Here is a 57,671-nt window from a genome sequence, read left to right as displayed (position 1 = left end):
CCCACAAATACCAGATTTTTCGATTGTAGATGCCATTGTTAAAGATGGGGGTATCCCCAACGCTGTCACAGTCGTCATTCTCCGTAATCGCCTCTATGACACGATTTTTGAGGTAGTAGTATTTACCATTGCGATTATGGGTGCTTACTTTCTACTGGCGAATGAAAGGCCTTCTTGCTCTATCTATCAGTTTACCGATCAACCATCTATTGTACTGGCGCGTCTAGGAGCCACCATCGCTACGATGGTAAGTATTGAATTAGCGATTCGCGGACATCTCAGCCCCGGTGGTGGTTTTGCATCTGGGGTAGCGGGGGGAACAGCTATCGGCTTGATTGCGATTACCTCATCAACAGAATGGATGCAAGCTATTTATCAGCGCTGGTATGCGGCTATATGGGAGAAAGTTTCAGTTCTCGTATTTATTATTCTGGCAGCAATCACCCTGATGGGGATAGAGTTACCACATGGCGAGATGGGCGCGCTGTTCAGTGGTGGAGTGCTTCCCATACTGAATATCTTAGTTGCTGTCAAAGTCGCCTTAGGTTCTTGGGCAGTGATTTTGGTGTTTATTCGCTATCGGGGGTTATTGTAAGCCACATAACTACCACTGATGGTAGTTAAGATTTTGCAAACTGTTCTGATTAGTTTCTTGCTTTGGTTTTAGATGTGGATATAGATAAATAACCGCACCTAAAGCAAATCCAATCGCCAAAACTATCCCGATAACCCGCCAAAAATTACTAGGAACTGGCTGCGCCGTACCTTGGTTTTTCTTTGGCTCAAAAATTGTCTCCTCTGGTATGCTTTGGGAACGGGGTTGAAAAATTGTCCCTTCTGTTACTGGTTGGGAACGGGGTTGAAAAATTGTCCCTTCTGTTACTGGTTGGGGACGGGGTTGGAAAATTGTCCCCTCTGGTTTACCCGGCTGAGGAGGAGTTACAGGGGTATTTTCTGGCTGTGGTTGGGGACGGGGTTGGAAAATTGTCCCCTCTGGTTTACCCGGCTGAGGAGGAGTTACAGGAGTATTTTCTGGCTGTGGTTGGGGACGGGGTTGAAAAATTGTCCCCTCTGGTTTACCTGTCTGGGGAGGAGTTACAGGGGTATTTTCTGGCTGTGGTTGGGGACGGGGTTGAAAAATCGTCCCTTCTGGTTTACCTGTCTGGGGAGGAGTTACAGGAGTATTTTCTGGCTGTGGTTGGGGACGGGGTTGAAAAATTGTCCCTTCTGGCTGATTTTGCACAAACTGTTGTAAAGGTCGTGGTACGGTTTCTCTATCAGAACCTTGATTAACAAAAGGTTGGGGACGAGGAATCGTTTCATCTTGTCCTGGACTTGGCGCAGATTCTCCTGAACGCGGTACAGTTTCATCATGATTTGCACCGTGATTTTGTCCAGGACGGGGTTGAAAAATTGTCCCCTCTGGACGGTTGTTGACAATTGGTGTCTGCGATCGCGGTATAGTTTGATGGTCTGAACCTTGATTCACAAAAGGTTGGGGACGGGGAATGGTTTCATTCTGTCCTTTGCTCGGTTCAATTTGGATTACTGGTCGCGCTATAGTGTCGTCATCAAGATTTTGATGCTGCAAAGGTCGCAAGCGCAAGATGGTTTCATCTTCTCCTGAATTTTGTTCCTCTGGCGCGATCGCTCGCGGTATAGTTTCGTTATCTAACCCTGGCTGATATATAGCTGGTGAAGGTGGTATGGTATCATCAAGATTACCTGCCTCTGGCGTTACTACTCTGGGTATGGTTTCCGAATCAGGTGTTGGTCTGGGTACTGTGGGATAAAGCGCGATCGCTTCGTCATAATCCACGTTACCCACATTACCTGCACCCGCTTTAGCCGCAGCTTGCAAAGCTTCATCTAATTCAGCCACACAACCAAAGCGGTTCTTGGGATTCTTTTGCAGACATTTGAGAATTACCGCCTCTAGTTGTTCGGGGATATATTCACACCCTGGTTGCTCCCGCAATGGTTTCGGCGGTTCGTAAGCATGAGCTAATACCCAAGAAGCCTCGCTGATATTATTAGCTTTGATACCTAAACCAAAGGGATCGGCTGCACTCAACATTTCATAGAGAATCAATCCCAAACTATAAATATCCGCTCGCGCATCTAGATTTTTATCGCTTTGAATTTGTTCTGGTGCGGCGTAGCGAAACGTACCAATAAACGTATTGGTAATATTAGTTTGTTCGGAAGAGTCATTGCGGATTTTCGCCACGCCAAAATCCAAAATTTTCACCCACTCTCCCAAATCGGTGGGGACTAAAAAGATATTATCGGGCTTGAGGTCGCGGTGAATTACTTGAATATGCTCCGCAGTTTTACCACCATCCCGTTGTAAAGTTACACCTGCGTGAGCTAACTGTAAACCTTTGCAAACTTGAGCAATAATACTTACCGTCCGCTCTACAGATAACCGCTTTTCCCGCAGTAATAATTGTCTGAGGGTTTGTCCGCGCAGATACTCCATTACATAAAATGGATACCCTTCAACAGTTACCCCACAATCACTAATTTTGACAATATGGTCGCTTTGTAGTGCCGCACAAACTGCGATTTCTCGTTCAAAGCGCTTGCGCATCTCCTGGGATGCTACAAGGGTATCTTTGAGTAACTTTAACGCTACATGTTGACCGACACGGGTATCCATTGCTAGGAAAACTTCTCCCATACCACCACCCGCTAACCGTTTGTCTAAACGGTATCGCTGGTTGTCACCAATAAAGCGCCCATTCCAAGAATTTGAAGATGGTGGGGATGTCATTTGATCGAACCGATCCTAGTTACTTGATAATTTTAACTACTAACAAAAAGTAAAGATTATTTACGCAGCCAATTTTTTTCTACAAAATATCTAGTTAAATACTAGTATTTTATTTTACTGATATTTAGTTAATGTTCTACGTCCAGCTTAACATATTAATGAAGTTCAACAAATACTACTTATCCTATCCCAATGCTTAATAAAACCTTAAATACAAGACTGGAGATCTTGTTAACTTGTTCCTCATGTTAAATTTAATCTACTCAAGTTAGGAGCAAAATGAGTATTAAGTAAAAATTATTACTTCTTGACTCAGTAATAGCAAATTGTTATTAATCTTGATGGGTGAATCAGTTCTTCACCTATACTTTAGTCTGAGATTGTCAGTTCTTTTCTCTGGATTGTAGAAAAATGAACTAATAGTCTATGGTATTAATTTTTTGATGCGCATTGTTTTGAATTCAAGACTTCAGTCCAGGACTTACACCTTGATGACAGAGCATGAGCGAGAAAAAAGACGGAAATTCTGAAAATATATCAAAATTGGCTTGACAACGCACTCATACTCTGTTTCAGTAGTTCTCTTAAGTGAATAAAAAACTCCACCTATAAAGGGATGGAGTTTTGTCAGTAGTTCAGTAGTCAGTGGTCAGTAGCAAAGATTTGTAAAAACCACCCATAAAGCGAAAAGTCAGAGATAAGGCTTCCTTAGATGTGAATTTTTCAAGACATGGATGGGGTATTAGACTCCTTTCAAAAAACAACTGACAACTGACAATTGACAACTGACACGCAAAGCGAAATAAATTTGTCATTCGGGATTTATGCAATCGAGCATCAAGCCAGCTTTGTGCTGATTATTGATGAATCAAAATTAAGAACGCCAATATTAAATTTCTTAGAACGTTACATTGAATAGATAAATAGCTACTTGACAATAGTAAATTGTATATTTTCTCATCTTTATCGGGAATTACCATTGAGCAGAATGTTGCAAGTATTGCGGAAAAATGTTGTCTCAGTTTTGCCTGCTCTTAACAATTCATAAGTGCTGTATGTGAGGAATGAGGATGAGTAATGCACTCTCGATAGCCGCCGTTACAGCAGTCTTAAAAGACGTGCTGGAAAATGGTTTAGTCAGTGACTCAATTACGGCGAGTGTGGGTGATGTGACTGTCACAGCTCTCCCACCAGATTTAATTACAGTCGGAACTGATGAGCGAGCGCAACTGAATTTATTTCTTTATCAAGTGACACAAAATCGCAATGTTGATTGGGTGTCTCCAGAGTTTCGGAGCAAAAGTTCACGTATCGGTAAAAATTCCCGCACGACTAATCCGCCACTGGCTTTAGATTTGCATTATTTACTCACAGCTTATGGTGCTAAAGATTTTCAAGCAGAGCTATTACTCGGCTATGCTATGCAACTTTTGCATAAAACACCCGCGATCGCTACTAGTGCCATTGAAAATGCTTTAAAAAATGCCGCGACTAGAAGTAGCGCCAATGTTTTTTCCCAAGCATTAGCTAGTGTATCTGTCTCTGATTTAGCCGAACAAATTGGACAGATTAAACTGTCCCCAGAGTTTTTTAATATGGAAGATACTTCTAAACTTTGGTCAGCATTACAAACTCACTATCGCCCATCGGCTAGCTATCAAGCATCGATGGTTTTAATTGAGAGTAATGATGCTTATCAAGCTGAAGGTTTATCTGTTCTATCTTCCCAACCAATCATCGAGCAAGTTATCGCCCCAGCCGAACCAGAACAATTAATAGTTACTAACAGTACCTTAGTCATTCGCGGGAAACGGTTACGCGGTGAAATTACCAAAATCCGCTTAGATAATTCGGAGAAATTAGTTGTCCCCGAAGATGTGAAAGAAACTCAAATTAGTCTTTTAGTACCATCAGATTTATCTGTAGGCGTACATGGTGTACAAGTTGTTCACCTGACAATGGGAAACCAAAAACAAAAGCAGGAAATTGAATCAAATATCACAGCTTTTGTACTGCATCCACAGATTACAGTAGCCATTGCTGAAGTCGTAAACACTGGGGAAAATTTACGCGCAGCTAAAATAACGGTGAAATTTCAACCGAAAGTAGGCAAGACACAGCGATTAGTTTTACTACTTCATGAAATGTTAAATCAAAATCCGAGTTTTTATTCTTTCCCAGTTACATTAATAAATGAAGATACTGACGCCATCACAATTCCTGTCACAGATATTAAACCGGGAACTTACTTAGTTAGGGTGCGAGTAGACGGGGCGGAAAGTCCACTACATCTTAATCAAGCTGGGGAATATGATGCACCACAGGTGATAATTTCATGAATACTGAAACATTTATTAACCAGAATTGGCACGACGCAAACCAGCAATATCTCTCAGCCGCTTTAGCCGTGGTACGTGGTGCGTTAGAAAGTTATACGACGAGTTTACCCCATCCACCGGAGCTAACAGCCCAAGCCGCCGCCAGACAACAAGCTGTACAGCAAGCAGCTGCGGCTATGCCTGCACCATCAGCTTTAGAGAATCTCTGCCGATTATTTGAGCTATCCGGCTTTGAACGGGATTTATTACTATTGTGTGCTGGGATGGAATTAAACGGAGATTTTGCGCGGTTGTGCGCGATCGCTCAAGGAGATGCCCAAAAAGCTTATCCTACTCTTAGTTTAGCTTTAGCCGCCCTTGCTTACCCCCATTGGGATGCGATCGCACCTAACGCAGCTTTAAGGCGTTGGCGCTTAATTCAAGTCGGGGAAGCTCACACCTTAACCCTTAGCCCCCTGAGACTTGACGAACGCATTCTCCATTATTTAGTAGGTATTCAATATCTAGACGAACGCCTCGCTGGAATTATCGAACCTGTACCCCAGTTGGGTGAATTAGTGCCATCACACGCCGCTTTAGCCCAAAAAGTTACAGCCGTCTGGAATCAAACTAAAACTACTACCTTGCCAATAGTGCAATTATGTGGTAATGAAAGCAGTAGTAAAAGAGCGATCGCCAGTCAAATTTGTCAGATCCAGAAAATGCATTTGTGGGTAATGCCTGCCCAAGTCATACCTTTACTACCATCAGAATTAGATAACTTGATTCGGCTGTGGACGCGGGAAACGATATTAAGTAAAAGTGCTTTAATTATAGATTGCGATGAACTAGATATAAATGATGCCGCCAGATTAAATGCGATCGCTCATTTCATCGAACGCACCAATGGCTATATCTTCATCAACAGCCGCGAAAGAATGCGTTTACCCCAACGCCTATTAGTTAGTTTTGACATCCAGCAACCAACCGCCAAAGAACAAAGCGCAGTTTGGCAAGCAGCATTATCCGACATTGCGCCCCAACTTAACGGACAAGTAAAAATTTTAGTCGAACAGTTTAACCTTAGCCCCGCAACTATTCACGCTGCTTGTGCTGAAGCCGCAGGACAATTAGCACAGTCACAAAATAACAACCTTACTGATATTTTATGGGATGCTTGCCGCATTCAAGCAAGACCGCGCTTAGATGAATTAGCCCAGTGGATTGAGCCAGTTGCCAATTGGGAAGACTTAGTATTACCAGAAACCCAAAAACAAATTCTCCGTGATATTGCTGCCCATGTCCGTCAGAGAAGTACTGTATATAACACATGGGGATTTGCCGGGAAGAGTGCGCGAGGTTTAGGAATTAGTGCCTTATTTGCAGGTGCGAGCGGTACAGGTAAAACCTTAGCGGCAGAAGTTTTAGCGAATCAATTACGGCTTGATTTGTATCGCATAGATTTATCATCAGTAGTTAGTAAATATATTGGCGAGACAGAGAAAAATTTACGCCGAGTCTTTGATGCTGCCGAACAAGGCGGAGTAATTTTATTATTTGATGAAGCCGATGCTTTATTTGGCAAACGCTCTGAAGTAAAAGATGCACGTGATCGCTATGCCAATATAGAAGTCAGCTATCTACTACAACGCATGGAATCCTACCCAGGATTAGCCTTATTAACCACCAACCTAAAAAGTGCCATTGATACCGCCTTCCTCCGCCGCATTCGCTTCGTTGTGCAATTCCCCTTCCCCGACGCCGCCCAAAGAGCCGAAATTTGGCGGCGAATCTTTCCACCCAACACACCCATAGCCGACTTAGACGTAGTTAAATTAGCCCGCCTCAACGTAGCCGGCGGTAACATTCGTAACATCGCTCTTAATGCCGCCTTCCTAGCCGCCGACGCTGGCGAAGCCGTACAGATGAAACACGTACTCCGCGCCGCACAAACAGAATACAGCAAATTAGAGAAACCATTGACAGAAGCAGAAATTGGCAATTGGAGTTGATTTAGGGAAAGGGGGCAGGGAGCAGGGAGCAAGGGGGACAAGGGAGACAAGGAAGACAGGAGAGACAAGGGAGAATAATCAATGCCCAATGCCCAATGCCCAATGCCCAATGCCCAATGCCCAATGCCCAATGCCCAATGCCCCATGCCCAATGCCCCATTCCAAAGTCACCAAATCTCATTATTTAACTATGACTGTTGGCACTGTTACAGCCACGAAAAATTTTCTAATTTAACATACTGCCATAGGTTTAAACAACAAAAGTAGTTCAAAAAAACATAAGTCTTTCCATTTTCAGAAAGGCTTGTTTTTGCTGTATAAATTCACATCATGCTATACCAATTCTCCAAACTGCCCAAATCTAGATTCAGGAAAACTTTGTTAACAATTCAAAATTCAAAATTCAAAATTCAAAATTAAAGACATTTTCAGACGGGGATTTAAACCCGACTGAAAATGATACTACGTATAGACGTAGGGGTCTTAAACCCTTTTATGTACGATAATTACGAATTACGAATTACGAACTACGAATTATTAAACTTCCTGCGCCACCAGTAAGAGGTAATATATGGTGCAACACTCAAAGTTAGGGTACAGATTGTCCCCTAAATCAATTCTGCGTATATCTTTCTTTATCAGTGTGGTTGCATCTTTATTAGCGAGCGGAATCAGCTTTTATACAGTAAAAAAGTGGCGATATTCCGAGAATGCAAATTTACAAATAACAGCAAAACAACTACCAGAAATTAAAACGGTAACAGCTTTAGGCAAGCTATCACCCAAGGGGGAAATAATTAAAATTTCTGCTACTGTAACTGCCCAAGGTAGCCGGGTAGAACAGTTATTAGTTAAAGAAGGAGATAGAGTCAAAAAAAATCAAGTTATTGCAATTTTAGACAGCCGCGATCGCTTAGAAGCAGCGTTACAAGAAGCACAAGAACAAGTCAAAGTAGCTCAGGCGAATTTAGCCAAAACCCAAGCTGGAGCCAAACCAGGTGAAATTGTCGCCCAAAAAGCCGCGATCGCGCGTTTAACAGCTGAACGCAAAGGCCAGATTGCATCCCAAATCGCCACAATTGAACGCCTGGAAGCTCAAGTCAAAAACGCCACTGAAGAAGACAACCGCTATCAGCAATTATACGCACAAGGAGCCGTTTCCGCTTCCCAAAAAGACAGCAAACGCCTCAATTTAGAAACAGAACGCAAAACTTTACAAGCCGCCAAAGCCGAGTTACAGCAAATCCAGTCAGCCAGCCAGCAACAAATTAAAGAAGCCAGCGCCAACTTAGAACAGATTGCAGAAGTTCGCGGTGTAGATGTCGCCGCAGCACAAGCCGAAGTGCAACGTGCTGTAGCCGCCATGAATGTAGCCAAAGTAAACTTACAACAAGCTTACGTGCGATCGCCCCAAGATGGTCAAGTATTTGAAATTCATACCCATCCCGGAGAAATCATTTCCGACGACGGAATTATTAATCTCGGACAAACTAAGCAAATGTACGCTATTGCTGAAGTTTACGAAAGCGATATCAGCAAAGTCCAACCAGGACAAAAAGTGCAAGTAATCAATGATTTTTTCCCCGAACAATTACAAGGAACAGTAGATTGGATTGGCTTACAAGTACGCCGCCAAAACGTTGTTAATACCGATCCCTCCAGCAACATTGATGGACGAGTAATTGAAGTGCGCGTGCGTCTAGATCCAGCTTCCAGTAATAAAGCCGCCAAATTTACCAATATGCAAGTCAAAGTAATCATTCAACTTTAAAATCCAATTTGCTACATGAATTTTGATGCATTCGTAGTTATAAAACACAGGAATAAAGTCCTAACTCTTAGAGTTCGTTAGTTACTCATGGGGGAAACCTCCAAGACTGCGCTAACTCACTACGAAATTATGTCTCCATCAGAACCTATGAAACAATTCATCCAGCAATTGCAACGAAGAACACCGTTAGGATGGCTACAACTAAGTCATGAAAAAAGTCGCCTACTAGTAGCATTGTCAGGAATTGCTTTTGCTGATGTTCTGATGTTTATGCAATTTGGCTTTCAAAGTGCATTATATGACAGCAACACCAGACTACATCGCAGTTTACGCACAGATATTGTTGTCATCGGTTCCCATAGCCGTAACTTTCAAAGAATGTCTAACTTTTCTCGCAGGCGACTTTACCAAGCAATGGATGTACCAGGGGTAAAGTCAGCCGAGGGAATTTATACCAGCATTATGGTTTGGAAAAATCCCCAAACCAGAAAAAATACAGACATTCTCGTTATTGGGTTTAATCCAGATAAACCAGTTTTTAACTTACCAGAAGTTAATCAACAATTGCAGACAATTAAACAGCCATACAGCTTCATTTTTGATCGGGGTGCAAGAGGAGAATATCAACAAACTATTACCCAAATTGAACAGGGTAACTCGATAAAAACTGAAATCGAACGCCAGACAGTAACTATTAGCGGACTATTTAAAGTTGGTGCTTCCTTTGGCGCTGACGGGACTTTAATCACTAGTGATGAAAACTTTCTGCGATTACTTCCCCAACAACCAGCAGGTAGCGTCAGTCTTGGTTTAATTCGAGTCCAACCAGGTGTTGATAAACAACAGGTAATAGCACAGTTAAAATCTCATTTAGGAAATGAAGTTAAAATACTCACCCACGAAGAATTTATTGAATTTGAAAATGACTTTTGGAGTACCAACTCTCCCATCGGATTTATTTTTAACTTAGGTGTATCAATGGGTTTTTCTGTAGGCGTAATTCTGGTTTATCAAGTCCTATCTACAGATGTGAACGCCCATGTCAAAGAATATGCCACCTTTAAAGCAATGGGTTATCGCAATTTATACCTATTAGGCATAGTCTTTGAAGAAGCAGTAATTTTGGCAATGTTAGGTTTTATTCCAGGTACAGCAGTATCTTTAGGGCTTTACTATCTGACTCGCAATGCCACAAACTTACCCATGTATATGACTATAGCTAGAGCTTTTCAAGTATTAATTTTGACAATAATTATGTGTGCAATTTCAGGAGCGATCGCTACACGTAAACTCCGTTCTACCGACCCTGCTGATATGTTTTAAATGTCATTAGTCATTAGTCATTAGTCATTAGTCCCCTTTGTCCTCCTTGTCCTCCTTGTCCCCCTTGTCCCATGCCCAATGCCCCATGCCCAATCCCCATTTCTATCAAAAATCTTCATCACTATTTTGGTCACGGTAAACTCCGCAAGCAAGTTTTATTTAATATCAACCTAGAAATTAATAGCGGCGAAATTATTATTATGACCGGGCCATCTGGATCGGGTAAAACTACGCTTCTTACCTTAGTAGGTGGCTTGCGTTCTGCTCAAGCTGGTAGTTTGCGCATATTAGATAGGGAACTCTGCGGTGCTAGTCCAAGAGAACTATTAGCAGCGAGACGGCATAACGGTTATATTTTTCAAGCACATAATTTACATGGAAGTTTAACCGTACTCCAAAACGTGAAAATGGGCTTGGAATTACACCAGCAGATTGAATTACCAGAAATACTCATGCGTTCAGCCCAGATCCTAGAGCAGGTAGGATTAGGACATTGCTTACATTATTATCCCGATCAACTCTCAGGCGGTCAAAAACAACGAGTAGCGATCGCTCGTGCATTAGTCAGCCATCCGCCAATTGTCTTAGCCGATGAACCCACAGCCGCCCTCGATAGTCAATCTGGTCGAGATGTAGTCAACCTCATGCAAAAATTAGCTAAAGAGCAAGGCTGTACTATCCTCATGGTCACCCATGACAACCGCATCCTCGATATTGCCGATCGCATAGTCCATCTCGAAGACGGTAAATTAAAACCAAAAATCAAAACTCAACAGTCAATAGTCAATAGTCAATAGTCAACAGTCAACCGTCAACAATCTCTAATTCAAATTAATTAACCTTGACAACTGACACTGAACAACTGACGATTGACAACTGACAACTGACAACCGTACAGACGCGATTAATCGCGTCTCTGACTAAATGATTGAAAACCTAGTCAATGCTTATACTCCTCTATTCACCTGGATTGGTCTAGGAATGATACTGTCTCGGTTTATACCCGATAGTTTTCTCAAATTACTGGGGTATATGCTTTACTGGGTAGGAGTTCCTCTACAACTTTTTGTTTTAGCCCGTCACACAGATTCATCGCATGGGGGATTAATACCTGCGATCGCTATCCTCATTTTAATTGTGAGTCTGGTTCTTGCATCATTAATTGGCTGGGGTTTACAATTTTTAGCCCAGCGTCAAACAAGCTTAGAACAGACAAATCTCGATTTACCTAGCGTTAACTCCTTAGACCGAGCCAGTTTAGGCAGTTTTATTTTAGCGACAATTTTAGGTAATACAGGCTTCGTTGGCTTAACACTCGCACAAGTGCTGACAGGCCCAGCCAATATGGATTGGGCAGTATTATTTAGTGTAACTAACAACGTTGTCGGCACATACGGTATTGCTGTTCTCATCGCCAGCTATTTTGGCAACAGACAAACCACAAATCATTGGTGGATTCAGTTGCGAGATTTGCTAACTGTCCCTAGTTTGTGGACATTTTTTATTGGGTTGAATACTCAATTTATCAAATTGCCACCAGTAGTTGAGTCAGGTTTAGAACAAGCAGTTTGGGTAGTCATAGCCTTTGCTTTATTGCTAGTTGGTCTGCGAATGCAAGCCATGAAAGGCTGGAAAAATTTTCAGATGGCTTTAGTAGCCAGCCTGCTCAAAGTTTTGATAGTGCCACTATTAGTGGGTCTATGTGCCACTTATTTAGGTATAATTGGCGAACAACGTTTAGTGCTAGTACTGATGTCAGGAACACCCACAGGACTTTCTGTACTGATTTTGGCAGAAGTTTACGACCTAGATCGCAGTTTATTGGCCAGCAGTATTGCCTTAAGTTTTGTGGGATTATTGCTAGCGCTTCCCCTATGGCTGGTCTGGTTTAGCTAAAATTTGTAACACTATAAAAATAATTGCCACAGATCGATAGTTAAAATAAAAAATACAGTTAAACTACCCGTTGTTGCCAAAATAGCTTTGCCTGGGGTTACCTCTTGCACATCTTAGGTAGTAAGATAGCTACATTATTTAACGTTCCCGATTCTTGACAAATAAACAATTAGAGTTTAGCCTCTGAACAATTTAGAGAGATTTATCTTTCTACAGAACATTTTTTTTCATGAGGAAACATGAGTAGTAGTAAGCTAGTCTGTTGTCCACAGACGTAAAGTTTTTGTGGCTCTATGACTCTCAAGGATCGGACTGATAATAATCAAAAAAACTTGCTTGGTTTTAATAACAAAGGTTTGACAGCCAATCGCTGGACAGCAAACTTAGTTATGGGAATGTTTGCAGCATTTCCCATGGCTTTAGCTGCGCCTGTAGATGCATTGCAGGTAGAGGTAACTCCGAAGAATCCCCAGTTGGGCGATACTATTTCAGTTGAGATCAATTTAGACAATCCAGCAAATGATAATAACCCAACAGTGGTAATTGGCGATCAAACATACCCAGCATTTGAAATAGCGCCCAATCAATACCGCGCTTTTATCCCCACCACTCCCCTAGAAAAACCTGGAACTAGAACAATCCAAATCTCTGGGGATGGTCAGGTAGAAAACCTATCCTTGCAGGTGCGAAATCGCAAATTTCCCGTCCAACGGATTAATTTACCCCCAGGAAAAGCCGGAGTACAAGCTACAGAACTGGAACTAAAGCGAGTAGCAGCTTTTAAAGCCTTACAAACTCCACAAAAATATTGGAGTGGCAAGTTTTTAAAGCCAAATGCTGGACGTATGAGTACAATTTATGGTGTACGCCGTTACTATAATGGTAAATTCGCCAATGATTATTATCATCGTGGCGTTGACTACGCTGGTGCACAGGGTTCAGCTGTAATTGCTCCAGCCGCAGGGAAAGTAGCTTTGGTTGGCACAGTATCTGAAGGTTTTCGGGTTCATGGCAATGTCGTAGGTATCGATCATGGTCAAGGAGTGACAAGTATTTTCATGCATCTCAGTCGCATTAATGTTAAAGAAGGCGAAATTGTCAAGGCTGGCCAGTTAATCGGCGCAGTCGGTTCAACAGGAGCATCAACAGGGCCTCATTTACACTGGGGTCTATATGTTAATGGCAAATCCGTTGATCCAACACCTTGGCGGACTCAGATTTTTGAGTAGCATAGATAATATTGATCGCGACTGTACATCATTTGTATATTATTTTGCCTATAATTAGGCAAAATAAACTAGATTGGTACCGTCCCTACTTTGCTGCGGTGGCTTAAAAAAAATGAGCGTTATGAGTATTGAAAAAATTGTTGAACAGGCTCTCCAGGATGGTTATCTGACACCAGCAATGGAAGCAGAAGTCGGGCGCATCTGTGATAACGCCTCGGAACTCTCAATCGAAGAATATATGGCGTTAGATCGACTAATGGGGGCGCTACTGACAGGAGAAGTTGTGGCGGTACCTCGCAAACAATTCATTAACGTCATGGAAGAGTTGGTACTGACAGAAGCGATCGCCAGAGTAGCAGAAATCGAAGCTACTAGCGAAAGTTCCTTAGATGTTGGGGATATTGCAGCTTACGCCCTCAACCGTCTACCGCCCCTATACGCCACAACCGAAGAAGGCGCTAATTACCAGCGTCAACGGGCTAAGGCAGAACTTCAAGAATTAATTGCCCAGCAAATCAGTGAGGCGATTGACCGTAACCTCGATCGCCCGAATAACACAAGAACCCCTGTCATGCCTAAAAACACAGGTAAAGAAGTTTTACGCCAAGTTAGTACTTTGCTACAAGCTTACGCCCCCTCCTTTGAGGAAAAATCTCAATTTGCTTCCTAGTCAAAAGTCCATAGTCCATAGTCAATAGTCAAATAATTAATGACTAATGACTGTTGACTGTTGACCGTTGACCGTTGACCAATTTCAAAAATTATTCGCGCACCACAATTTGTGTCCCTACACCTACCTGTTGGTATAACAATCGGACATCAGGATTGCGCATTCTTAAACAGCCATGAGAAATTGCAGTTCCCATACTGCTGTTATCTGGCGTACCGTGAAAACCAATTTCGTTGTGTCCATCTGACCAAAAACCAATCCATCGGTCTCCGAGAGGACTATCAGCTCCAGGTTCAAATACTTTATTAGTAATTGGATGACGCCATATAGGGTTGTGCTGCTTGTGCATCACTTGAAAAGTACCTGTAGGCGTTTCCCAACCTTTTTTACCCACAGCAATTGGGTAACTTGCTATGACAACTTCTTGTTGAAAAACATAAGCGCGGCGATCGCTTAAATCAACCACTACTTGATTGCGATCGGCTGTCTGTTTATTACTATTAAAAAATTGTTGTTGCGCAGAAATCTGAGGTAACAGTGACTGCGGCAAAAAAGATGTGGCGTTAAGTTTTCGTTCTGGCGATACTAATCGATTACTTTGAGACGCCTCAGTTGCCATAGCTACATTTTTACTCGCAGTTTCCGGCTTAGGATGATGAAACTTTGTTGTCATCGGAGATTGAGATGTAGATTTCCTCTGTGTCCTTTTAACTGAGGGTACAGACGCACCTAAAGCCTCTGTTGACGATGAGTTGCGTTTTGTAGCGGCTTGCTGCTCAAACTGCTGTCCTGCTTTTATTACGTGCCAATGGACAGCCAGAGACAAAATTGCTGTACCAAAACACAGCCACATAATTATTTTTGTTACAGATTCATTTCTGACCATTGCCACCACCTTTTATTGATCCCTGACATTTCCGGTTGGCTAATTTGTTATCTTTACCGTTTACTCATCAAAAATTTATCAATACTTATTAGTTGCCTTATGAATCTATTAATACCTTTGGGCACACTAAGGCTATGCAGAAGTCCCAGCAAGAATAACTCTAAATAAGAGACTTCATTACTTGGAACTATTGGGGTGCAGCAATCAATCATTAATGGTGTGTGTGGGAGTAAGACCATGTTTGAAAAACTATTGCTAGCAGTCACGATTACATTTTCCCTTAATTTCTTTTTGCAAGTTCGCGTACCCAATCAACAACAGACCGATGCTACTTATCAGCAGCCAACAGAAACATCAGCAACAATTTTAGTCACAAGACCGGATAAATAACAGTCCTAGTAGTTACAGCAGCCTCAAGTAAAGAAATTCCTACTTTGCTCCTAGTACAACGGGTGCGGAAATCAACCACATCAGGGTCAATTTCCCCCAAAATCACCAAAAAGGTCATGATGAATCCATTCCGCCTTGTGGTTCTAGGTAAAATGTTGCCGATCGCCAATTCACTAGATTGTTTTATTTTCTAGAAAAACCTCAATTTTTTTTGCTCTCCATTATCAAATTTTTCCCGTTCTTCTTTAACTAGTTTTGCTCTTAATGTCAAGCGTATGTGACAGATATTAGGAGCAGCACATATATAAGTAACATTGCCGTAATTCTAGCATCTGGTAAATTATGGCTAAGAATCTTGCTGTGTAAGACATAGAGTCATAAAAAGGTTGAATTAATTCTCAAAGCTTGGCTTAAACTTATATACCAAATTGTTCCAGTCATAAATCCGTCCCTGATTCAGGAACATACAGCCAATTACCAGGTCTAATAGTAAGGGATGATTTAAAGCCAGTACGATCTATGAGTCAATCGATTACTGTATCCTGGTCAACGGTTGATGCGAATTTTCCGGAAGCATCAGTGCAAGTTGACAAACTCTCTAATCACGATTTAATTTTGCGCTGTCAAACAGGACTGCGCCCAGATCGTGCTGCTTTTGCAGAATTATTACGTCGCTACCAAACACAGGTCGATCGGGTGTTATACCACTTAGCACCAGATTGGGCTGACAGAGCCGATTTAGCTCAAGAAGTTTGGATTCGAGTGTATCGGAATATTAACCGATTACAAGAACCAGCTAAATTTAGGGGCTGGTTAAGCCGCATTGCTACCAACTTGTTTTACGACGAGTTGCGCAAACGCAAGCGGGTTGTCAGTCCCTTATCGCTGGATGCTCCCCGCTCGGTAGATGACGGCGAGATGGATTGGGAAATTGCTGGAGATACTCCAGGTCCAGAAGAAGAACTAACCACCAGAGAATTTTACGAACAACTGCGAGAAGCGATCGCTGATTTGCCCGAAGTGTTCCGTACTACCATTGTTCTCAGAGAAATCGAAGGTATGGCATACGAAGAAATTGCCGAAATTACGGGCGTTTCCTTGGGAACAGTCAAGTCGAGAATTGCTCGCGCGAGATCGAGATTGCAAGCTCAGTTGCAAAATTACCTAGACTCTTAAGCTACAGAATCTATCCCCTGCTACATGGCAGGATTTAAGGATTAATTAACAATAGTTACTAATTGTGTAGAAGTCTTAAAGAGAGTCTGTCATTAGGAAGAACATTGATGAATTTCTCAAAAATATTCGCCGTCTCTACCCGTGTATGAATTGGTAATAATGTTAAGATGACTACTGATTCTCAGTTTTATGACCGTTCTCGCTTGCAAATTCCTGAAAATTGGGCAGATGGAATAGCGATGCCTACCAACGAATCAACGGGTGCTATGGATGATATGATGAAGCGCGATCGCTTCGAGTTATTAAGTGCTTACCTCGATGGTGAACTAACAGCCGCCGAGCGCAAACAAGTAGAAGAATGGCTGGCAAACGATGCCTCTGTCAAATGCTTGTATGCTCGATTGTTAAAGCTACGGCAAGGCTTACAGGCTATGCCTGTACCAGCCTGCGAACAGCCGCTAGAAAAAACAGTCCAGCATGTAATGGCGCGGATCAATCGGCGTTCCCAGTTAACTTGGCTATTTGGTGGTGCAGCAGTTGCGGCTTGTGTGATTGGCTCCCTCACAGGCATTATTCCTGGAGGAAATAGCAAAACCTTACAACTAGCGCAACAACGCATAGAACCAACACAAACTGCGTCGGAACCTGCAGCGGTTGAAGAGCCAGCATCACCCTTAATGGTGGCTTTAAACAACCCGGTCGTCGAAATTCCCAAAGCAGCAGTAACTTCTCCGAGCAAACCTGCCAATCATCAAAAACCGAAACAGGCAGATTGGGAAAATAATATTAACTAATTGCCGAGTTCAGCCGAGTTAATAGATAACAAACTATCATAACTCCTTTTTGTCGGCTGTCAAACCACAGCCACTCCACCAGCCATCTGGCTGAGGGATACCCCGGAATTGGCTGACTCTTTGTGGCCACATAAAGTAAACCCAAGCCAACCCTAAGGATAGTCCCTGTAAATCCCTAATCTCAATTTCCTGGCGGTTATAAAGATTTTCATCAGTTGGTCGGTGAGGCTGGTAATCTTCCAGTTCATCTAGCTGAGTGAAAATTTCCCCATCGGCAAATACAAGTAAATAACCGTGAACTTGGCTATCTTCCAGAGTCATGGCTGGATAACCCATCGGTAGGGCAAACAGTTTACCTGGGGCGATCGCTCTTTTGGTATCTATTACTTGAGCCGCACAATATCTTTTATAATTTACTTCACCTGGTTTTAAGGTGCCATAGACAAAAATACGCACTTGACCAGAAAATTTTATTTTTAATTCAGTCATAACTCAATCTTAGCCACCTGAATTTGTTGGACTACTATTACCAAAAAACTGGGTCTAAAGCCCCGTCCTAAAAGGGCGGCTTTTTGATACAATTTATAAGGTTTCAGGTTGAAAAGCCGCTAGTAACTGCCCAACTAATTTGGCTCGGCAGTCATGAGTTCTGCTACGGTAGGCCACAGGACAGACTAGAAAAAAATAAAGACCACGAGCAGCGAACACTCGTAAAACAGCGCAGTAAGTCTTCAACAAGGCTGAGTTAATTCACGAAAGGCTTTTGGAGTAATCCACGTAGCGTAGGGCATACGCGAACGTGTCCGGAAATGGACAAACGCTTGGGGAGTAGTCCACAAACAGGGCAACTAGAGACGCGATTAATCACGTAATTCTAGTAAGCTCGGACTAGACATGATATGTAAGACCCGATCGGGGGTAACCTGAAAAGGCAATGTCAGCCCAAGAATCCTCCAAGTAAAACTTGGATGGAGTGTCAAAATATGGAGGCAAAGATAGACAAAGATTCCAGTAGGAGTATTTTTTGGTGGATTTGACCTATAACCCTGGTACCATTGAGGAAAAATGGCAACAAACATGGGCAGAACTTGGCTTAGATAAAACACCTGGTGATACAGCCAAGCCAAAATTTTATGCTTTATCCATGTTCCCTTACCCATCGGGTAGCTTACACATGGGTCACGTTCGTAATTATACCATTACTGATGTGATTGCTCGCCTCAAGCGGATGCAAGGTTACCGGGTACTGCACCCAATGGGATGGGATGCTTTTGGTTTACCAGCAGAAAACGCCGCTATCGATAGAGGTGTCCCGCCAGCCAAGTGGACTTATCAAAACATTGCCCAGATGCGCCAACAATTGCAGCGTCTTGGCTTGTCCATTGATTGGGACAGCGAATTAGCTACCTGTTCGCCAGACTATTACAAGTGGACACAATGGATTTTCTTGCAGTTCTTAGAAGCTGGGTTAGCTTATCAAAAAGAAGCGGCTGTGAACTGGGACCCTATTGACCAAACTGTATTAGCCAACGAACAAGTCGATAATGAAGGCCGTTCCTGGCGTAGCGGTGCCAAAGTTGAGCGGAAATTATTACGGCAGTGGTTTTTTAAGATTACCGATTACGCCGAAGAATTACTCAATGACCTAGATAAATTAACAGGTTGGCCAGAACGAGTCAAATTGATGCAGGCTAACTGGATTGGTAAATCCACAGGTGCGTACCTGGAATTTCCGGTTGTGGGGTTTGAGGAAAAAATTAGCGTCTACACTACGCGCCCAGATACAGTATATGGCGTCAGCTATTTGGTATTAGCTCCAGAACATCCTTTAACAAAGCGCGTCACCACAAAGGAACAGCAAGCAGCCGTAGAAGCATTTATTCAAGAAGTTGCCAATCAAAGCGAATTGGAACGAACTGCAGAAGATAAACCCAAGCGGGGAATTCCCACAGGCGGTAAGGCAATCAACCCTTTTACTGGGGAAGAATTGCCGATTTGGATTGCTGACTATGTACTGTATGAATATGGTACAGGGGCAGTTATGGGCGTACCTGCCCACGATGTACGAGACTTCAAGTTTGCTAATAAGTACAACTTACCGATTGAGTTTGTCATTGTTGAACCAGAAGCATTTGCTGATAAAGATTTAACTGCCACCGTTCCTGATGAAAACGGCGAAGTTTCTAACGTCATTCAGGTGGAATATAACGCAGCCTACACAGAACCAGGAATTTTGATTAATTCCGGGCAATTTACTGGTATGGCTTCCACAGATGCCAAACAAGCCATAGTGGAATATGCCGAACAACAAGGTTTTGGCAAAGTGCGGGTACAATATCGCCTGCGGGATTGGTTAATTTCCCGACAAAGGTATTGGGGCGCGCCAATCCCCGTGATTCACTGTCCTAACTGTGGTGTAGTTCAAGTTCCAGAAAAGGATTTACCCGTTCAGTTACCAGAAGAAGTGGAATTTACTGGGCGTGGTGGTTCGCCATTGACGCAGTTAGAAAGCTGGGTAAATGTGCCATGTCCTAGTTGTGGTACTCCAGCCAAGCGCGAAACCGATACGATGGATACCTTTATTGATTCCTCGTGGTATTTCTTGCGGTTTACGGATGCGCAAAACGAAAAACAGGTGTTTGATTCCAGTAAAACTAATGACTGGATGCCTGTAGATCAATATGTGGGTGGAATTGAACACGCGATTTTGCATTTATTATATTCGCGCTTCTTTACCAAAGTACTGCGCGATCGCGGTTTGTTGAACTTTGACGAACCTTTCCAACGCTTGTTAACTCAAGGGATGGTTCAGGGTTTAACTTACATGAACCCCCAAAAGGGCGGTAAAGATAAATGGATTCCCTCCCATTTAGTTAATCCTACCGATCCCCGCGATCCCCAAACAGGGGAACCATTACAACGGCTGTACGCTACCATGTCCAAATCCAAAGGTAACGGGGTAGCGCCAGAAGATGTAATTAGCAAATACGGTATAGATACGGCGCGGATGTTCATCTTGTTTAAAGCGCCACCAGAAAAAGATTTAGAGTGGGATGAAGCCGATGTTGAGGGACAATTCCGCTTTTTAAACCGGGTTTGGCGCTTGGTAACAGACTATATCGCGGCTGGGGTATCGAAAAAGAAAGCTGACATCTCAAATTTAACGAAACCAGAAAAAGAATTACGGCGGGCAATTCATACAGCCATCAAAGCAGTAACGGAAGATGTGGAAGATGAATATCAATTCAACACCGCTATTTCCGAATTAATGAAGTTGAGTAATGCCTTAACTGATGCTAGCTGCAAAAATTCACTAGTTTATGGGGAAGGAATTCAAACTTTAGTCGTGTTATTAGCCCCATTTGCACCGCATATTGCTGATGAATTGTGGCATTCATTAGGGAATAGGGATTCTGTTCACACCCAATCTTGGCCTGGTTTCGATCCGGCGGCTTTAGTAGCTGATGAAATTACCTTGGTAATTCAAATTATGGGCAAAACTCGCGGTGCTATTCAAGTGCCATCGCAAGCCGATAAAGCTGCTTTAGAGAAATATGCCAGAGAATCAGAAGTTGCCCAACGTTATATTGAGGGCAAAGAGATTAAAAAGGTAATTGTCGTCCCTGGGAAGTTAGTTAATTTTGTCCTTGGCTAATCGCTAGGGGCTAGGGACTAGGGAAGAAGAATTTTTAGGGCATTATGGGATTTTCTCGTAATGCCTTATTGTTATCGTGCATGATGAGATGGTGTCTTTGAGACTAACCTGCCCAGACAATTTGTAAAAAATTCAGGTTTAGCATCAAGAGGTATTTCACACTAGCGTAATAGTCCTGCAACAAAAGCTTCAAAAACGCTATCTATATTAGTAGTAGATCTAAAATATCCTTCCAGATAGCAAATGCAAAACCAACCTCGCGACGGAGAAAAGCTCACAAATACTAATTCTTCTCATACTGATAGCGCTAAATACCACAACAATTATGCACCCTGGAAAAAAGCAGCTGCTTCTCTATCGCTGGTGCTGCTGGGATCTGGGATGACATTGGCAGGTGGTTATTTAGCGGGAAACCAAGAGAAGCTATCTCAGAGTGCATCAAATTTAGCAGTTAGCCCAGTCAATGCTGCACCGCCATTACCCGCAGCTACAGACCCGAATTTTATTACTGAGGTGGTGCAAAGGGTAGGCCCGGCTGTGGTGCGAATCAACTCTTCCCGCACTGTGAGAAGTCGGATACCAGAGGAATTTAATGACCCATTTTTCCGCCGTTTCTTTGGTTCCCAAGTCCCTATACCTCAAGAAAGACAGGTACAAAGGGGTACAGGTTCAGGGTTTATCGTGAGTAAAGATGGTCGAATTTTGACTAATGCCCACGTAGTTGATGGTGCTGATACAGTGACAGTTGTTCTCAAGGATGGGCGCAGCTTTCAAGGTAAGGTATTGGGTAAAGATGAGTTAACAGATGTGGCTGTGGTAAAAATTCAGGCAGAGAATTTACCAACAGTAACTATCGGGAATTCAGACCAATTACAACCGGGACAATGGGCGATCGCAATTGGTAACCCCTTAGGATTAGATAATAGTGTCACCACTGGGATTATTAGCGGCACCGGACGCAGTAGCAATCAAATTGGTGCGCCGGATAAACGAGTACAATTTATTCAAACTGACGCCGCTATTAACCCAGGTAATTCTGGCGGGCCTTTACTTAATGCCCGTGGTGAAGTTATAGGTATGAATACAGCTATTATTCAAGGTGCGCAAGGATTGGGCTTTTCTATTCCTATCAACACAGCCCAACGGATTTCTAACCAACTGATAGCTACAGGTAAGGCACAGCATCCTTATCTCGGAATTCAAATGGTAGGCTTGACACCAGAATTAAAGCGAAACATTAACTCAGATCCCAATCTTGATTTAAATGTTCAAGAGGATGAAGGGGTATTAGTGGTGCGAGTCATACCCAATTCTCCCGCAGCTAAAGCCGGAATTCGCCCTGGTGATGTGATCCAAAAACTCAATGGTCAAGCAGTCTCCAATCCCAGCAATATCCAACAATTTGTCGATAATAGCGAAATTGGTGGTCAAGTGCGTCTAGATTTACGCCGTAATGGGCAGAATGTTAGTGTAGCTGTGCAACCAGGGGCTTTACCCGATAGAGTGCAATAAAGCGGTCAGTGGGATTAATTCAAAAAGGTAAATTTAACTAAATTGTTGAGGATGGGTTAAAAAGCCCATCCTCATGTTTTGCTAATGACTTTAACCGCGAGTAGCTTCTAAGATACGAGAAAAATAGAAGCGGGTTTTAGTCATTGATTTTCGTTGTACTGAGAAGCCATTCTTTTGGAGAATTTGCAAGACATCAGCTTCACGATGTAAGTAGGCGCGAGTTGTTTTACTCGGCCCGGGAAAGAAACTACCAATCTTTTTGAGTAAGGCTAAAGCGCAGGTTTTCGGTGCAAAACTAATAATTATCCTGGACTGTGCTAAGGAACAGAGGTGAGAAATCATCTCATCTGCTTTTTCTTGGGGATAATGGATGAGAACATCTAAGCAAATCACCGTGTGATAGCTACCACTTAGAGATTCTAAATCTTGCACGGCGAAGGTAGGATTATCATTGTTTCCCAAGGTCTGTAAGGCTCTTTCTTTGCCTTCTGTGACCATTTTTTCGGAAATATCGCTAGCATAGACTTTAGCACCTTCTGTGGCTAAAGGAATGCTGAGACTACCTACACCACATCCAGCGTCGCAGATTGATAATTCTGCTAAATTGTTATCAGCTTTTAACCAGCCGATGACTGTATCCACAGTTTGTTGATGTCCGTTGCGGATGTCTAGCTGGACTTTGTTGACTTCTCCATCGCCGTATATCCGCTTCCATCGGTCAAACCCTGTGGAATTGAAATATTCACGAACAATCGTTTTATCGTCGGCTGCGTTCATAAAGTTCGATTTCTAAGGTTTCCCAATGCTTAAAATTATCATTGATGGAAACCGCCAAGAACGTTTCTGTTTAAAGATTTTTCGATTTTTATTGGCTTCAGTAGGTCAGGATAAACAAAGTTACCTGGGGAAGGCTGTTATTTATAGCTGTTGACTGTTGACTGTTGACTGTTGACTGTTGACTGTTGACTGTTGACAGACTTAAAAGGATTTTATGTTAACTTGATGTTTTAATCTATCTAGCTAGGACTATATCCGGCGCGATCGCATTTTAGCAGAGCAGTTAGTTCTAATGTACTAAAAAATGGCGATCGCGAAAAAATCTCAGAAAATATGTAACCAGCGAAAAATTAATAGCTCTAATAGTTCAGCGTGTTTTACTAATTAAATATTGGCTATTGACAAATATACAATTTTACTATCAAATCTGCTTAATTATTTCTTACCAACGATATTTAAAAAACTAACTTTAGAGAGAATCGGAAAAGCGATCGCAACATTTATGCTGTTAACGATTTAATTTTTTATGTCTGCCTTTTGACTAGAAAATTTATCAATTAAGCATGATGAAGATAAGTCATGATTATTTCCTATTGATTAATTTTACTCTTGAGTTTTTTATTAACAATGGCACTAGAATCCCTAGTAAATAGTCCGATTATTGCATTTACCATTCTTTTAGCAGTCATCTTGACTGTACCGCCAATATTTGAACGATTGCGGCTACCTGGATTAGTAGGTTTACTAGTAGCAGGTGTAATTTTGGGAGAAAATGGCTTAAAGCTATTAAATTCTGAGTCAGAAACTATCAATCTTCTTTCGGAGATTGGGAAAATTTATTTAATGTTTGTAGCGGGACTAGAAATTGATTTAGAACAATTTCGCAGAACCAGGAATCGCTCAATAGGTTTTGGCATTTTAACATTTATAGTACCCTTGATTTTTGGTATTATTGCCGGACGTTTATTTAACTTTAGTTGGAATACTAGTCTATTAATTGGTTCATTGCTAGCTTCTCATACTCTCTTAGCATATCCAATTGTGAGTCGGTTAGGAGTTGTTACAAATGAAGCTGTAACAGTCACAATTGGGGCAACAATTTTTACTGATACAGGTGCTTTATTAGTATTAGCAATTTGTGTAGGCATTCATGGTGGAGATTTTTCAGCTTTAAGTTTAGCAACTTTGTTAGGTGGTTTAGCAATATATTCTGCTGTTGTTCTTTTTGGCTTTGATTGGGCAGGAAAACAGTTTTTTCGGCGTTCTGGAGATGAACAAAGTAATCAATTTCTATTTATATTACTAGCATTATTTCTCGCCTCTGTGGGGGCACAAGTCATTGGCGTTGAAAAAATTGTTGGTGCATTTTTAGCAGGTTTAGCTGTTAACGATGTACTAGGGAGAAGTCCAGTTAAAGAAAAAGTTGAATTTATTGGCAGTGCATTATTTATCCCATGTTTTTTTATAGACATGGGATTATTAATTGATATTCCAGCTTTCTTAAAAACTCTCAGTTCAATTTGGCTGACTGTAGTGATTGTCATCGCCTTAATTGGTAGCAAATTTATCGCCGCATTCATAGCTAAATTACTTTACCGTTACAACAATGCAGAATTGCTAACAATGTGGTCGTTATCGTTACCACAAGTAGCAGCAACCCTAGCCGCAGCATTAGTTGCTTATCAAACTGTCAATCCTGCTGGCGAGCGGTTAATTAATGAAGGTGTATTAAATAGTGTAATTGTTCTGATGTTGGTTACTTCCATAATGGGGCCAGTAATCACAGCCAGAAGTGCTACTTTGTTGCAAGTATCTGAGGCAGATTTGGCGGCAGATAAATTGACAACTTGGTGGGAAAGTTCTGAGGAAGAATTGCTAGAAAAACACGCCGAAAATTTTACTATTATAGTGCCGATATATAATCCCCAAACTCAACGCTATCTCATAGAAATGGCAGCTTTATTAGCTCGGCATGAATCTGGGAAAATTGTGCCATTAGCGATTACTAAAGCTCACATTCAAATGGACGATCCGCAATTAGTACTAGCGTTGGAAGAAAATAAGAAAAGACTAAATTTGGCTAAAGAAATTAGTCAGGAATTTAATGTAGAAGTATTGCCTGTAATTCGGATAGATGATGATGCAGCTTTAGGAATTAGCCGCACTAGTCGCGAACAAAATGCCAATTTAGTGGTGATGGGTTGGTCGCGGACAACTGGTTTGCGTGCCCGTTTGTTTGGTAGTGTGATTGATAGCGTGTTTTGGTCTTCTCACTGTCCGGTAGCAGTAACACGCTTGTTAAGTAGTCCGGCGACTATTCAAAGAATTATGGTACCTGTTGGGGACTTAACCAAACAAACCATAGGCGCTGTCAGGTTCGCGCAAATTTTAGCGGATGTCAACCAAGCAGAAGTGGTACTCTTACATGTGAGCGATCGCAAAACTCCCCCACAATTGGTAGATAGATTTACCGCTCAATTGTCAGAAATCGTTGATAAAGGTCAGTTACAGGTAAATACTCATATTCAAACCATTAAAGGCGATGATATTGCGAGAGTCATTATTCACGAAGCGCAGAAGTTTGATTTAGCTGTACTACGTTCTGTACGTTATCGTACAGCTGGGGGATTAGCTGTCAGCCATGTGACAACTCAGGTAATTAGAGAATTGAAATGTTCAATAGTTTTGTTAGGAGAGCCTAATTCTTAAGTAGCTCGGTGTTATTAAATATAATTGGCAAGGGCTGTCATTTGTCATTGGTCATTTGTCATTTGTTAGGTTATATACAGGAATCCGATTTGATTATTGAAAAAATTTAATACTAATTTACAGCAGTTTTCACCTATTTAAACCACATCTGTCGTAGGGGCACGGCACCGACAATCTTTTGGGACATACAATAATTTTACTAGTGCCGTGCCCCTACAGTGTGGTCTATTTACCTGAAAATTGCTGTAAGTAATGTTTGTGTTACATCAATATATTCTAGAGGGCATGGCAATGCCATGCCCCTACCATCTGTTGCATTCTTTTTTCAAATTGGTATAAGTATATGTAAGGTGCATTACACTTCGTGGTAATGCACCTTATTTTGATTTTGCTACTTTGTGCTATGGCTCCCCTAATTCTAGAGAGTATGATTTTTGGGGTTATAAAAAAGTGCCATAACTCTTGCCTAAGTAGACATCAGTATGGCAAACTCTAGTTCATCTAAAAATTGAGAAAAATGGCTTTTTTAGAGAGGTAGAAATTTTAAAACTACATCATTAGCTTAATAAATTAAGCCATAGACCAAGGACTCCATGCGGAAATTTTATCTTCCACTACATATACTCGCTTGCGGGAGTTACCATTGTCAGAAACTAAAACTTTCAGCGTAACTGTATAAACATTATTTACGATCTGATGACCGTAACCAATGACTTTACCTAATTGTCCAGTTTTTTGATTGATTACGTTGTCTTCCAGAGTAAACATAATAGTAACTCCCTTACATGAACAGTTGGTAAATGGTATTTCATATATTATTGACATTATCTAAAATAAAAACTTCAGCCTTTAAGTATATTCATTTTATTGCTGAAGAAATATTTGTATTTATTGGAAAATAAAATTATAAAATCACATCTTTTTTAAACAAAAAATAGCATTTTTGAACAATATAAATATCTTTATATTGCCCTTAGATATTTCCAAAATTCAATTTTTTGTAACTTCGTAAAGCTCTGAACTAACAACTATCGCATAGACAAGAAATAATCATTAATCAACAAATCATAGAGATTAAATTATTAGTCTTATCTGTGCCTATTTCTCACACTTTAAATCAGAAAAGTAGCGATAAAGTCTACAACAATCCAGTTTATATAGACATTCCCAATTCTTCTATCCGGTTGCGTACAGACAAAATGAAGATGATCTTATCACTTTAATTAAACAAGCGCTGGTATTCTGCTTTGACTATGCCATAACATTCACAAGCGGTTGTTTCTAAGCCTTTTCTATCAACAATCTGGATATTTCCTCGCTGATAAGAAATTAAGCCTCTACTTTGCAGTTTACTCGCTGTTTCGCTGACGCCAGAACGTCGCACACCCAGCATCGTAGATAAAAATTCTTGGGTGAGGGGAAGTGACTCGGAACCGATACCATCACTACTCATCAATAACCAGCGACTTAGCCTAGCTTCTATATTATGAAGACGGTTACAGCCTGTACTTTGCGAGCCTAAGACAATTACTGTATGTATATAACGGTAGAGAATCTTTTGTAGTGCGTTGCTAGTTTTGAAAGCCTCTTTGAGAATACCTGCTTTGATCCGCACGGCTTTTCCGGGGATTTGTGCTAACGTTTGCATCGGTGTTGTGCTTGCATCCAATATAATTGGTACGCCAGCCATTCCTTCTCGTCCAATACAGCCGGATTCGACTGTAGAACCGTCCTCCATCATTGCCACGAGAGACAGCAATGAATTCACAGGAAAATAGGCATAGGGAATAGGCTCATGAGCCTCAATTATTACTTGTCCTAGTGATAGGGAGACTATCTCCAGATGAGGATATAAGCTGTTTAACTCATCAGGAGGTAATTGGGCAAGCAGTCTATTTTGCGTAACCATTGCTGCATCTTGATGATTAGACATCATCGATGCCTCCTGAGATTGATAAGTTTAATACTGGTGAAGTACCCACAGACTCCGCTTGCGCTACGTCTGGGGCTTCGCGTCTCATTCGCCGTTGCCTCCTTGTACAAGTACAGATTGGTCTTACACAGCGTCTCTCGGTTTACACCGTTTATCTCCTTAAGGGAGAACCCGCGCAGCCATCCCACTTCCTGGGACAGTTTGATTACTTATCGTCCTACTCGCCTTGGATTTACGACAATGGTCAACCAGCTAGGTTTTCAGATTCCCCGATCTACCGATCTATCTGCGGCAAGGTTCGTACACCTACTTTGAAGTTAGCCTGTCTGTTCAATACGGTCGGGTGGGTCAACAACCATAAGTATTTTCCCACATTCTCGTTGTGTAATCAAGATTCGCCCAAGATTCATCACCAAAGGGACGAAGACTCCACTGGGGGACTTCCCGCAAGGATTGTTAAATTAACTTGAAGCTCAAGCTTGCCAAAATCTCTAATTAAACTTCGTCCATTTTGAAACCTGGAGTAGTGATGGCTCTCTAGCCCGCTACTCAGAGTAGGGAGCAAGATGCTCCCACTACTTTTAAAACTATGGTTCTCAAAATAGATGTGGTTTAGTTAGATATTTTTCTATCTATAGCCAAAATCTAGCTTAACAATCGCTGCCAGGTTAGTTCTTTTGTCGTCTCATCCCAATGCCAGCGTAATAAATTAGCGGGTTGATGGGTTGCAATTGCGGGTAAACCGATCGCTTTTCTCGGTGCATCGGTAGCTAATGCGATCGCTCTTTCTACGTCACATATCCCCCATTTTACCAAGTTCTGTACCCCAATCAATAAAGGTAATGTTGTCCCTGATAAAGTCCCATCAGGCAATCTAGCTGTGCCATTTTTGACTTCTATCTGCCGACTATCCCAAGGATACACTCCATCGGGTAGCCCCAGAGGTGCTAAAGCATCGCTGACGAGAAATAATCCTGAAGTAGCACGCAGGAGAATTTGCAGCATAGTTGGTGTCACATGCTCCCCATCGGCAATAAAACCACACATTACACCAGGATGGGTAATGGCTGCGCCTAATAATCCTGGTTCGCGATGATGTAATGGTGGCATAGCATTAAAGGCATGGGTAACCATTGTTGCACCCAATTTAAAAGCTTGTTGAGCTTGGGCAGCTGTGGCTTGAGAATGCCCTAAACTGACTGTAATCCCCAAAGAACGCAAATATGGGATGACTTGGTGAGTGGGATCTAATTCTGGCGCGAGGGTGATAACTTTAACAATTTGGCTATAATCGCCCAATAATCTTTTAACTTGGTCAATTGTTAAAGGTAACAAGTATTCTGCTGGATGTGCGCCGCGTTTTTGCGCATTTAAAAATGGCCCTTCTAAATGTACGCCGAGAATTTGCGCATCTGCTGTTTGACTGGTAATAAAATCAGCAATGATAGAAAGCGATCGCTGGATATTTTCTATTGAAGTTGTGACTAATGTTGGTAAAAATCCATCTACGCCCACATTACCTAAAAATTGCGTAATTTTTGGTAAAAAGTGAGCATTATCTGCTTGTAATTCCGGAAATGCTAACCCCAATGCACCATTAATCTGCAAATCAACACCACCTAAAGAAATCCAATCACCTGCAACATCTAAAACTGGCAAATCAGCAGATGAAACCCGTTTAAATACTGTCGTCATCGGTAATATTTGCTCAATTATCCCCTGAGAATTAATCAAGAGCATTTGCAAGCCTTGATAACCTGGAATTCTGGCATTGATGATATCTAAATTTTGCGCGATCGCAGTTGGTGTTGCTTTAGTCATACATTGGCGGGAAAATAGCTAAATCTGATTTGTCAATAGTCAATAGTCAATAGTCAATAGTCCAAATAATCCAAAATCTAAAATTCCTATGGCTCCCCTTATCGGTATTATCATGGGCAGTGATTCTGACTTGCCCACAATGAAAGATGCGATCGCAATTTGTGATGAATTTGGCATTGAGCGCGAAGTGGCGATCGTTTCTGCTCATCGTACCCCAGAACGCATGGTGCAGTACGCGCAACTTGCCCATCAACGGGGTATTAAAGTAATTATTGCCGGTGCTGGTGGTGCAGCCCATTTGCCGGGAATGGTAGCTTCTTTAACACCACTACCAGTAATTGGTGTGCCGGTAGCTACTCGTAATTTACAAGGTGTTGATTCTTTGTATTCAATTGTACAAATGCCTGCTGGTATACCTGTAGCCACAGTAGCCATAGGTAATGCTAAAAATGCTGGTTTGTTAGCAGTACAAATTCTGGCGACTCAGCAACCAGAATTACTTGAAAAAGTCCAAAAATACCGTCAAACATTGGCTGAATCAGTTCTGACAAAGCAAGCCAAACTAGAACAACTTGGTTACGAACAATATTTAAAAGAAGAATTGTAAGATTTTTACAACCCAATTTGAGAGTAAATTGTAATTTTATTACTTAACATGTAGTAAAATTACTATATTTGTATTGTTATTATTTATTCCCTACAGAGATTCCAAACCTTCTAAACAAAGTTTCTTTAATCTTCTGTATAAAAATTTAATATTTTTTTGGTATTTTGCCTGTGATGTCAGGAAATGCTGAAATACAGAGATTCAGTTTACTACGATCCCCAATCTAGCTACTTTAGCCAGAGATAGAAAAAACAAATCGTATATCCTGATACAGAATTATGTTTTTGGTAACATAGACAATCAATCAAATTTATCAATGAGTTTATAAATATTTGTCTTGAGGAAGAAATATATCTAATTCCTAAGTACAACATTTTATGGATTCTCAACCAACCTTTTGTAGCAAGTGGAGTTGCCATCATCAGTTAATCTCAGTGTAAATTTAATATTTGTTCTGGTTCTCTAGCCTGCCAACAGGACAAGAACGTAATGAAACATTAGTTATCTGCAATTAAATTCTTAACGCAGGTTCTCCAATCAAACTTTGTACTTTATCGTTGGTTAACACAAATAACCAATGAACAATAAATAGTGACTAATCGCAGTCGAAATTCAGCAATGTCTAGATTTTCAGCTTGACAGTTCAAAAATTAAAGATTCAATGAAAAAGACTTGACTGATTGTTGCATGAGCGACATAATAACGAATTTTTGAAATCTCCCAAAAAATTTGCCAAGTTATTTACAAAAGTAGCAATTGTTTCTTAAACTTTTATTTAGGTTATTTGAGTTTCTGGTTGGCAAACAAATTGCTTGAAATGCAAATGTAAAAATTGTCTTGATGTCAATTCAAGCCCTGTTTTTTCAGTGCTGACATATTTGTCCCATTAACAATGGTTTGGAGTAAGATGTTCAACTTAATGCACAAGCAGAAATTAAAAACACAAAATAGGCGTAGGTCTATAAAGGCTGTTTCTAAAACTTCACAATATAAATCAAAAACTAACCTATTCACAAAAATTAAGCGACTATCTCCCAATTGGCAAGCTTGTCTATTATTAGCTGCTGTCATCGTCATGGGATGGGGATATGCAGCCGTTGCTCAGGCTCCAGCTACAGCGCCAGCCGGGCCAACAACAGCAGATCTAAAAATTGCGATTGACACTTTATGGGTAGCGATCGCCGCCTTTTTGGTATTCTTCATGAACGCTGGTTTTTGTATGTTAGAAACCGGCTTCTGTCGCCAAAAAAATGCTGTGAACGTCCTAGCCAAAAACTTGATTGTATTTGCCCTCTCGACAGTAGCGTTTTGGGCAATTGGTTTTGGCTTGATGTTTGGCGATGGCAATGATTTTATCGGGCTGAATGGATTTTTCCTTGCAGGCCAAGATAACAGTCCCGCGACTGGCGAGGCTTACAAAGGTGTTTTTAGCGCACTGAGTTGGACAGGCGTTCCTTTAGCAGCTAAGTTTTTATTTCAGTTAGTGTTTGCTGGTACAGCCGCCACAATTGTTTCTGGTGCAGTTGCAGAACGAATTAAATTTGTTGACTTCTTAATTTTCAGCGTCTTACTTGTAGGTATTGCCTATCCCATTACCGGACATTGGATTTGGGGTGCTGGTTGGTTAGCTGATATGGGTTTTTGGGATTTTGCTGGTTCTACAGTAGTCCACTCAGTCGGTGGTTGGGCGGCTTTAATGGGCGCAGCATTTCTTGGCCCCCGCATTGGTAAATATCAAGATAAGCAAGTTGTCGCCCTACCCGGCCACAACATGAGTATTGCTACCTTAGGCTGTTTAATTCTCTGGCTGGGTTGGTTTGGCTTTAACCCCGGTTCAGTAATGGCTGCTGACCCCAGTGCAATTACTCACATTGCTTTAACAACCAATATGGCGGGAGCAGTTGGCGGTATTGCTGCGACAATTACAGCTTGGCTGTACTTGGGTAAACCAGACCTATCAATGATTATCAATGGTATCTTGGCAGGTTTAGTTGGTGTTACAGCCTCTTGTGCTTACGTCAGCATTGGTAGTTCTGTAGTTATTGGCTTAATTGCGGGAATAATTGTAGTTTTCGCTGTCCCCTTCTTTGACAAACTTGGCATTGACGACCCAGTAGGCGCAACTTCAGTTCACCTAGTTTGTGGTGTTTGGGGAACTCTAGCAGTTGGTTTATTTTCTGTTGGGCCTGGTGGTTATCCTTGGATGGTTGACTTAGCAGGTAAACCAGTAGGGCCGCATGGATTATTCATGGGTGGTGGCTTCAGCACATTAATTCCCCAAATTGTTGGCATTCTAGCTGTAGGTGGTATTACTGTACTTCTCAGCAGTATATTTTGGCTAGCATTAAAAGCTACCTTAGGTATCCGTGTTACTCGCCAAGAAGAGTTGGAAGGCTTGGATATTGGCGAACATGGTATGGAAGCCTACAGCGGATTTATTACCGAATCCAGTACAGACGGATTTTCTCAAGGCTATAGTTCTGGAGATATTCCCCAAGGTAGCGATATACCAAATACTCTGTAACTGGTTGTAAATTTCAAATCTGTTGATTTTCTAGCTAAAAACCTACCCCTAGGAGTTTGATGCTCATACAGGTGGTAGGATTTTTATTTTCTATTTTCCCTCTAAAAAATAGTGAACATGATTAAGTCTCTAGTTTATTTTTTCTGGGCTGGTTTATTTGAAATAGCAGGTGGTTACTGAATTTGGTTATGGTTGTGAGAAGGTAAATCTATTTTGTGGGGAATTGCGGGTGGAATTGCTTTAGCTATTTATGGAATTATAGCCACATTCAACCTGCAAATTTTGGCAGAGTTTATGCTGCTTATGGTGGTGTATTTATAGTTATGGCAATGCTTTGGGGATGGAGAGTAGACGGTGTAGCTCCAGATATATATGATTTAATTGGCGCATATTTCAGCTTGATTAGTGTCTTTGTAATTATGTATGGACGCAGCATATAGAAATCCGATACTGATTGATTCGGACATTATTGTAGAGACTGGTATTGAGATATCAACAATTAATCATTTTAAGAGTTATTGAGTATAGCTATGGCAGCATTTATAGGTGAGAGCAATCAAAATTACTACCCAAATAATTGATTTTGCTGTTAAGACTAATGAGAATCTTTCTGATTTATTACTGATTTAGTACTGATTAGTAGTAACTGCTCTGTGAAAAGGTAATGTAACATACCATAAAAAGCTAAAAAATTTTGAGAAAATAAATTACATTACATTACATTTATCGAATATAAAAATGTAATTATTGTATCTTTATACGATTATTCAATATTTATCATAAGCAATTAGTATTATATTTCTATTAACCTTTCTAAATAACTAAAGTTGATAGCCTGAAGAAATATAGAGTATAAAAAAGTACTCTAATTTGGAGAAGGAAATCAACTATCTAGGCGATCGGGGACAAAAAAGTGTTGAAGAAAGTTGTCATGATTGGGGTGATAACCCTATTACTGCTAGGAGGCCCGCTCATGGGCGATGCTTTAGCCCAAGCGGCGGCTACTCCTCCACCGACAGCTGATACTGGAGATACAGCATTTATGCTGATTTCGGCAGCACTAGTGCTGTTGATGACACCAGGATTAGCATTTTTCTATGGTGGATTTGTGCGATCGCGCAATATCCTCAACACATTGATGATGAGCTTTGTGTTAATGGCCATTGTCGGAGTTACCTGGGTTTTGTGGGGCTATAGCCTTTCCTTTGCCCCAGGAACGCCATTTATTGGTGGATTGCAGTGGCTCGGTTTGAATGGCGTTGGCTTGGATGTGACTGGTTATCTCCAAGGCTCCAACCCGCCTGAGGTTGTTTCCTATGCAGGGACAATACCGCACCAAGCATTCATGATTTATCAAGCCATGTTTGCCATTATCACCCCAGCCTTAATTTCTGGAGCGATCGCCGAACGGATGAGCTTTAAAGCTTATGCTTTGTTTGTGCTGCTATGGTCAACCTTTATTTATACTCCCTTAGCTCACATGGTTTGGGCTAAAGGCGGATTTTTAGGCTTGTATGGTGGTTTGGGTGCGCTTGACTTTGCTGGTGGAACAGTAGTTCACATTAGTTCGGGCGTTTCTGCTCTCGTCGCCGCGATCGTTCTTGGCCCTCGTAAAAGCCATCCCGATCGTCTCAGCCCACCGCACAACGTTCCTTTTATTTTGCTAGGTGCGGGCTTGCTGTGGTTTGGTTGGTTCGGCTTTAATGCTGGTAGTGCATTATCTATTGCTAGTGGAACTTCTGGAAACTTCGTCACCAATGCAGCCACAACAGCTTTTGTCGCCACCAATACCTCAGCCGCAGCAGGCGCTTTAATGTGGTTGATTTTGGAAGCAGCTTTACGCGGTAAACCTACCGCAGTAGGTGCAGCTACCGGAGCCGTCGCTGGGTTAGTCGGTATTACCCCAGCAGCCGGATTTGTTACACCTTTATCAGCGATTTTAATTGGCTTCATTACCTCTTTTGTTTGCTTCTATGCTGTCAGCTTCAAGCACAAATTAAAAGTTGACGATGCTTTAGATACTTACCCAGTGCATGGCGTTGGTGGTACAGTCGGTGCAATTTTAACCGCAATCTTTGCCACCCTAGAAGTCAACTCGGCTGGTAAAAATGGTGTACTCAAGGGCAATTTTAGCGAACTAGGAGTTGAACTAGTAGCTATTATCATTGCCTATGTAATTGCAGCAGTCGGTACTTGGATAATTTTGAAGATTATTGAAGCCACAGTTGGTTTGCGTGTCAAAGAAGAAGCCGAATACCAAGGTTTGGATATTAACGAACATGGAGAAGAAGGCTACAACTCCGAGTTTAGCGATCGCGTTAATGTTTCATAGCCAATAGGTAACTTCACCATTAATCTTCTCTGCAAGTCCGATAGACTATCAAGCGTGAGAAACGGTATCTCAGTAATCCTCAACCCTCTGAATTTTTGCCTGATATGCTAGGTAGTTTTCAGAGGGTTATTTGTTAATTTTTATGGCTAAGTTTTTATCGAGTTCAGACAATTCTTAATTAAAAATATCCTATTGTTATGTTTTTATCGCGCTTTGCGTCTCGAAAAACATCTTTTTTTGACTGTTGCTCTAAATCTAGAACTAAAGTTTTTATTAATACTTTTTTCCTTCTGCCCTCTGCCCTCTGCCCTCTGCCTTTATTGTAAATGAAAATAAATTCCTTCTAGTCAATCTCAAGCAATATACAATAATCACCACAACGTTTCTTAGCAGATAGTGTGTATGCGCTTTCATGCTCCATTGAAATGTTATCTAGATATGATGTAGCAGTTAGCTGCTTTTTCCATAGCAGCATTTAAACCTTAAGATATTTTTGATAGTTCTTACGGGAATAGATGACAATAATATCAGTGCTAGCTGTGAGAATTCAGCGATGACAGAGCTTTCAAGGGTAAGGGAGTCCACGCTTGTATGTCAGAATTATGGAATATCTTGTTTAGTTCCGAAACTTTTATCCCGCATGGGCACTGCTATCTGTGGAAAACGGATTTAGTTTGGCTACACATCCTATCTGATGCAGTTATTGCGATCGCATATTATTCTATTCCCGCGACACTTTTTTACTTCGTTAACAAGCGTCAAGATCTTCCCTTCCATTGGGTATTTCTACTTTTTAGCGGATTTATTGTAGCTTGTGGCACTACTCATCTCATGGAAATTTGGACGCTTTGGCATCCAACTTATTGGCTATCAGGATTAATTAAAGCCTTAACTGCAACTATATCTTTATTTACAGCCTTACAACTTGTTCCTTTAGTTCCCCAAGCTTTAGCACTTCCTAGCCCTGCTCAATTAGAACAAGCTAACCAACAACTGCAAACACAAATAACTGAGCGCTTAAAAATCGAAGCCGAACTGAGAAAATACCAAAATCATTTAGAAGAGTTAGTCAATATTCGTACTAACGAGATTGTTCAAACTAACCAAAAACTTCAGCAAGAAGTCACAGAACGTCAACGCATTTTAGAAGCTTTGCGTCAAAGCGAAGAACGCTATCGTTATTTAGCTGAGGCTATTCCTCAACTTGTATGGACAGCTGATGCTAACGGTGAATGTGATTTTTTCAATGAAAATTGGTGTAATTATACTGGGTTAACAATAGAACAATCTTTAGGTTCTGGTTGGGTAGCTGCATTACATCCCGATGACGTACAAATTACTTATGAAACTTGGTTAAATGCTATCAGCAATAGCAGTTTATATGAAACAGAATACCGCTTTAAACGGGCATTTGATAATACCTATCGTTGGCAATTAGCACGAGGTTTACCCTTAAAAGATAACCAAGGTTATGTAGTTAAGTGGTTTGGCACTTCTACAGATATTCATGAACAAAAAGAGATCCAACAAGAGCGCGCTGAATTACTAGAATTAGAACAAGCCGCCAGAGCTAAAGCAGAAACAGCGAATCGAATTAAAGATGAATTTCTCGCAGTACTTTCTCACGAACTACGCACCCCAATGAATGCAATCTTAGGCTGGTCAAAGTTGTTACAAACTAGCAATTTAGAACCAGAAAAAACATTGCAAGCTCTAGCAACTATAGAACGTAATGCGAAATTACAGATGCAACTCATTGAGGACTTATTAGATATCTCCAGAATTTTACAAGGTAAATTAACACTAAATGTTACCACTATTTACTTAGAATCTATCATCTGGGCTGCACTAGAAACAATGTCTGTAGCTGCACAAACCAAGTCAATTCAGGTAAGTACAGTATTTGCAGCCAATGTAGGGCCAGTATTAGGTGATGCAACTCGCTTGCAACAAGTAGTTTGGAATTTACTTTCTAACGCCGTTAAGTTTACTCCCAACGGCGGTAGGATAGAAGTACGCTTGAGCAAGGCTGATAGCTATGCTCAAATTATCGTCAGCGATACAGGTAAAGGAATTAGCCCTGAATTTTTACCTTATGCATTCGATTACTTCCGTCAAGCAGATAGCAGTTCTACGAGAAGATTTGGCGGCTTAGGTTTAGGTTTAGCAATTGTTCGGAATATAGTGGAAATGCATGGCGGTACAGTGACAGCGCTGAGTCAAGGCGAAAATCAAGGTGCAACTTTTACTGTAAATTTACCGCTAGCGAAAACCGAAAATCAAGATTTAATCGCAGCACAAGATTCTTCCTCAGACTTAAAATCTAAGTTTTTGTCTCTAGCTGGGGTGCAAATTTTACTTGTTGATGATGATGCAGATTCCCTAGATTTTGTGGCGTTTGTCTTAGAAGAAGATGGCGCACAGGTGAGAACAGCATCTTCTGCATTAGCAGCATTACAAGCCATAGAACAGGAAAAGCCGGATATATTAGTCACCGATATTAGTATGCCTGATATGGATGGCTATACCTTATTGCGTCAACTGAGAACTTGGAGTTCAGAACAAGGGGGACAAATTCCCGCGATCGCGCTGACTGCTTTTGCGCGACAATACGATCGCCAACAAGCAATGCAAGCTGGCTTTCAGGTTCATTTACCTAAACCTGTAAACCCTGAAGAATTAGTGGCGGCTATTGTGAAACTCGTTAGCTAATGAATGCTAATTTGAGAATTGCAATTTTTATTGATTTAAGTATAAGTAGTTTAATGTAGGCGATCGCTCTGAATATTTTTTATTGAGGTGATTGCGGAACAATTTTATTTGTAGTAATTAATCGTTTAATTTCTGCTAATAAAACTGTCGGTTCTACAGGCTTATTGACATAACTTTGAAAACCAGAAGCTAAGGCTATGCTGCGACTTTCATCAGAGCTAAGAGCAGTTAAAGCAATAGCTGGTATCGCCTTTTGGTCACAAATACTGCCTTCTCTAATTTGACGAATTAAAGAATAACCATCCACTTCTGGCATTGCAATATCAGAAATTAAAATATCAAATTTTAATTGCTTAATTGTTTCCAAAGCTTGAAATACCGACATTGCTGTTTGTACTTCCAAGCCATTGTTTTCTAAGATAAACGTAGTTAAAATTAAACTATCTTCATTATCATCTACTAATAAAACTCGCAAGCCATCAAGAGATGGAAAGTCTTTTGTATCTTCTTGGAGATGCGAGTTGCCAGTGTTACTTGTCATTTTTAACATGTGCCTCCTTAGTTGCCTGCATCAATTACGGAGGAACTCCCAAGAGACAGCTATATCTAACTGCCTCTTGGGAATCTAACAACAAGCTACCACAACATTAGACATCTATCCGGTGAAATATTTTTTTGCTCAATGCAATGTTCAACCTATATAAGCTTTTATTAGCAAGTTATGAATCTTTTAAAGGCGGGTGCGGGGATTGTAGACGCGAAGCGGCTTCCCGTAGGGTACCCGCTATCCCCACAATGGTGGAGATACAACCGATAACCGCTCATAGAAATCTAGACAAAGCTACCCAATGATAGGCAAATCTAGACAACTATGTTTGTAATCTTAGTCCAAAGTCCTAAAACTACAGGGATAAACGGCAATCCCTCTATCCCATCCATAAAGTTTGGGATTACTTTACGAGCTATGTTGAGACTGCCATTGGTATCAGCATTGATGAATTTACCAGTGTGAGTTTTATATAAACCGCGTTGAATACGCTGACCACTAAACACAGGTTGATGATTGGTTTTGCTGTGATATACTGGCAACTCATCACCATCTAAAGCACTAGCTTTTGAGGTATAGCTTTCTTCAGTTAGTACAACTTCAATACCTGCTAACTGTGCTTTATAGGTCAACAAACTAATTAATTTAGCGTGAGGAATCTTAGTAAAATCCTGATTATTCTTTTTCCCGATATTGATATCTTGTTTCCATCGGAGATTGTTGCCGATGATTAATTGACCAATAGCATTTAACTGACACCAATCAATTATTCTACGACTGACAGTATGGAGATAATTATCAATCCGTCTATCACGCTTGCTGTTGAGCTTTTTTACCTGTCTTGTTGCCGCGATTGATTGTGCTTTGGCTACTCGTTTATTGAAGAACTGGTTAATACTTTTCAATGGTCTACCGTTAATCAAAAGCGATCTAATAGCGGGATGATTGGAAGTTACAGCCATTAAATTGTTTAAACCAAGGTCTATACCAGCAGAGTATTTACCACTTGATTTCATGGCATCTGCAACGGTGTAAATAACTTCAATAACATAGTGGTCAATCTTAGGAACAATCCTGACTTGGTCTACATTTTTAGCTTGAGTTGGGAACTCAATATGAGTTTGAGATAACTTAATGATTCTTTTAGTTAGAGCAGGTTTTGATATTGCATCTATTGGATAAATGACAATATTTCTCCCACGCTTTTTATGTTTGTATCCAGGCATTTTTGGCTTACCTAAATACTTTTCGGGATGCTTTGACCAATCTTTTAATGCAGCTAACCAACCTTTCCAAGCTTCAGACAATCTCCGAACAATTTGCTTACTAACCTTCGTAGGCAGATATCGATAAGCTTCTAAATTCTTGGTTTGGTGGTAAATATCAATAGAGTTGTAATATTTACTGGTTTCAAAGAAGTATTGACGCTGTACATAGTTAGCAGCATTGTAAAGATGCTTGGATTGTAATGCCAGATAATCGCATTCCTTCCAGAATTTATGCTGTCGATTGATAATGTGTTTTTCTACTAATTGCATTTGACTCGACCTCTCAAATGTTATAGCATAGTCAGTATACCAACAGATAATCCTAAAGTAAATGCCATTTCAGAAAAATAACAAAATTGGTGCTAAAAAAATTATTCAGCAAGAATTAGACCAACTACCAATATGCTTTAAAGGAAGACTGGGACAAAAAGAAAAACTTAAAGCCGTTCCAGACTGGCAAGAACGGCTGAGAGAATACGTTGATAAATTGCTTGAAGATATGGACAATCAGTAAGCTTTGGATAGCTTTGTCCAGATTTCAACTTACAGTTTCAAACCCTAAGTTCTTCGTCCTCAAAGGCAAGTTGCGAACCAGGATAACCCGCCATATAGTATAAATTCTCAAATATTCAGGGGGACACAGGAGCAGAGGAAGCAGAGGAAGCAAAAGAGATATTTAATCAATGCCCCATGCCCCATGCCCCATTTTAAAGTTCACCAGTAGCTAGCATCTGGATGATGCGAGGCGTTCCTGGATCGAACCCTGCTAAATCCCAAGATAGGGGATCTTTTGGATCTACTAAGGTAATGTTGTAAGGTGCCAGAGTGATATACACTGCCTTAGCATTGGGATTCACCTTCTCGCGGTACTGCGCCAAGGCTTGACTAGGATGCTTGTAACCAGCCCATGACTCGTTATCTGTCCAAAAGCAAATGACATCGGCTTTGAACTTATTTTGAATCATCCAGTCGTAAGCGACAGAAGCATCTGTACCACCAAAGTTTTGATTGCTAGCTTTGCTAAGTGCAGAACTAAAAGTATCTTTAGCGGTGATACCTAATTCTCTAAATTCCGTTGCAAAGCCGCGAATCATGTAGTTTTTTTCAGCTTTGGCTGTGACTAGCGCCATTGTCGTGGCAATTTCACAGCAGGTTAAGCCAACTGAATCAACCACACCCCAACACATAGAGCCAGATACATCCACAGCGTGCATAAAAACTTTACCCGTGGGTTGTACAACATCAAAAGATAGTTCTAGCGCCTTTTCTAAAATGTCTACAATCCGAGGTACTGGTTCCCATGTTTTCTGGCTGCGTCCTAATTTCCCACCAGATTGATAAGTTTTCAAAGCTTTTAAAACATCAATCGGATGTATTCGACCTTTACGCAGATGTTCTTGCTTGTTGAGAACGCTTTCTACTCGCAAAATATTAGCACTTTCATCAGCGCGTAATACACCTAATTCTGTCAAAGAACCAAGGTTACGCAGCATTGCGCCAATGGGCATTTCTTGGAAGAGTAACTGCCAAGCTTGCCGATCCATTTTACCTACAGGCGCAGCCATTTCGTGAGTTAGCCGTCCTTGTGCGATCGCTGTATGAGTTTCGCTAGGATTGCGCTTGAGCCACTCATACCACCAAATCTGCGCCAACGCTTCTGAAGGGATATCGGCTGGCAAATCTTCCCAACCTTTGACAACCCACTCATATAATTGACGGTGATTTTCTGTAGGTGGTTTGACATGGAATAACCGCAATGCATCTCGATGAGAAAAGCCTTGACGCTGTTGATATTTCAACAATTGATAAGCCAAACCTTTAACATCTTCCCGCGATAGCCAAGTTTTCCCAGCTTCGCGCACCACCTTACCAAATCCACGCAGAGATTTAGTGTAGTTCAGCCATTCGTAAAAATGGCTACCTGTACGTACAACTTGCCCAAATATCTCACCAAACGCCTTTTTAGCTTCTGGTGTTTCACCCATTGATAGCAGCACTAATGCCAATATCGGCGCACTGTTGTTGATGGCACGTCCATCGCTAGCATAGAGAATTTCCTCAGCAACTCGCCCTGGATTTTCCGCCACAGCTTGTTTGATAACTGTAACAAAATCTTCTGTTAATTCCTGCTTTCCGGCGTAGTAAGTGCTTTTAGCTGTACCAATCAACAGACAACGGCGCAGCATTTTCCAAATACCAGCATCAAACATATAGCCGCCGGAACGTCCTTGAATCATCTCTGCTTCCCGTCCGGGGATAGGCTGAGTTTGCGGTGTATTAGTTTTCTTTTTAGTAAAAAAATTATAATTCATGACTTCATCTCCCGGCCCTTGCGGGCAAAAATGAAAGGTGGCAGGGCATGAACCAAGGACTACGGGTAATTAACCCGTTCAATGCTCTACCCAATTGAGCTACCTATCCACGTACAAACTCAGAACTTGTACTAATACCAATTTGAAGAATGATCGCTACAAATGTAGGTTGGGTTGAGGAACGAAACCCAACATCCCAAAGCCTTGTATATGTTGGGTTTACACACGGTAAGCCCAACCTACGCATCTGTCGCATTCTTTTTTTAAATTGGTATAAGTTTTTCGGATGATTCAAAATTAAATTTTGGCGGATGGGGCAGGAATTGAACCTGCAACTTTTGAATTGACGATAACCCTCAACTCGTCGGCCTTTTCAGGCAAGGTTGTGAACCAAGGACTATGGGTGTTAACCCATTCAACGCTCTACCAAATTGAGCTACCCATCCATGTAAAAATTCAAAATTAGATTTAGATTGTTGGTGGTGGGGCAGGAGTCGAACCTGCGATCGCTCGAACCTAAATCGATAACCCTCAATTCGTCGGCCTTTGCAGGCAAAAGGTGAATAAGGATAAGCGCCTTACCACTTGGCTACCCACCACATAAAAATTCAAAATTAAAAAAATTAGGTTTGATTGTAGCGGAGCAGGATTTTCACCTACACCTCCAGAACTTATAATCAAGGATTTTTGTTGTTAAGTAATTTGCGATAACCCTCGATATGTCGGCCATGACGGGCAAGGTGGGCGCTCTGGTATTTGAGCTATCCGCTACGGTTAAAAGTTAAAAGCTTACTCCTTTGGGAACATCGCCTTGTATTATTAATGTAATTTATGTAGTATGCGCTGTCAAGTATCTCCGACACTAATTTTGTAATTGATTGCCTAAACAAATAAGCAAGTTACAACTACAGCCGTTTTCATCCCATTTCTAGAAATGCCAGCTAATGATAATTTTCTCTCTAGGACTGCTTTTATCCGGCGAAGTATAGATAAACACTGTCGTATCTATTTTTGCCAATAATTGCTAACGGCAAAAAATGCTTTTTTCGGCAAAAAGCCTGATTTAACGTCACTATAGCCTAGATATTTTGTCAATTATTCAGGCTGGTTACAGTGTATCAAAAATATTGATGTTATATTTTTCCAACAAATTTGCCGTGACTTTGCCAAAATATACAAAAAAATGTCACAATTTTTGCCAAGATAATAGTTATTTCTTTTTTTACAATTCACTTGGCAGCAATGAGCATGAGTGAAAAGACATTAGAAGGCGGCGGGAAGGCTTTTCTCGTTCTGCTTTTGCCCATCTCGTTTTTGATTATTTTCCTGGTAACTACTTGGAAATTTTTGCTAGCTTTGATTTTCTTGCTAACCGGCTTTAATCTTTGGCAATGGCGTCAATGGCAAAACTGGTGTGGGCAAGTTAATCCAATTTTCAATCGTCTAGTTCTGGACAATCAAGGTAAAGTCACGCCAATGGACTTGGCAATTAAGGGTAATTTTTCGGGAACAGTCGCCAAACGTTACCTAGATACAAAAGCCAGCGAATTTGGTGCGAGTATTCAGAATTTGGAAGATGGCAATCTGGTTTATTACTTTATCAATGCCACCATTTTGGGAAGCATACTCGAAAGTAGCGAACCAGTTAAAGAACTTCCGGCTAAATCATTTGTCCCGACTGAGCCTGTATTATTAGCACCCACGCTACCACAGACGCAGCCTGAAGCCGAAGCAGCGGAAGTAGAAGTAGAAGAACTAGCAGTAGAAACTGAAGCTGAATTGTTACCCCCGGTAACTCATGCAGCGGTTACAGTTCCTTTGGAAAAACAGTTAGTTTTTGGCTCTCTGATTCAATCAGAACTGGCTAAGAGATTAAATGTTTATTCCAGTACGGTATATAAACGGCGCAACGATCCTGATTTTCCTGAATGGAGTCGCAGCCGCGATCCTGATGGTATTGCTTGGTCATTTTCCCGGAGAAATAAAGAATTTTTCCCTTTGGACGAAGAAGATAAAAGTTAAACTTAAGTAAGTTGGCGCAATTGAAGACCACTGGCTAGGACTGTCATTAGTCATTAGTCATTAGTCATTAGTCAGGGTTTCAAATATGTTTACGTAAAGTACATAGTTTGGTTCATTCCCGCCTACTTATTTAGCTACTTAATTTTGTCTTGCTTTTGCCAAGGAAAAATATCATCCATCAGTCAACAACCAGTCAACAATCAGTCAACAGTTAACAGTGAGGAACTTTTCAGATGGGATATATTAGCCCATTTCTGGAATGCGTAAGTTTGAGTTGGAATATAAATCACAACTCAAACTTACAACAATCATCACTGCTAAATCTTGTCAATTTTTAGCTTTTGCTGCTATACCAACAGCAGCATTAATAGAAGTTAATCCGCTTTCTTCTAATTTAGAAAGTAAACCTGTGAGAATGCGGCGTACCATCATCGGGCCTTCGTAAATCCAGCCTGTGTAAACTTGAATTAGGCTTGCACCAGCAGTAATTTTTTCCCAAGCATCGGCTGCGGAAAAGATACCACCTACGCCAATAATGGGCAATTGCCCTTGGGTTTGCTGCCAAATAAAACGAATTACTTCGGTTGAACGATCGCGTAATGGTGCGCCGCTAATTCCACCAGCTTCTTCTTCTACAGGCTTGCCAGTTTTAGCAATAATTTGCGTTTTCAGCAAATCTCGGCGAATAGTGGTGTTAGTGGCAATTAACCCCGCAATTTGATATGTATGAGCCAGAGTAATAATATCCGCGATCGCTTCCCATTCTAAATCGGGTGCTATCTTGACAAAAATCGGCTTTTGTGTGTTATTGTCTTGTTGCAATAAATCTAAGATAGAGCCGAGCATGGCTGCATCTTGGAGCGATCGCAACCCTGGCGTATTCGGAGAAGAAACATTAACAACAAAATAGTCTCCCAAATTCTGTAGTAACCGAAAACTATTCAGGTAATCGTTTGCAGCATCTTCCAGGGGGGTGACCTTAGATTTACCTAAATTGATACCTATAGGTATGCGCTGGTTTAATTCTTGTTTCCCTGATGCCAATCTTGCCGCCATTGCTGCCGCACCGCTATTATTAAAGCCCATGCGATTGAGGACAGCTTGGTCTAAAGGCAAGCGAAACAACCGGGGACGAGGATTGCCTGGTTGGGGAACAAATGTTACCGTTCCTAATTCAGTAAAACCAAAACCAAAGCTTGACCAAAGCTGGCTAGCAAGACCATCCTTGTCAAACCCAGCTGCTAAACCTAAAGGGTTGGGAAAGTTTAACCCAAAGAGATTTTGTTCTAAACGGGGGTCATATACACATAATGACTGCTCAAGCAAGTGTTTCACCCAGCTAGCAGGGGGGCGATCGCTTGTTTGGGAAAGCCAGCTAAGAGTGTTAATTGTTTTGTGGTGTAACCACTCTGGATCTGTTTTCAGCAGATTAAACAAAAGTGGTCTAATTGCTAATTGATAAATATCCATTTCCATTGGGGTTGGGGGATGGGGCGTTGGTTGCTCGTCCACAGTCAACAGTCAACAGTCAACAGTCAACAGTCAACAGTTAACATTATTTTCCAAAAAAATTCTTTATCTCCCCTAATTTTTCAATGCTATTTTTAAACGCCAGTTAGTATCATGGTGCGTTTCTGGGCATCTTATATATTACAAGTATGTTGCATAATAAACAGATGGGGCCGCCAGAAAAATCGATAGCTGCTGAAAAACAGATACATTCCTTGGGGCGTGTCCTTCAACAACTCAGGGAAGAAGATAATGTTGAAGTTTTAATCGAAACCACTATTGCTTATATTAGAGAGCACTTCGATTACCAGCTAATTTGGATTGCTCTTTACGATCGCCTGAATCATACATTATTCGGTAAAGGCGGAATTACGCCGACAAGAGAAAGTAATTTTTTATATCAGCGCCTAGTGCTTAGTCCTGGCGATTTATTAGAACAAGTCGTAATTGAACAACGCCCGTTGGGATTAGCAGATTTAAGAGTTGAACATCGGGCAGAAACATTAAAAGAAGTCGCAAAAAAATTTAAAATCCAAGGTACGGTAATTTTACCCATTCGCTATCGAGACCGATGTTTGGGTTTAGTATTACTCGGTTCCCAAAATTGGGGCTTTTTACTGGGTGGAGATGCTAAGGCCAGATTATCGATAGTATTAGCTGAATTGGGGGCAGTACTTTATCAATACGAGATAGATTTACAACAAAAGCAAGCCAAGCGCATTGATGAGCCTTTGTTGCGATTGCTAGATAGTTTACGCTCTTTAACTAACTTTGAGGAAAAACTAGAAACAGTTGTTGAAGCCACCCATCAATTTGTTGCGCCCTCAAGGACAAATATTTATTGGTTTCAACGCGAAGGACGCTCCTTTTGGTGTCGGACAAGCAATCAGCAGGTCAATCCTAGTCGTAATGCTGCTGCGCCAGGTCAACCACCATTAGGAATTTCTGCCCAAGATTTGACGGAATTTTATTATGCTTTAGCGGTCAATCAAATTGTCTGGATTGGTGAATCCCGTAGTTCTCTCAACACTCATGTGACAGGTAAACTACTACAACGGCTGCGAGTGCGATCGCTTTTAGCAGCTCCCATCATCTGTCAAAAAGACTTGCTGGGTTTTTTAGCAGTGGAAGGCTATCAATCGCGTATTTGGACTGATGCAGACAAGAATTTTATTCAAAGTGCTGCGGGATTCATCTCTTTAACAGCGCCCACGGAAAACATGGAAGCTACCATCAGCCAAATTCGCGCCGATGCTCAGTTAACTAGTCAAGTAGCTCAAGCTATTTATGGCGAGCATGACTTACAACAAGTACTACACATCTGTGCCCAGCGAGTTTTAGAGCGATTAGCTAGTACCCGCTTTTTATTGTTGCGCTACGATCCCGATCAAAATCATTATCAAATTCTCCACCAAAGCCAACTTGCAAATCGCCGACCTTTGGCATATACTCTCAATGCACTCAAAGATTTAGATAGACAGCTACTGCAACGAGCTACAGAAGCCGTCGAAATTGAGAATTTAGACGACGATTTACGATTTTTTAACTGGCGTCCGTTTTTCAGCGAAAATGGCGTCCATTCCTTGTTAATTTGCAACTGCGCTCAAGGTAGTTCGCCTACAGCCCTTGTCGTCGTTGCTCATGAAAGATATCGTTCATGGACGAATTTAGAAAAGGAACTGCTGTGGATTGTCAGTCAACAAGTTGGTGTAATTGTTCGTCAATGGCAGCTACAAGGCAATAACGAGCAGCAAAAAACTATTTTGCAAAGCTTTCAACAATGCTTGGATATTTTGGGACAAAATCAGAATCAAACAACGCAGACAGGAGAATATCTTTTAGAGCGCACTGCACTGCAACAAATTGCAGCTGTTGTCAATTGTCCCTTGGCAATTATGCTGTCTTGGTCGCCTGGTGACGATCGCGCCACAATCATTCCTGGATTAGTCTCCAATGAGGGATTTGAGGTGGTTGTTAATACATCGATTCCTATCCACACTGAAGCGCTAATTCAGTGGACAATCAGCCAAGAAAGTTACTTAAGCCTAACTATAGATGATTTACCGCCACCAACGAGAAATTGGTTGTCTGGTTATGATATCGGTCAAATTTTATTAATAGGGTTACGTACTTACACATATAGTCAGCCTACCAGCGTAGTTATTTTAGCCGATCATCGACAACGTTATTGGTCAGAACAAAGCCTGAGTGCGGCGGAAACTCTGGTTTTTCAACTGGCTTGGTTACAGCGTCAACAGGACATTACGCAACTTCTAGCGGCGACAACCAAGGATTTACAACAACTCAATTGGTATAAGCACCGCAGTTTGGAAGAAATTTACAAAGCAACAACACCATTAATCGCCCAAATCAACGATTTGGCGATTAATGCGCCAGAAAATAAAGATAAACGCACCCAGCCAATACTGCGACAATTAGAGCAGACAACAGCTGCGATCGCTCACCTGCTTCAACATGAGCAATGGGAATTACAAGTAAAATGGGAAACTGTACCCATAGCCAGTTTATTGAAAAGAGCGATCGCTAGATTAGATAATTTACTCAAACAAAATAAGCTGTGGATTGGCGTACATGGTTTAGGATCGTCAGACGCCAATCAAGACTCGAACAAAACTGCTACAGATTTGCATAATACTCAAACCTTAGCCGATCGATCCGCAATGGCGATCGCTGGCGACATGGTAAAAGTCGAACTACTGTTGCATGAATTATTGCTGACAGCCTGTCACCGTTCTCCATCTGGCGGTAGAGTTGATATTTGGTGTCGCCGTTTACAAGAAGGTATGGTAGATATTTCGATTACCGACAACGGCGAAATCGCACCACAGATTCTAGCAGAACTCAATCAAACTCAACCTAAAGATGTCTTAGCTGTATCTAGCCTCGATAAACCTCCGGGTTTGCACTTACTCATCTGCAAAAATTTCAGCCGCCAAATGAAAGGCGAATTAAATTTCTATCAATTAGAAGATGGTCGCATAGTCAGCCGTTTATTGTTGCCTTTAGCAAATTCTTGAACTCAAAACCTAGATCCCCGACTTCTTGAAGAAGTCGGGGATCTATTTACGTATATACACTTTATTAATAAGTTATTAAAACAACATTATATTTAAACTTGATTTGTGAGGGGTATAACCCACAAATTTGCAGACTTTTTACTACTAGCAAATCCTGACACTGACTGAGATTTTTCTCGATGTAAATCGCGGGAATACCACTAAAATCTCTTTAAATCAGGGCTTGGACAATTGATAGAGAGTCTCAGATACCCCAAATCTTCCGCAATCTTTCGGCAGAATGAGGGGAAATCACCCTCTAGGGGGAGTCACCCCACATTTATTTGGCAAAAGTATCCTCCGTTTGTAACAATTTAGTTATAATGTTGTTCCATCGCTCTCGCATTTTTTCTTTTATCTGCATAGTATTCACATGGGGCGTACAAGTTCTAAATCTGACTTGCCTAGCAAAATTTGTCCGGTATGCGAACGTCCCTTTACTTGGCGCAAGAAATGGCAAGATTGCTGGGACGAAGTTAAATACTGCTCAGAACGTTGCCGCCGTCGGCGTTCTGAAGTTAAAAATAAAACCAACTCAAACTAACACCACACAGACGCAAATAGCGCAAACAATATATGAAGTTACAGGTGCAGCCAAAATTAATTATTCATGGAGGGGCTGGGAGTTCACTACACGGTAAAGGTGGAGTGGAGGCGGTGCGCCAAGCGCTTTATCAAGTGGTAGAGGAAGTGTATTCTCTGCTAGCTTCGGGAGCAAATGCTTCTGAAGCTGTGGTGCTAGGTTGCCAATTATTGGAAGATAACCCCCGCTTTAATGCTGGTACTGGTTCGGTACTGCAATCTGACGGACAAATTCGCATGAGTGCATCTCTGATGGATGGAACATTACGACGCTTTAGTGGTGTCATTAATGTCTCGCGGGTAAAAAATCCGATCCAGTTAGCACAATTTTTACAAACATCTCCAGACAGGGTACTGTCAGATTACGGTTCAGCAGAATTGGCAAGAGAGTTACAAATTCCTAGCTATAATGCTTTGACTGATTTGCGGTTGCAAGAATGGATACAGGAACGGCAGGATAATTTTAAAAGTACAATGGCTGGAGTGGTTGCCGAGCCGGAACTTGTGGAAAGCAGTAATGCTGGACGCGGCACTATCGGGGTAGTCGCTTTAGATACTTATGGTAGATTAGCTGCTGGTACTTCTACTGGTGGTAAAGGCTTTGAGCGGATTGGTAGAGTGAGCGATTCGGCTATGCCTGCGGGTAATTATGCCACAACTAAAGCTGCAGTAAGCTGTACGGGAATTGGGGAAGATATTATTGATGAATGTCTAGCCGCCAAAATAGTTGTGCGTGTAACTGATGGGATGTCGTTGCAAGAGGCGATGCAACGCTCATTTGCGGAAGCCGATGACAATCAACGGGATTTTGGCGCGATCGCATTGGATGCAACAGGCGCGATCGCTTGGGGTAAAACCAGTCAAGTTTTACTCGCCGCTTACCATGACGGTTATAAGCTAGGCGATACCTTAGAACTACCAGTAGCGACAAATGTTGGTTCTATCGTTAATCCTGATTGAAGTATTTAAAATTCAGTAATTATCACTAAGATTAAAAGAGCCAAGATTCATGAATATCTTGGCTCTTTACTATTTGAGGGTTAACTATCTGAAAGAGAATTAACGAAACAGTTGCGGTGCTACAAGATACCCGACTTTCTCAAGAATTCGGGTATTTGATACCAATTTAAATAGTTTTTGCGGCACATCAATATATTCTAGAGGGCATGGCAGTGCCATGCCCCTACGATCTGTCGCATTCTTTTTTGAAATTAGATGACTGCTGATAACTCATCAAACTTTGAGGCTGGTTAACGAGTCTTTGATACTGGTTAATGAGTCTTTGAGGCTGATTAACGAGTCTTTGAGGCTGGTTAACGAGTCTTTGATACTGGTTAATGAGTCTTTGATACTGATTAATGAGTCTTTGATACTGATTAAGGAGTCTTTGAGGCTGATTAACGAGTCTTTGAGGCTGATTAACGAGTCTTTGATACTGGTTAATGAGTCTTTGAGGCTGATTAACGAGTCTTTGATACTGGTTAATGAGTCTTTGAGGCTGGTTAACGAGTCTTTGATACTGGTTAATTACAAAAAATAGCACCAATTAGATTATCGACACAGTCAGGGCACAGTACTAAACGTCTGGCGTTGAAATAGATATATCATGAATGACTTGTCCCTACAGATATTGCTGGAAATGAGAATAGCTAGAGGAGAAAGTGCGATCGCTATTTAACTCGTGAAAAAACTGACAGGTGATGGGTGACCTGAGATTCGAACTCAGAACCAGCGGATTAAGAGTCCGATGCTCTACCGTTGAGCTAGTCACCCATATAAAAAGTGATTATAGCAAATGGCTGGCGGCTTTGCTAGTCCTAAATCTGAGCAATTTTTAGGCTGTCGGGAATTTCACGATAAAGCTGGTTCCCCCGGCTACAGTTTCTACTTGAATTGCACCGCCTAAATGTTTCACCATTTTTTCGACTAATGCTAGTTCTAGCCCAGTTCCGCTATGTTTCCAAGGATCGTTTTTGGCAAGGTGATAAAACGGCTGGAAAATTTTTGCCTGTTGTTTGGCGGATATTTCTAACCCGGAATTGTGGAAGCTAATCTGCATCATATCTGCTATCAAGTATGCAGATACGGTAATTGTCTCGCCTGCTGGTGTGTATTTGCAGACATGGCTTAAAATTTCGGTGACAATGCGCTCTAATTCGGTGATATCTGTTTCTAAAGGTGGGAGTGCTGTTTGAATCTCCAGTTTTAAATGCTGACGCTGACAGGCTGTGACTTCGCGAAAGGATTGGATAATCGGTAGCAGCCAGGTTTGTAAATCGATGGGGATGAGGGTATGGCGATCGAGTGGGGTTTGGGTTTGGGTGAGTGTCAGTAAGTCTTTGATTAATTTGCTACTTCTGCCACATTCGCTATGGAGAATCTGCAATAGTTGGGAAACTATATCTTTATCGGCTAATTTCTCGGTTGTGAGGATACTTTCTAGGGTTTGGGCTGCAAGGCTGATGCTGGTGATGGGTGTACGCAATTCTTGGGCGAGGGTGCGGAGAAATTCGCTTTTGCGGCGATCGCTTTTATTTAATTCTTGCGCCTGGGTTTGGATAGTTTCATTCAAGCGAGATTGACGTAGAGCGATCGCACATTCATTGGCGATTTGCGCCACTATTTCCTGTTCCCATTCATCAAATGGTTGTTGTGTGGCGCGAATCACCCAAAGATTACCAATCGTTCCTTGAGCATCAAATATCGGGTAAGCTATCTGCGTAATTAACCGGATTTTGGGTTGCCATCCCGGTAAAATTTCTACAGAATGCAGAGGTTGTTTTTGCAATAATTTTTGATAAATTTCGGGGAAGTCTGCAACTGATTTCGTTAATCCTGCACAGAATGGGGGGCTATTGCTATATTCATAGACGATGGTTGCTGTGGTGCTGTTACTATCGTAAAGTTCCAGATGACAGCGATCGCTTTGTAATAATTGAGCTAATTCTGCAACTACTGTTTCTAGTATCTGGTTAATATCTACATTGTCGCGAAGTTGTGCTGTAATCCATCGCGTCAGCTGTTGAAATACTTGGATTCTCTGCAACTGGGCTGTATAGTTATGCCTTTGTAACTCGATTTCAGCTTTGAGTTGCTGTACTTGCTGCTGAAGTTCTATTTGCTGGGTGGCAATACCAATTTGATTGGCGAGATGCTTAAGTAAGTCTATTTCTGAATCTTGCCATTGATGGGGTTGATGGCAATGCTGGGCAATTAATAATCCCCATAATTGCTGCTGGGAGAGAATGGGGACAACTAAATTCGCTCTGACTTGCAAAGAGGCGAGAAAGTCAATTTGACAGGGATGTAACCCAGCTGCGTAGATATCTTCAATGACTTGAATTCCACCTCGTTGATAGCGATCGCGATTTTTACTACTAAAGCAAGGATCGGTGATATTTTGATTTAATAAGGGGCCGCTAGCAGCTATAGTAGCTTCAGCAACGATCGCATCATCCCCATCAACTATGAATCGGTAAACTAAAACGCGATCGCTATCTAATAAATTCCGCGCTTCTTTAACTATTTGTGAGAGAATCGTATCTAAATCTTCAGCTTGACCTATTCTTTGGGCGATCGCTTCTACTAGTTTTGCTCTTTGCTGTTGCAAGCGATCGCTGCGTTCTACTGGTTTGCTTGGTGTAATATTACTGCTAGTGCCAATTAAGCGATAAATCCTTGAGTTAGCATCTCGCAAGGGCGTTAAAGTCGTACTCCACCAAGTTTTCACTCCTTGAAATTGCAAGCATTGTTCGTAGGAAATAGTTTTACCAAACCGCACGCAATCGCTATAATGCTGACGTACCTTAACCGCATCTGCTGGTGAGAGAATATCCTCCGGTTTTTTTCCTTTGAGTTCATCCGAGCGAATTCCAATCCAGCGTTCGTGAGTTGGGTTTAACGCCACATAGCGAAAATCCCCATCTTCGAGAACATCCACCACAAAAATCGATGCTTGCCCAGAATCGTAGATGCTCAGTAGAAATTGCTCGCTACTACTTTGATCCGCATTTGTTCCGAACAGAAAGTAAGGCGGTGATAGTGGTTTCATCTCTACAATAGATTCGGATTGATTAATATTCATGCGAGAGTCCCTGTATGGTGTTACTGACTCATCTAGGCGCTCTCGTAATTTTTCTGATAGTAAAAATCCCCCTTAGCGCCTACAGCAAAGGATTGTCAGCCTTTATTTGTGGGTATTTTGTTTCTTTTTCTATTGACAATCAAAAATCTCGAAAAGCCTATAAAAGTAAGCTTAAAATTTTCCTCTTCATGAAAAACTGAAATGCATGAACAGGTTAGTGCAAAGAGAATCGAGTTTTGATTGTTAACAATTCCTTAAGATTTTTGCACATATTTTATGTACAATCAAGCCCGAACGTCAAGATTTGCAATAATTCTTTATGGTTGACTGTTGACTGTTGACTGTTGACTGCGGCTACAACTGACAATTGTACAGACGCGATTAATCGCGTCTCTACTGACTATTGATCAATATATACATATTCATTCCGGTGAGGATAGCAACTGCTAACCAAGCGATCGCTAAACCGATGACTTCGCCTAAAAATATTTCGCTGATTTGGTGTAAAATCATACCGATAGCCGAACCTATAGATAAAGCGATCGCCCAACTTACCCCACTCATAAATATCCAGCGCCAAGCGAGAGGGATATATTGATAAATCGCTAACCATTGAGCGATACCTAGAACTAAACCGCCTAATGTGCCGGAAAATGCACTATCAAGGATTCTGAAGGGGAAAAATTCTGTAGTGGGGACATACCAACCTAATACACCTACACCCATAAAAGGAATCGCAATCCAAGCGCTAACGGTGAAAAATAACCAGCGTACAGCAAAGCCAGTGTGTTTGAGGATGAGCATTTGCGCTGAGGCGATCGCTAAAGAGCCAATAAAAGCTTGTAAAATCCCTACATCCGGCTTTTCACCAATTTCAATGAAGAGTAAACTCAGCACAAAACCGCTAAAAGTAGCGATCGCCCATTGTAATGTAAAGCTAAATTGAGTTTTTGCTGGTGCAAATAGCATCAAATTCTCTTTGGTAGTAGGATTGGTCTTGTTGCTTTGGCTGTAAATATTTCTTGAAATACTCTGCGCCTATGTTGTGGCGCTTCTGGGGAGATATAACCCCATAAACTTTCCCAGTAGAAAAATGAAATACCGGAAAATTTGCGATCGCGTACTACTTGTACCTGTTCTCTAATTTGCGCGATATCCACAGAATTTCGTAAAGTTCCCGTCGTAATTCCAATTGCTACCGGAATTTGACTGCGCGCCAATTCCAGCGCCGGCTGTTCTAATTCCCGAATAAAACTATTTTTATCATCGCGATAAACTTGCAAAATCAATTCATCAATCAAACCCTTTTTGATCCAATCTTCCCAATTTTGTAAATAATATTTGTAAGCGAAAGCTTGTGAATTAGGAGATAAAGAAATTTTAGCGTATGGTTTAATCGCCTTCACAGCTTGATAAATTGCTGCCATAAAATCAGTAATTTTATCGGCTCGCCAACGCATCCATTCTGGGTTAAAAGGATTGTTTGGTGGACTTTTACCATCATGTTCTTGTTGATAAAGCTCAACAGTAAAAGCATCGTAACCAAACTGTACAGGCATCCCAAAATGATCGTCAAGTTGAATTCCATCTACATCATAATTGCTCACAACTTCCACAATTAACTCTTGAATAAATTCCTGTACTTGCGGATGTAGAGGATTTAGCCAAGCTTGCTTAGTAGTGTGATTATTTTCGATTTCCTCCGGAGTAATTTCGTTAACAGATTTAATTCCTGCTTGCCCAATTGTTAACCAATCTGTATATCTTCTCGCCAATTCCGAATTAGATGGCGTCATCAACCCATATTCAAACCAAGGAATAATACTTAAACCTTTAGGTTTAGCCAGTTTAATAAACTTAGCTAAAACATCATCTCCCCCATGCATGAATTTCAGGAAAGGTTGAGTATTTACTCCTATAAATTTCTGAGCTACTGCACTATCATAAAAAGTATGTCCTCGATTCCAGACTACAGGATAAATCGTATTAAAGTTAAGTGCTGTAAGTTGATTAATAGCACGATTAATCCCCCAAGGTATAAATAACACCCCACTAGCAACATTAGTTAGCCAAACCCCACGAATTTCTGTTGTAGTTGGACGACTAATTTTTGGTTCATTAGCTGATTGAGAAGGAAGCGAAAATATTACTATAAATAATAGTAATCCCAAACACAGCCAGTAACAAAAATAACGGCGGGCAAACCGATTCATTTGTAGGTTTGACTTACTTTTCAAAAGATATCAGGAATATATATATTTACTAAATAAAATGAAATAATCCGGATTATTTATATCAAAAATAATTTGTAATTACACAAAATCAATAGAATTATAAATCAATACAGCTGTGTAGGTTGGGTTGAGGAACGAAACCCAACACCAAGGCAGCTTTGTTGGGTTTCGCTACAATTATCCTTAACTGAACCGTATTGAATTAGAAATTACCAAATTTAAATATGGTGGGTAATACCCACCATACAGTTATGGCTATGAGTAAACACAAATGACAAATGACAAATGACAAATGACAAATGATTTCTTAAAAACGTTCCACACCATCAAATTGCTTGATATTTGCTATATTTGCAGCTTCACCGCAAGTGCGAGGAGTCGGAAATATTTTTTCTGGATTAGCTAAACCTCGCGGATTAAATACTTGTCTCACCCATTGCATAGTTTCTAAATCAGCTTGACTAAACATATCAGGCATATAACATTTTTTATCTGCACCAATCCCATGTTCGCCAGAAATGCTACCGCCAACTCTCACACAAAGTTTAAGAATTTCCCCACCTAATTCTTCAACTTTTTCTAAAGCTCCAGAGATAGCATTATCATAAAGAATTAGTGGATGCAAGTTACCATCACCTGCATGAAAAACATTGGCGACACGGTAACCAAATTTCTGACTTAATGCCTCAATTTCTTGTAACACATAAGGTAATTGTGTCCGAGGAATAACCCCATCTTGCACATAATAATCAGGGCTTAAATGTCCCGCAGCCGCAAACGCAGCTTTGCGCCCTTTCCAAAGTTTTAAGCGCGTTTCTGGATCGCTAGCAGAAGTTACATTTCTCGCACCATTTCGTTTACAAATATCAATGACTCGTTGTTTATTTCCTGCAACTTCTACTTCCAAACCGTCAATTTCTATGAGTAAAATTGCTGTTGCATCACGGGGATAACAATTTGTAGCTACAACATCTTCCACAGCATTAATACTAAAGTTATCCATCATTTCCATACCACCAGGAATAATCCCCGCACTGATGATATCGGAAACCGTAGCCCCAGCTGCTTCTACACTTGTAAAATCTGCTAACAATACACAAATTGATTCAGCAGTTTTGAGAATTTTTAAGGTAATTTCTGTAGCAATTCCCAAAGTACCTTCGGAACCCACAAATATACCTGTTAAATCATAACCAGGCATTTCCGGAATTTGTCCGCCGACATCGACAATTTCCCCATCGGGAAGCACGAGTTTTAAACCTAAAACATGGTTAGTCGTCACACCATATTTGAGACAATGTACTCCACCAGAATTTTCAGCAATGTTACCGCCAATTGAGCAGATAATTTGGCTGGAAGGATCTGGAGCATAGTAAAAACCAGCACCACTAACAGCTTGTGTTACCCAACTATTAATCACTCCTGGTTGCACTACAGCACGTTGATTATCTAAATCAATGCTGAGTATTTGCCGCATTAAAGAAGTAACAATTAAAACTGAATCTTCTAGCGGTAACGCACCACCAGATAAACCAGTTCCCGAACCCCGCGCAATAAAGGGAAGAGAGAATTGGTTACATATCTTTACAGCTGCTGCAACTTGTTCTGTAGTTCTGGGTAGTACAACAATAGCCGGACGTTGACGATAGCCTGTTAAACCATCACACTCATAAGTGATGAGTTCTTCGCGCCGTTGTACCACGCCATTTTTACCAAGAACAGCCTCAAAAGCGTTAACGATTGGTTTCCAGTTACGTTGTTGGGTAAGCATAAGTGTTGTGTAATGGGGATGCACTGGTAATGCTAAATAATATTGTGACAGGAGTTACAAGGAAGCGATCGCATTTTTAGCATTGTTTTCCTGAGTGCGATCGTCTTCTTCCCATCTATCTCATCAACTAAACTATGAATAATGCCCTCAAATAGTGGATAAAGTCATGGTTGAGCAACTTCTAATCAATAATGATGATTACTATGTGCCAGATGCCAACCAGTTAGTTACTGAAGATGATACACCTGCGGACAATTTCGCATCTGCCCAACAACAACGCCTTTTAGTTACCTCTATTTACACTTCCCTACAGCAACAAACTTTTTTAGCTGAGGCTAAGAGGGTGTTTGAAAAGTTTTTAGGGGTCAAATTTTATGCTAGCCGCCTCACCATAATACGGATCATAGCAAGGTAGATAAAGGTTTCTGAAGTTTCGGGTAAT

At 41.2% G+C, this 57,671-nt stretch carries 42 protein-coding genes, 3 tRNA genes and 1 pseudogene (1 of these 46 running past the window's edge); 28 read left to right on the top strand and 18 right to left on the bottom strand.

Annotation, left to right across the window (positions count from 1 at the left end; genetic code table 11):
- Positions 1 to 595 carry the 3' portion of a Na(+)/H(+) antiporter subunit B gene (locus H6G08_RS13605; protein WP_190543112.1) on the top strand. The gene continues 68 nt to the left of window position 1, outside the view, so the window shows 595 of its 663 coding nt (coding positions 69-663); its start codon lies off the left edge, out of view; it ends in the stop codon at positions 593 to 595.
- Between the two features lie 9 nt (positions 596 to 604).
- Here H6G08_RS13605 and H6G08_RS13600 read toward each other — a convergent pair whose 3' ends face one another.
- Positions 605 to 2,776 (bottom strand): serine/threonine protein kinase, encoded by a 2,172-nt coding sequence (locus tag H6G08_RS13600; RefSeq protein WP_190543109.1) that lies wholly within the window; start codon positions 2,774 to 2,776, stop codon positions 605 to 607.
- Positions 2,777 to 3,554: 778 nt separating this feature from the next.
- Here H6G08_RS13600 and H6G08_RS13595 point away from each other — a divergent pair.
- The 10 genes from H6G08_RS13595 (at position 3,555) to H6G08_RS13555 (ending at position 13,995) form a co-directional block, all read left to right on the top strand.
- Positions 3,555 to 3,695 (top strand): hypothetical protein, encoded by a 141-nt coding sequence (locus H6G08_RS13595; RefSeq protein WP_190543106.1) that lies wholly within the window; start codon positions 3,555 to 3,557, stop codon positions 3,693 to 3,695.
- 151 nt (positions 3,696 to 3,846) lie between these two features.
- Positions 3,847 to 5,115 carry a Pvc16 family protein gene (locus tag H6G08_RS13590; RefSeq protein ID WP_190543103.1) on the top strand — a complete coding sequence of 423 codons (1,269 nt, stop codon included), beginning with the start codon at positions 3,847 to 3,849 and terminating at the stop codon, positions 5,113 to 5,115.
- Entirely contained in the window at positions 5,112 to 7,106 is a 1,995-nt protein-coding gene (locus H6G08_RS13585; RefSeq protein WP_190543100.1) for an ATP-binding protein, read from the top strand. The genes H6G08_RS13590 and H6G08_RS13585 overlap by 4 nt, the downstream gene beginning before the upstream one ends.
- 109 nt (positions 7,107 to 7,215) lie before the next feature.
- On the top strand, positions 7,216 to 7,341 hold the full coding sequence (locus H6G08_RS38175; protein ID WP_277877826.1) for a hypothetical protein: 126 nt from the start codon (positions 7,216 to 7,218) through the stop codon (positions 7,339 to 7,341).
- A 339-nt stretch (positions 7,342 to 7,680) separates the two neighbouring features.
- Complete coding sequence (locus tag H6G08_RS13580) at positions 7,681 to 8,877, top strand: ABC exporter membrane fusion protein (protein WP_190543241.1); 1,197 nt, start codon at positions 7,681 to 7,683, stop codon at positions 8,875 to 8,877.
- A 147-nt stretch (positions 8,878 to 9,024) separates the two neighbouring features.
- On the top strand, positions 9,025 to 10,200 hold the full coding sequence (devC, locus tag H6G08_RS13575) for an ABC transporter permease DevC (RefSeq protein ID WP_190543239.1): 1,176 nt from the start codon (positions 9,025 to 9,027) through the stop codon (positions 10,198 to 10,200).
- 71 nt (positions 10,201 to 10,271) lie between these two features.
- Complete coding sequence (locus H6G08_RS13570; RefSeq protein ID WP_190543097.1) at positions 10,272 to 10,997, top strand: DevA family ABC transporter ATP-binding protein; 726 nt, start codon at positions 10,272 to 10,274, stop codon at positions 10,995 to 10,997.
- A 127-nt stretch (positions 10,998 to 11,124) separates the two neighbouring features.
- Positions 11,125 to 12,096, top strand: a complete 972-nt coding sequence (locus H6G08_RS13565) for an AEC family transporter (protein WP_190543094.1) — start codon at positions 11,125 to 11,127, stop codon at positions 12,094 to 12,096.
- Between the two features lie 293 nt (positions 12,097 to 12,389).
- On the top strand, positions 12,390 to 13,325 hold the full coding sequence (locus tag H6G08_RS13560; protein ID WP_190543091.1) for a M23 family metallopeptidase: 936 nt from the start codon (positions 12,390 to 12,392) through the stop codon (positions 13,323 to 13,325).
- A gap of 112 nt (positions 13,326 to 13,437) precedes the next feature.
- Positions 13,438 to 13,995 (top strand): late competence development ComFB family protein, encoded by a 558-nt coding sequence (locus tag H6G08_RS13555; protein WP_190543088.1) that lies wholly within the window; start codon positions 13,438 to 13,440, stop codon positions 13,993 to 13,995.
- A 91-nt stretch (positions 13,996 to 14,086) separates the two neighbouring features.
- Here H6G08_RS13555 and H6G08_RS13550 read toward each other — a convergent pair whose 3' ends face one another.
- Positions 14,087 to 14,887, bottom strand: a complete 801-nt coding sequence (locus H6G08_RS13550; RefSeq protein ID WP_521165962.1) for a L,D-transpeptidase — start codon at positions 14,885 to 14,887, stop codon at positions 14,087 to 14,089.
- 231 nt (positions 14,888 to 15,118) lie between these two features.
- Between H6G08_RS13550 and H6G08_RS13545 the strand changes: the two genes are divergently transcribed.
- The 3 genes from H6G08_RS13545 to H6G08_RS13535 all read left to right on the top strand — a co-directional run bounded on the left by H6G08_RS13545 (position 15,119) and on the right by H6G08_RS13535 (position 17,241).
- Positions 15,119 to 15,271, top strand: coding sequence for a QAALIT motif small membrane protein (locus H6G08_RS13545; protein WP_190543084.1), 153 nt, complete (start codon positions 15,119 to 15,121; stop codon positions 15,269 to 15,271).
- A gap of 519 nt (positions 15,272 to 15,790) precedes the next feature.
- Complete coding sequence (gene sigG, locus H6G08_RS13540) at positions 15,791 to 16,447, top strand: RNA polymerase sigma factor SigG (protein WP_096645412.1); 657 nt, start codon at positions 15,791 to 15,793, stop codon at positions 16,445 to 16,447.
- 167 nt (positions 16,448 to 16,614) lie between these two features.
- Positions 16,615 to 17,241 carry an anti-sigma factor family protein gene (locus H6G08_RS13535; RefSeq protein WP_190543082.1) on the top strand — a complete coding sequence of 209 codons (627 nt, stop codon included), beginning with the start codon at positions 16,615 to 16,617 and terminating at the stop codon, positions 17,239 to 17,241.
- A gap of 36 nt (positions 17,242 to 17,277) precedes the next feature.
- On the opposite strand, the gene H6G08_RS13530 is transcribed toward H6G08_RS13535, so the two are convergent.
- Complete coding sequence (locus H6G08_RS13530; RefSeq protein ID WP_190543079.1) at positions 17,278 to 17,730, bottom strand: gamma-glutamylcyclotransferase family protein; 453 nt, start codon at positions 17,728 to 17,730, stop codon at positions 17,278 to 17,280.
- Between the two features lie 538 nt (positions 17,731 to 18,268).
- On the opposite strand from H6G08_RS13530, the gene leuS reads away from it, so the two are divergent.
- Both leuS and H6G08_RS13520 read left to right on the top strand, forming a co-directional pair.
- The gene (leuS, locus tag H6G08_RS13525) at positions 18,269 to 20,896 is read left to right on the top strand and encodes a leucine--tRNA ligase (protein ID WP_190543236.1); all 2,628 of its coding nucleotides are present in this window, start codon (positions 18,269 to 18,271) and stop codon (positions 20,894 to 20,896) included.
- Positions 20,897 to 21,139: 243 nt separating this feature from the next.
- A complete protein-coding gene (locus tag H6G08_RS13520) occupies positions 21,140 to 22,408 on the top strand; it encodes an HhoA/HhoB/HtrA family serine endopeptidase (RefSeq protein WP_190543076.1) in 1,269 nt (422 codons plus the stop codon).
- Between the two features lie 90 nt (positions 22,409 to 22,498).
- Here H6G08_RS13520 and bchM read toward each other — a convergent pair whose 3' ends face one another.
- On the bottom strand, positions 22,499 to 23,185 hold the full coding sequence (bchM, locus tag H6G08_RS13515) for a magnesium protoporphyrin IX methyltransferase (RefSeq protein WP_190543074.1): 687 nt from the start codon (positions 23,183 to 23,185) through the stop codon (positions 22,499 to 22,501).
- Positions 23,186 to 23,812: 627 nt separating this feature from the next.
- Here bchM and H6G08_RS13510 point away from each other — a divergent pair.
- Positions 23,813 to 25,894 (top strand): cation:proton antiporter domain-containing protein, encoded by a 2,082-nt coding sequence (locus H6G08_RS13510; RefSeq protein ID WP_190543072.1) that lies wholly within the window; start codon positions 23,813 to 23,815, stop codon positions 25,892 to 25,894.
- 570 nt (positions 25,895 to 26,464) lie between these two features.
- Here the strand turns inward: H6G08_RS13510 and H6G08_RS13505 are convergent.
- From H6G08_RS13505 to nagA, 3 genes are all read right to left on the bottom strand, one after another.
- Positions 26,465 to 26,662 (bottom strand): hypothetical protein, encoded by a 198-nt coding sequence (locus H6G08_RS13505; protein ID WP_190543070.1) that lies wholly within the window; start codon positions 26,660 to 26,662, stop codon positions 26,465 to 26,467.
- 451 nt (positions 26,663 to 27,113) lie between these two features.
- The gene (locus H6G08_RS13500; protein ID WP_199322562.1) at positions 27,114 to 27,830 is read right to left on the bottom strand and encodes a Crp/Fnr family transcriptional regulator; all 717 of its coding nucleotides are present in this window, start codon (positions 27,828 to 27,830) and stop codon (positions 27,114 to 27,116) included.
- Positions 27,831 to 28,472: 642 nt separating this feature from the next.
- A complete protein-coding gene (nagA, locus tag H6G08_RS13495) occupies positions 28,473 to 29,648 on the bottom strand; it encodes an N-acetylglucosamine-6-phosphate deacetylase (protein WP_190543067.1) in 1,176 nt (391 codons plus the stop codon).
- A gap of 88 nt (positions 29,649 to 29,736) precedes the next feature.
- Here nagA and purE point away from each other — a divergent pair, with 88 nt between their 5' ends.
- The 5 genes from purE (at position 29,737) to H6G08_RS13470 (ending at position 37,823) form a co-directional block, all read left to right on the top strand.
- Positions 29,737 to 30,255: a 5-(carboxyamino)imidazole ribonucleotide mutase gene (gene purE / locus H6G08_RS13490; RefSeq protein WP_190543065.1), complete on the top strand. Its 519-nt coding sequence runs from the start codon at positions 29,737 to 29,739 to the stop codon at positions 30,253 to 30,255.
- 919 nt (positions 30,256 to 31,174) lie between these two features.
- Positions 31,175 to 32,779 (top strand): ammonium transporter, encoded by a 1,605-nt coding sequence (locus tag H6G08_RS13485; protein ID WP_190543230.1) that lies wholly within the window; start codon positions 31,175 to 31,177, stop codon positions 32,777 to 32,779.
- Between the two features lie 215 nt (positions 32,780 to 32,994).
- Entirely contained in the window at positions 32,995 to 33,219 is a 225-nt protein-coding gene (locus tag H6G08_RS13480) for a YnfA family protein (RefSeq protein ID WP_313941852.1), read from the top strand.
- Positions 33,220 to 33,752: 533 nt separating this feature from the next.
- Positions 33,753 to 35,111: an ammonium transporter gene (locus H6G08_RS13475; protein WP_242046151.1), complete on the top strand. Its 1,359-nt coding sequence runs from the start codon at positions 33,753 to 33,755 to the stop codon at positions 35,109 to 35,111.
- A 591-nt stretch (positions 35,112 to 35,702) separates the two neighbouring features.
- The gene (locus H6G08_RS13470) at positions 35,703 to 37,823 is read left to right on the top strand and encodes a hybrid sensor histidine kinase/response regulator (RefSeq protein WP_190543061.1); all 2,121 of its coding nucleotides are present in this window, start codon (positions 35,703 to 35,705) and stop codon (positions 37,821 to 37,823) included.
- A gap of 79 nt (positions 37,824 to 37,902) precedes the next feature.
- Here H6G08_RS13470 and H6G08_RS13465 read toward each other — a convergent pair whose 3' ends face one another.
- Positions 37,903 to 38,364 (bottom strand): response regulator, encoded by a 462-nt coding sequence (locus H6G08_RS13465; protein ID WP_190543059.1) that lies wholly within the window; start codon positions 38,362 to 38,364, stop codon positions 37,903 to 37,905.
- Positions 38,365 to 38,684: 320 nt separating this feature from the next.
- Positions 38,685 to 39,908, bottom strand: a complete 1,224-nt coding sequence (locus tag H6G08_RS13460; protein ID WP_190543057.1) for an RNA-guided endonuclease InsQ/TnpB family protein — start codon at positions 39,906 to 39,908, stop codon at positions 38,685 to 38,687.
- Between the two features lie 61 nt (positions 39,909 to 39,969).
- Here H6G08_RS13460 and H6G08_RS13455 point away from each other — a divergent pair, with 61 nt between their 5' ends.
- Positions 39,970 to 40,152 carry a hypothetical protein gene (locus tag H6G08_RS13455; protein ID WP_190543055.1) on the top strand — a complete coding sequence of 61 codons (183 nt, stop codon included), beginning with the start codon at positions 39,970 to 39,972 and terminating at the stop codon, positions 40,150 to 40,152.
- 193 nt (positions 40,153 to 40,345) lie between these two features.
- Here H6G08_RS13455 and H6G08_RS13450 read toward each other — a convergent pair whose 3' ends face one another.
- The 3 genes from H6G08_RS13450 to H6G08_RS13440 form a co-directional block, all read right to left on the bottom strand.
- Complete coding sequence (locus H6G08_RS13450) at positions 40,346 to 41,950, bottom strand: TROVE domain-containing protein (RefSeq protein ID WP_190543053.1); 1,605 nt, start codon at positions 41,948 to 41,950, stop codon at positions 40,346 to 40,348.
- A gap of 305 nt (positions 41,951 to 42,255) precedes the next feature.
- A tRNA-OTHER gene (locus H6G08_RS13445) sits at positions 42,256 to 42,396 on the bottom strand.
- A gap of 33 nt (positions 42,397 to 42,429) precedes the next feature.
- Positions 42,430 to 42,549, bottom strand: a tRNA-OTHER gene (locus tag H6G08_RS13440).
- 649 nt (positions 42,550 to 43,198) lie between these two features.
- On the opposite strand from H6G08_RS13440, the gene H6G08_RS13435 reads away from it, so the two are divergent.
- Complete coding sequence (locus H6G08_RS13435) at positions 43,199 to 43,972, top strand: hypothetical protein (RefSeq protein ID WP_190543051.1); 774 nt, start codon at positions 43,199 to 43,201, stop codon at positions 43,970 to 43,972.
- 327 nt (positions 43,973 to 44,299) lie between these two features.
- Here the strand turns inward: H6G08_RS13435 and H6G08_RS13430 are convergent, their stop codons facing one another.
- Complete coding sequence (locus H6G08_RS13430; RefSeq protein ID WP_190543227.1) at positions 44,300 to 45,442, bottom strand: quinone-dependent dihydroorotate dehydrogenase; 1,143 nt, start codon at positions 45,440 to 45,442, stop codon at positions 44,300 to 44,302.
- Positions 45,443 to 45,648: 206 nt separating this feature from the next.
- Here H6G08_RS13430 and H6G08_RS13425 point away from each other — a divergent pair, with 206 nt between their 5' ends.
- The 3 genes from H6G08_RS13425 (at position 45,649) to H6G08_RS13415 (ending at position 50,100) form a co-directional block, all read left to right on the top strand.
- Positions 45,649 to 48,519 (top strand): sensor histidine kinase, encoded by a 2,871-nt coding sequence (locus H6G08_RS13425; protein ID WP_190543224.1) that lies wholly within the window; start codon positions 45,649 to 45,651, stop codon positions 48,517 to 48,519.
- Between the two features lie 412 nt (positions 48,520 to 48,931).
- Positions 48,932 to 49,102 (top strand): DUF2256 domain-containing protein, encoded by a 171-nt coding sequence (locus H6G08_RS13420; protein WP_096645391.1) that lies wholly within the window; start codon positions 48,932 to 48,934, stop codon positions 49,100 to 49,102.
- Between the two features lie 32 nt (positions 49,103 to 49,134).
- On the top strand, positions 49,135 to 50,100 hold the full coding sequence (locus H6G08_RS13415) for an isoaspartyl peptidase/L-asparaginase (RefSeq protein WP_190543048.1): 966 nt from the start codon (positions 49,135 to 49,137) through the stop codon (positions 50,098 to 50,100).
- A gap of 741 nt (positions 50,101 to 50,841) precedes the next feature.
- Here the strand turns inward: H6G08_RS13415 and H6G08_RS13410 are convergent.
- From H6G08_RS13410 to glcD, 5 genes are all read right to left on the bottom strand, one after another.
- Positions 50,842 to 50,913: transfer RNA gene (locus H6G08_RS13410), tRNA-Lys, on the bottom strand.
- A gap of 61 nt (positions 50,914 to 50,974) precedes the next feature.
- Positions 50,975 to 53,224 (bottom strand): sensor histidine kinase, encoded by a 2,250-nt coding sequence (locus H6G08_RS13405; RefSeq protein ID WP_190543045.1) that lies wholly within the window; start codon positions 53,222 to 53,224, stop codon positions 50,975 to 50,977.
- A 393-nt stretch (positions 53,225 to 53,617) separates the two neighbouring features.
- The gene (locus tag H6G08_RS13400) at positions 53,618 to 54,193 is read right to left on the bottom strand and encodes a hypothetical protein (protein ID WP_190543042.1); all 576 of its coding nucleotides are present in this window, start codon (positions 54,191 to 54,193) and stop codon (positions 53,618 to 53,620) included.
- Complete coding sequence (locus tag H6G08_RS13395; RefSeq protein WP_190543038.1) at positions 54,193 to 55,437, bottom strand: glycoside hydrolase family 10-like protein; 1,245 nt, start codon at positions 55,435 to 55,437, stop codon at positions 54,193 to 54,195. Before H6G08_RS13395 ends, H6G08_RS13400 begins: the two co-directional genes overlap by 1 nt.
- Before the next feature lie 328 nt (positions 55,438 to 55,765).
- Positions 55,766 to 57,229 (bottom strand): glycolate oxidase subunit GlcD, encoded by a 1,464-nt coding sequence (gene glcD / locus H6G08_RS13390; RefSeq protein ID WP_190543035.1) that lies wholly within the window; start codon positions 57,227 to 57,229, stop codon positions 55,766 to 55,768.
- 166 nt (positions 57,230 to 57,395) lie between these two features.
- On the opposite strand from glcD, the pseudogene H6G08_RS13385 reads away from it, so the two are divergent.
- Positions 57,396 to 57,566: pseudogene (locus H6G08_RS13385) on the top strand (Uma2 family endonuclease); the annotation flags it as partial.
- Positions 57,567 to 57,671 lie beyond the last annotated feature (105 nt).

Origin of the sequence: Calothrix anomala FACHB-343 (assembly GCF_014696435.1) — a bacterium.
Lineage (GTDB): Bacteria > Cyanobacteriota > Cyanobacteriia > Cyanobacteriales > Nostocaceae > Aulosira > Aulosira anomala_A.
Note: the sequence above shows the minus strand (reverse complement) of the source record. Positions and strands in the feature narration are given on the sequence as shown.

Coding starts and splice junctions, on each gene's coding strand:
- H6G08_RS13600 (WP_190543109.1), bottom strand. CDS start 2,776: ATGACATCCCCACCATCTTCAAATTCTTGGAATGGGCGCTTTATTGGT.
- H6G08_RS13590 (WP_190543103.1), top strand. CDS start 3,847: ATGAGTAATGCACTCTCGATAGCCGCCGTTACAGCAGTCTTAAAAGAC.
- H6G08_RS13585 (WP_190543100.1), top strand. CDS start 5,112: ATGAATACTGAAACATTTATTAACCAGAATTGGCACGACGCAAACCAG.
- H6G08_RS38175 (WP_277877826.1), top strand. CDS start 7,216: ATGCCCAATGCCCAATGCCCAATGCCCAATGCCCCATGCCCAATGCCC.
- devC (WP_190543239.1), top strand. CDS start 9,025: ATGAAACAATTCATCCAGCAATTGCAACGAAGAACACCGTTAGGATGG.
- H6G08_RS13570 (WP_190543097.1), top strand. CDS start 10,272: ATGCCCAATGCCCCATGCCCAATCCCCATTTCTATCAAAAATCTTCAT.
- H6G08_RS13565 (WP_190543094.1), top strand. CDS start 11,125: ATGATTGAAAACCTAGTCAATGCTTATACTCCTCTATTCACCTGGATT.
- H6G08_RS13560 (WP_190543091.1), top strand. CDS start 12,390: ATGACTCTCAAGGATCGGACTGATAATAATCAAAAAAACTTGCTTGGT.
- H6G08_RS13555 (WP_190543088.1), top strand. CDS start 13,438: ATGAGCGTTATGAGTATTGAAAAAATTGTTGAACAGGCTCTCCAGGAT.
- H6G08_RS13545 (WP_190543084.1), top strand. CDS start 15,119: ATGTTTGAAAAACTATTGCTAGCAGTCACGATTACATTTTCCCTTAAT.
- sigG (WP_096645412.1), top strand. CDS start 15,791: ATGAGTCAATCGATTACTGTATCCTGGTCAACGGTTGATGCGAATTTT.
- H6G08_RS13535 (WP_190543082.1), top strand. CDS start 16,615: ATGACTACTGATTCTCAGTTTTATGACCGTTCTCGCTTGCAAATTCCT.
- H6G08_RS13530 (WP_190543079.1), bottom strand. CDS start 17,730: ATGACTGAATTAAAAATAAAATTTTCTGGTCAAGTGCGTATTTTTGTC.
- H6G08_RS13520 (WP_190543076.1), top strand. CDS start 21,140: ATGCAAAACCAACCTCGCGACGGAGAAAAGCTCACAAATACTAATTCT.
- bchM (WP_190543074.1), bottom strand. CDS start 23,185: ATGAACGCAGCCGACGATAAAACGATTGTTCGTGAATATTTCAATTCC.
- H6G08_RS13510 (WP_190543072.1), top strand. CDS start 23,813: ATGGCACTAGAATCCCTAGTAAATAGTCCGATTATTGCATTTACCATT.
- H6G08_RS13505 (WP_190543070.1), bottom strand. CDS start 26,662: ATGTTTACTCTGGAAGACAACGTAATCAATCAAAAAACTGGACAATTA.
- H6G08_RS13500 (WP_199322562.1), bottom strand. CDS start 27,830: ATGATGTCTAATCATCAAGATGCAGCAATGGTTACGCAAAATAGACTG.
- nagA (WP_190543067.1), bottom strand. CDS start 29,648: ATGACTAAAGCAACACCAACTGCGATCGCGCAAAATTTAGATATCATC.
- purE (WP_190543065.1), top strand. CDS start 29,737: ATGGCTCCCCTTATCGGTATTATCATGGGCAGTGATTCTGACTTGCCC.
- H6G08_RS13485 (WP_190543230.1), top strand. CDS start 31,175: ATGCACAAGCAGAAATTAAAAACACAAAATAGGCGTAGGTCTATAAAG.
- H6G08_RS13475 (WP_242046151.1), top strand. CDS start 33,753: ATGGGCGATGCTTTAGCCCAAGCGGCGGCTACTCCTCCACCGACAGCT.
- H6G08_RS13470 (WP_190543061.1), top strand. CDS start 35,703: ATGTCAGAATTATGGAATATCTTGTTTAGTTCCGAAACTTTTATCCCG.
- H6G08_RS13465 (WP_190543059.1), bottom strand. CDS start 38,364: ATGACAAGTAACACTGGCAACTCGCATCTCCAAGAAGATACAAAAGAC.
- H6G08_RS13460 (WP_190543057.1), bottom strand. CDS start 39,908: ATGCAATTAGTAGAAAAACACATTATCAATCGACAGCATAAATTCTGG.
- H6G08_RS13455 (WP_190543055.1), top strand. CDS start 39,970: ATGCCATTTCAGAAAAATAACAAAATTGGTGCTAAAAAAATTATTCAG.
- H6G08_RS13450 (WP_190543053.1), bottom strand. CDS start 41,950: ATGAATTATAATTTTTTTACTAAAAAGAAAACTAATACACCGCAAACT.
- H6G08_RS13435 (WP_190543051.1), top strand. CDS start 43,199: ATGAGTGAAAAGACATTAGAAGGCGGCGGGAAGGCTTTTCTCGTTCTG.
- H6G08_RS13430 (WP_190543227.1), bottom strand. CDS start 45,442: ATGGATATTTATCAATTAGCAATTAGACCACTTTTGTTTAATCTGCTG.
- H6G08_RS13425 (WP_190543224.1), top strand. CDS start 45,649: ATGGGGCCGCCAGAAAAATCGATAGCTGCTGAAAAACAGATACATTCC.
- H6G08_RS13420 (WP_096645391.1), top strand. CDS start 48,932: ATGGGGCGTACAAGTTCTAAATCTGACTTGCCTAGCAAAATTTGTCCG.
- H6G08_RS13415 (WP_190543048.1), top strand. CDS start 49,135: ATGAAGTTACAGGTGCAGCCAAAATTAATTATTCATGGAGGGGCTGGG.
- H6G08_RS13405 (WP_190543045.1), bottom strand. CDS start 53,224: ATGAATATTAATCAATCCGAATCTATTGTAGAGATGAAACCACTATCA.
- H6G08_RS13400 (WP_190543042.1), bottom strand. CDS start 54,193: ATGCTATTTGCACCAGCAAAAACTCAATTTAGCTTTACATTACAATGG.
- H6G08_RS13395 (WP_190543038.1), bottom strand. CDS start 55,437: ATGAATCGGTTTGCCCGCCGTTATTTTTGTTACTGGCTGTGTTTGGGA.
- glcD (WP_190543035.1), bottom strand. CDS start 57,229: ATGCTTACCCAACAACGTAACTGGAAACCAATCGTTAACGCTTTTGAG.